We start from the raw sequence: 57671 nt of genomic DNA on the forward strand, positions 1-57671 counted from the left end.
CTGGTGAGTAGGTTAGAAAGTATCTATGCCGAAGCAACCCCGAATTATCGGACTCGACAACTTTGGACTGACACCGAGGTCACTCTCGGCGCTCGGATCGCGTTCTGTCCGTTTGTCGATTCAGCTTGTGGGTCAGACAGCCTTGAGGCTTAGGCTTCTGCGCACGAAGCAGCGCGACGCCACTTTGCGAAAGACGCTCGCGAAGCAGCGGGATCATCTGAGACGCGCCTTTCGGGGTATCGAATTCGTCTTGCGCGGAAAGAAACCGGGCGGCTGGACACTTGACGCGATCGTCCCCGCCAATCGCGTCGGCGCCCTGGCGCGCAGCCGGCATGTCAAGTTTGTGATGGTCGAGACGATCCAGGGACGGCGACAGAAGTTCCGCCCGTCAGGTTTTGCCTGGTATTGCGTCTGGGGCGTCGTCGCCATTCAGATTGAAGGCAAGGTCAAGGGCCTCCTGAGCCTCGAGGATCGGCTCGTCCTGTTGAAGGCGAATGATCCCGACGACGCGCGGCGCCGGCTGGCGCTCGAGTGGACCAGATATGCCGAGCCGCACATGAATCCCGACGGATACCTCGTGCGCTGGCAGTTGGTGTCGATCCAAGACGTCTACGCGCTATTCGACGACACGATCGATCCACGCGGAACGGAGGTCTACTCCAGGTTGAGGAGCGTTCGTATGCGACCCGAATACCGCTGGCGGCCGGCGGCAGAGACGCGGAGTCGCCGCGCATCCAGGTGACGTCGAGAATCGCCGGCGATCGATTCGCGGTCGTTAATATGCCTTGACACGCATATAAGCCGTGGGGCATATTACGAGGGTGGAAACCGTCTTCGACATCATCGCGGAGCCCAACCGCCGCGCGATCCTGGGCCTCCTGGTCTCGTCACACCAGTCGGTCGGTGAAATCGAGCGTCACCTGCGGATGTCGCAGCCGACCGTGTCCAAGCACCTGCGCGTGCTGCGCGAGGCCGGGTTCGTGGAGTCCACGGTCGACGCCCAGCGCCGTCTCTACCGGCTGAGACCGGAACCTTTCCACGAGCTCGAGGCCTGGCTGGCGCCGTTCCGGCGCTTCTGGGCGGCTCACGTCGATGCGCTCGAGCGCCACCTCGACCGCATGGATCGATCGACGCCAACGAAAAAGAAGACAAGGAGAAAACGATGACCGTTCGCGAGAAGTACACACCAGGTCCGGCCGGTGGAGCGCGCATACAAAAGAACGGAGATCAGTGGACGCTCATTTTCGTCAGGGAGCTGCGCCACCCGCCGGAGAAAGTTTGGAAGGCGCTCACCGATCCATCACAACTGCGCGAGTGGGCGCCCTTCGAGGTCGATCGGAGTCTGGCGGCGGAGGGAAGCACGGTGAAGTTCACCACAGTCGGAGCGCCGGCGCCGCACGTCACCGAATCGAAAGTGCGGCGTGCCGATGCTCCCAGGATCCTCGAGTTCAACTGGGGCGGCGGTGAGATCCGGTGGGAGCTCGAAGCCCACGATGGCGGCACGCGCCTGACGCTGTGGGCCAACATCGATCGCCGCTACATCTCGATGGGTGCCGCCGGCTGGCACATCTGTCTCGATGTACTCGATGGGCTTCTCAGCGGAGCCCCCATCGGCCGCATCGCTGGCGTGGACGCGACGAAGTTCGGCGGCTGGCAGCGACTGCACAGCGAGTACGCAAAGCAGTTCAGCGCGGAGAGCGGCGCTTAGCCGACCAACGGTCCCGAGGGTCGAATCAAAGGAGGGAAGTCATGGAAATCACTCTGCAGCAGCCCAGAGAGTTGAGCATACCGCGCTCCAAGAGAATGGTTCTCGGCTTCTGGATCGCCACTGCGCTTTTCTGTCTCCAGATAGGCTTCACTGCTTACGCGCAACTCCGCCTGCCGCAAGTTTCGGAGATGTTCACTCATCTCGGGTTCCCCGGCTACTTTCGCGTGGAGCTCTCGTGGGCGAAGGTCCTCGGTGTGGTAGTGCTGCTGGCGCCGGTCTCGGCGCGGGTCAAGGAATGGGCCTACGCGGGCTTCGCCATCACCCTTGGCTCTGCGCTCATCGCCCACTTCTCGATGGGCGATGGCCCGGAGGTGTGGGGTTGGGCGGCCGGCACCGGCGTGCTCTGGGCGCTCTCTTATTTCTTCTGGCGCCGCATCGAGGCGGCGCCGGCGCGTGCCTAACCGTGAGAGGATGAGAACATGAAAAAGTCGGGCGCGAGCACGGGTCAGTCGGCATCGGAGCTCATCTCGAATCGAATCGCCGAGCTCGGGGACTGGCGCGGGGAAACCCTCGGCAGAATACGCAAGGTCATCGAGGACGCAGACCCGGACGTCGTCGAGGAGTGGAAGTGGCGGGGCGTTCCGGTTTGGTCGCACGACGGCATCATCTGTACTGGCGAATCCTACAAGAATGTCGTGAAGCTCACCTTCGCGAAGGGCGCGTCGCTGAAGGATCCGGCCCGTCTCTTCAACACGGGTCTCGACGGCAACGTGCGCCGCGCGATCGACATCCACGAAGGAGAAGCGATCGACGCGTCCGCTTTCAAGGCGCTCGTCAGTCAAGCGGTCGCGCTCAACAGTTCCAGGAAGTCGAAAGCGGCGAAGAAAGCGATGTCGTAGCGGATGACCGAGGGTACGCCGCCGCACCGCAGACGCCGCGCGGTTTACACGCGCAACGCGCGTGCGGGATCGAGCCGGGAAGCGCGCCAGGCCGGAATAAGACACGCGCAGCCGGCCGCAACCGCCATGACGACCGAGACGCCGACCAAAATGGTCGGGTCTCTGGGGCTGACCTCGAAAAGGAGATCGCCGAGGAGCCGCGTCGTCCCGAGCGCGACGGCTACACCGACGAGGACGCCGACCAGTGTCATCCGCATACCCGACGACATAACGAGCGCCAGGAGCTGCGCTGGTTTCGCGCCGAGTGCCATGCGAAGGCCGAGCTCTCGGGTGTTCTGCGAGACCATATACGCAATGGTCCCATACAGGCCGATCACGGCAAGGAACAACGCAACGGTACTGAAGATTCCGAGCAGCGTCACCAGGATGCGCTGGGCGGACGTCCAGCGGTTCACCTGCTCGCGGAGTGTGAGGATCTCGTACGGCGAGACGTTCGGATCGATCGCATGCATCGCGCTCACGACGGCCGGCGCAAGCCCGAAGGCAACTGCGTTCGACGACGTACGCAGAAATATGTTCACGGCCGGCGAGCGACGCTGTGTGAGCGGCACATAGAACAGCATGCCGGGCGACTCCGTCAGCGAACGATACTTCATGTCGGCGACGACGCCGACGATGCGCATCCATGAGCCGCGCGACCGCAAGCGCCGGCCGATTGGCGAATCGTTAGGCCAATAGCGTTGCGCAAGTGCAAGGCTCACGATTGCCACCGGTGCCGACGTCTCGGCGTCGGCCGTGGTGAAATCGCGACCGGACAGCAAGGCGATGCCGAGCGTGTGGAAGTAATCCGGTGAAATGGCGTTGTTGTCGGCCGTTGGCTGCTCGTCCTTCGACGGTTGATAGCCGTCGATCATGATCTGCCCATTGTCGTAGGGGCGCGTGGAAAATGGAAGACTGCGCGCGAGTGCGACGGAGGAGACACCGCCAATCGCGCGGGTCCGTTGGAGTAGCTCGTCCTGGAAGCGGTGTACGCGCGCCGTGTCGTACCCAGCTGCGAAGAGATTGACGCCGGTCGTGACGACGTTCGTCGTCGCGAAACCGGGATCAGCGGCGAGCAACCGTTCAAGACTCGTCACCACGAGACCCGTGCTCGTGAGCAGGAGAACGCTGAGACAGACCTGCACAACGACCAGGGCAGCGCGGAGGTGGCCGGGGCTGCCCGACACAGCGCTTGTCGCAGCGGCGCGGATTGCGGACGCCAGATCGAGACGCGTCATGTGGATCGCCGGCGCGAGCGCGAAGATCAGTGTGGATCCCAAGCCGATCGCTATCGTCGTCGTGAGGACGCGTGCGTTGAAGTCGGCGGCGAACACGAGTGAGGCACCGCCGCGCGGCGCAAAGAACAGCCCGAGCACGTTACGAGACAGGTAGGCGAGAAAGAGCCCCGCGGCGGTGCCGACGATGGCGAGGATAAGGCCCTCTGTCACCAACTGCCGCGTCAATCGCGCGCGGCTCGCGCCGAGCGCACGTCGCACGGACAGTTCCGATCGTCGAGCAAGCGCGCGCACGAGCAACAGGTTGGCGATGTTCGCGCAGACGATGGCAAGAACGAGAATCGCGACGAGCGAGCCAACGCGCAGCATCGGCTTGAGCGTTTTTGCGTTGTCAAATGGATTCTCTTGCAACGACAGAACGCGCACGCCACGACCGCGGTCCGCGTCAGGGAACTCCGCGGCGAGCCGCCGCGCCGCGGCATCGATCTGCGCCTGACCGGTGGCGATGCCGACGCCGGACTTGAGCCGCGCAAATCCCTCGATCCAGCGCGCGGTGCGATCTTCGAGCTTATATCCGGACGGATCGAATACCGCTTGCTGCGACGCCGGCGTCCAGAACTGCATCGCATACCCGACGAACGTCCCGAGAAATCCTTCCGGTGTGACGCCGATGATCGTGTGCGGTACTCCATTGTACCGAATCGTCGAGCCGACGACGCGCGGATTGCCCGCGAATCGATCCTGCCACAAGCGGTAGCTGATGACCGTGACCGGATGCGCGCCCTGGCCAACGTCCTCGTTAGGTAGGAAGCCGCGACCGAGGATTGGGCGCACACCGAGGGCCTCGAAGTAATTCGCGGTGACGAGCTGCCCAACGAGCGATTCCGCGCGATCGCCTCCGGTGAGCGTGGCCCCGGTGATCTTGCTGACGAAGAACGAACTGAACGCCGATGTGCCGCGCGCGAGGTCCATGAAGTCCGGCCACGACATCTCATCATAACCGGAGGCGCCTTTCGCCGTCCCCACCACCGCGACCAATTCGTCCTGGTCGCGCACGAGAGGGAAGGGATGGCGCACGATGCCCTCGGTCCAGCTCAGGACCGCCGCGTGCGCGCCGATGCCGAGCGCGAGGCAAACGACAGCGACGATCGAGAACACCGGCGAGCGACAGAGCACCCGGAAGCCAAAGCGCACATCGTGCTCGAAGCGCTCGAGCCACAGGCTGCCCCACGCCTCACGAGTCTCTTCGTGGATGACTCCGACGTTCCCGAATCGCTGTCGCGCGTGCAGGTCGGCAGCTCGCCGAGGCTCGCCGGCCGCCACCATTTCTTCCGCGTCGAGCTCGAGATGATCCTTCAACTCGCGTGCGATCTCCGCGTCGGATGGTCGAGGGCGATTGTGGAATGGGCGGGGGAATCGGATGCGCTACGCCTCCGTTGGACGCATCACGCGCGTGATCGCCGTAACGAGCTGGTTCCATTTCGAGCTTTCGGCGCGGAGCTGCGTGCGACCAGCAGGAGTGAGCCGGTAGTACTTGAGCTCACGTGACAACTCAGCGCGCGTCTCCCATTTGCCGCTGATCAGTCCACTGCGCTCGAGCCGATGAAGCGCGGGATAGAGCGAGCCGTGTTCGACCGAGAGGACGTTGTCGGTGGTTTGTCGGATGTAATTCGCGATCCCGCGACCATGCGTCGGTCCGAAGAGCAGTGTCTTGAGGATCAGCATGTCGAGCGTACCGCGTAGCAGCTCGAGTCTGTCTTCCTTGATGTCGCGGCGGACCATGGAACGGGCCCCGATAGTCGAATGTCTACTATCAGCATGCCGCCGCGTCGACGATCCGTCAAGGAGTTCCGTTAGTCGGCAGCGACAATGACCTCGACCGGCAGCAGGTGATTGATCACGTAGCTGCCATAGCTCGGATCACGTGTGTCCGGCTGGAGGCTCCCATCGGCCGCTACGGCCCGCGATAACAGCGAGTAATGGCCGGGCGTCCGCGGCGTCATCCACTCGAACGTCCAGCGGCGCCAGGCGTATCGTCGAGCGGGATCGAGAAACATCGCTCCGGACCAGCTTTGCCCACCATCCGTACTCACGCAAATCTCGGTCACCTCGGTTTCGCCAGCCCAGGCCATGCCGACGATCGTGCAGCGCGCGTTAGGCTCGATCGTTTCCATGGCCCGTGGTCGAATGATCTGCGACTTGAGCTCCATCTCGCCAAGCGCCCGTCGTACGGAATTGCCATCGACGCGAGCCCAGTAGGCGTAGTCCGTTGTCTGCCAGTAGCCGCGAAATGGTGTGCGCACGGCCTCGATGTGCGTGAGCCATTTGACGGAGGCCATGCCGTAGTGACCCGGAACAACGGCGCGCACCGGAAAGCCGTGATGCAGCGGAAGTTCCTTTCCATTCATCGCGTACGCGATGAGCACGTCTCCATGCAGTGCTTTGGCTCTCGAAATGCTCCGAGCGAATGCAATCGGTTCGGGCGGAACTGGTGGCTCGTTAGGCCTCCCGCGGTCAGCACCCTCGAGGACGACCTCGCACGCGTCGTCCTTCAATCCGATGCGATCGAGTAGAATGGTCAGAGGCACGCCAGTCCACTCGGCATTGCCAACGGCGCCGAGCTCCCATTGAACGCCACGCACGCGCGGGACGAGCAGCGCACGTCCATTGCCCGCGCATTCCATCGTTGCAACGTGCGTTTCGGCCGGCATCGCTTTCAGCTCCTGATACGTGAGCGACAGCGGATTGGCGACCGCGCCGTCGATGTGCAGCCGGTACGCCGAACGGTCGATTCTCGGAGCGTCGAAGTGACTACGGATGTAGAAGTGATCTGACGGCGTGAGGTACGAGTCGACTTCGTTGAGGGGAGTTTCCTCATTCACCGGATTCGTCTGCCGAACGATCATCTCGACTGATGCGGGGTGCTGCGCTTCCGACATGAACGCCACTCCTTGAGGAACCCTGCGGGATACGCGAGGGCTGGAAGAAAAGTTGAACGCCAGTGTTCCCGCTAGTCCGCGATCACTCGCCGCTCGCCAAGGTCATCAATGTTCCCGTCATCGTCGCGACGAGCTTCTCATCCGTCCCGGTGATGGCAGCGACATCCGCGTGGCAGACGGTGATCGTGCGGCCGGCGCGGATCACTCGGCCGCGCGCCTCGAGGCGCTCGCCGACGGCGGGGGCGAGCAGGTTGAGCTTGAACTCGATGCTGAGGACACGCGCGCCGGGCGGCATGAGGGTGTGTGCGGCGTAGCCACAGGCACTGTCGGCGACGGCGGCGACGATCCCGGCGTGGACAAAACCGTCTTGCTGCGTGAGGTCGTCGCGGAACGGGACAACGATGTCAACGGCTCCCGGCGCGACGGTGCCTAACGTCGCACCAATCGTCGCCATCACACGTTGCGCGCCGAAGCTCAGGCGGACTTTGGTTTCGTACTCGGCGTCGGCCGGTGAAAGCTGGGGCATCGAGTGGCACGTGTCGGACGGTGAACGGTGACGGCGTTCATCAGAACGTAACACAGCCAACCGATGGGTCACCAAGCTCGCCGACGGTTCGTTCCGGTTGCGTCCGGCTTCCGTGCGAGCTTCACTCGCTCCGCAACGCCGTACTCGGATCTGCCCGTGATGCCCGAAGCGCCGGAGCCGCACTGGCGACGAATGCCACCAGACCCAGTGTCAGCGCGACGACACCGAAAACCGCGGGATCGCGCGACGATTCCTGGAACAACAGCGGCTGCAACCAACGAGACAGGAGGAGCGCCGTGACCAGACCGAGGGTCACCCCAGCCGCCGCGAAGGTCATTGCTTGCGCAACGATCAGCCTAACGATGTTCCACACCTGCGCGCCGAGCGCGACGCGTACGCCCATTTCGTGCGTCCGTTGCTCGACGTCATGGGCGATGACGGCGTAGAGACCCACGGCGGCGACGAGGAGTGCCAGCACGCCGAAGGCGCTGAAGGCCTCGGCGCCGAGACGCCATGACCGCCGCTGGCGATCGACGAGGTCCTCGAGCGTCGAGACGGTAACGTAGGCGGGCGCCGGCATCACCGCCTGTAAGGCGCGACGAACTTGCTCCATCTGGGCCGGCGCGTCGCCGGTCATGCGAAGCAGGAGTCGATTGCCGGGCCGCATAGACGGCGGTGCCTCGTCAGGCATGTAATAGACGAGTCGCTCATTGTCACTGATGCTGTATTGCACGGCGTCCTCGGCGATCCCGATCACCGTGGTGCACGGCATCGTGTCTGCCTCGAGGCGAAAACACTGACCGAGGGCATCCTTGCCCGGCCACAACCGCCGCCCCATGGACTCGCTGACCACCGCGACACGGCCTAACGAGCCACGTTCGCTCGGCGTGAACCCGCGACCACGAAGGATGTGCGTCTGGACGACACTGAAGTAGTCCGGCGTTGTCGCCTGGTAATTGAAACGACCCAGCCGCTGGACGGAGTCGATGCCGCGGACGAAGAGCGAAAACGTGCTCGTGCCGAATGGCAGACCGTTCACGCGCGCCGCGAACGCCACGCCGGGAAGCGACTGCGCCGCCCCGAGGAGTCGGGCACGAAATGCCGTCACCGTGGCGCTGTCCATGACGAGGCCGCGATAGTTCGGCGTGACGATCAGGACTGGATCAGGCTCCCAACCGAGACGCTGTGAGCGAACGTTGTCGAGACTTCGCACGAACAGCCCGGCGCCGACGAGCAGAATAACCGAGAGTGCGCCCTGCGCGACCAGCAGCGTCGAGCGGGTTCGCGAGCGTTGATAGTGGGCCTCGCGCATGCCCGCCCGGAGCACGCTCGAGAGATCGCCGCGGACGGCAAGTAGCGCTGGCCCGATCGACGTGAGGATGCCCGCAGCGCCGGCGAATGCGACGGCGATGAGCAACGTCTCCCAGTCGAGCAGCGCCCCTTCGTGGACGACGAGTCGCTGAAGTGCGGCGGCAACCCACAGGGCAACGACGATACCCGTTAGGCAGCCGAGTGTCGAGAGGAGGGTGCTCTCGACGAGAAATTGCGTCGCGAGCCGGCGATGGCTGATACCTAGCGCGAGCCGCACGGCGATCTCGCGGCGGCGGCGGAGCACGCGCGCCACCATGAGATTGGCGACGTTGGCGCACGCGATGAGCAGAACGATCACGGCGACGCCGCCGACCCAGAGCAGTGTGCGAGACTCGAGTCCCGCGTCCGGCCCGCCCGCGCGTCGCACTGCACCGGCGACAGCACGAGGTTTCCTGCTGGCCGACGGCGGGAGCCACGAGTCGAGCAGTCGCTGCGCGTCCCAGCTCCGGACATACGCCTTCGTCAAGTCGGCGGACGCCGCAGCGACGGTGACACCGGGCTTCCGCCGTACGAGCATGCTCATCCAGTCCCAGTGGTAGCTTCGGGCGAAGCTCTGCGCATTGCCCTGGTTGAGCATGTAGGCAAACGTGGTGACAGGAACGAACACGACCGGCGGTTCACCCTCTGTGACTCCGACGAACCCCTTCGGTGCGACGCCGATGATCGTGAGGAGACGTGGCCCGACTTGAAGTTTCTCGCCCAAGACGTTCCGACCCGCCATCGACGACTGCCAATAGTCGTAACTGATGACGACGACGTCGGCGCCCATCGGCACCGAATCTTCCGAGGCGTCGAAGAATCTGCCTAACGCCGGGCGCGCGGTAAAAAAGCCGAAAAAGGACGCACTCACGCCCGCAGTCTGTCGTTCTCGTCCGACGTCGCTCGGTCCGACCGCGAGTTGCCACGCCGACACCGCGGCATATTGCGAGAAGGAGCTCGTCCAGCGCTCGAGGTCGAGATAGCGCGCGTACTGGTAAAGGGACGACGTGAAGCGCTGGTCGCGACCGAATTGGAGATAGACGCGATGCACGGCTCCGGGATCGCGTAGCATGGCGAAGGGGCGGAACATGAGCCGATCGACGGCGCCGAACATCGCGGCGTTGACGCCGATGCCGAGGCCAAGCGTGATCATCACGGTGGCCGTGAAGACGCGTGATCGGCGGAGCCCGCGCACTGCATAGCGGAAATCTTGTGGAATGTGCATGCGACTTGGACAGCAGGCGGGAGGAAAGGGTTAGAGCGGCACGACATTTCCACCGCTCCTTGCCATTACCTGGAGGAACCATGGCTGAGAAGCAATCGGTGCTCGTGGACATCATTGATGGCGCCATCGCCGGGGCGGTGGCGACGTGGATCATGGGCAAGGTGACGACACTGCTCTATGAGCGAGAGGGCACCATTGCGCGATCGCGAGAGGATAGTGCACGGCATGGGCAGACCGCGTACGGCGTCGCCGCCGACAAAGTGGCCAAATTCCTCGGACACTCACTCTCGGACGACGAGCGACAGCGCCAGGGGGAGGCCATCCATTGGGCGTTGGGTATTGGCGCGGGCGCACTGTACGGCGTGCTTCGGCCGCGTGTCGCCGCATCGTCCGCGGCGGCGGGCCTCGCCTTCGGAGGCGTTTTCTGGCTCGTGATGGATGAAACGGCGACGCCGTTGCTCGGACTCACCCCGGGGCCGAAGGCCTTCCCGTGGCAGACGCACGCCCGCGGACTCGCCGGTCATCTCGTTTATGGCACGGTCGCAAACGCCGCGTTAGCGAGGCTCGAGCACGGTGCCTAACGACGAAACGAAACAGAACGAGCGAATAGCACAGGACGAGTGATACCTAACGAGAACCGGCGCACCATGCGGCGCGCCGGTCGCGTACAGGCGAGGACAAGCGCTCGATCAGGTCGTGCGCGGGCCGAATCGGTTCTGCCCCTTGGTCCCTTCCTGACAGAGCCAGACGAGCAGAACGAACGCGCCGATGATGGTGAGCGGAAGAAGGAACCACCAGCCGGAGCGATCGGTGTCGTGGAGCCGCCGAATGAGCACGCCGAGATTCGGCAGGAACAGCGCAATCGAGGCCAGGGCGTAGAGATTGCTCGCCCAGTTCACGCCCAACGTTAGAGGAACGACGAGGAGGATGGCGCAGTTCAGCAGCGTTATGAAAAGCACCCAGTACCAGTACTCGGCGCGTCGCGAACGGCCGCTGAACTGTATGTACTTGCTGAACCCTGCCGAAACGGCCTCGCCGAAGCCCATCGGCGGGATGGTGGCCGACGTGCCCATGTTGCTGGCGGCCATCGGCCGATTGACTGGTACGCTCGGTGTCTGCATTGGCGACCTGAGTCGTGGTGGAGGAGAGGAAGGGAGGTGGCGAACCCCAACATGCGTAGGGACGCGGCTTGATAAGTGACTAAAGTGTTAGTCTTCAGGTAACGCGAGGTGCCGTCCCGGGCGTTAGGCCCGGTACGGCCAGTCGTGCCGAGCAGTTTTGTTTGTGATACGGCCTTGTTCAGACGAACACATCGGCTGGATTTAGCGACGGGCCACGCGAGCCTCGGACGACGTGCCCCGATCACTGGCGTTCATGAGGCCCGCCATTCATACTACCTGACCTCACGGGCTACGCCGCTCGCGAGTCCCCACACTTTACATGCTCAATTCGATGCTCGGTCGCACCGCATTCCTGCTTTTCGCTTCCGCTGCCGCGCTGACGGCGCAGGCCCCGACGATCACGCAGCAAGGTGATCCCAGCGTCAAGTCGGATACGATTTACAAGCTTGCCGTGAAGGCTGCGGACCATCCCGAGGAGGAGGCCGTTTTCCTGCTCGACGATGGCGTCGTGCGCCTCGAGGCCGATGGTCGAGGGAAGGAGACGTTCCGGCAAGTTGTGCAGATACTCAAGCCTGGCGCCGTCGAACGGTACAACGAGTTTCGATGGAGCTACGCACCCGGGCACGAGAAGTTCACGCTGAACTGGATTCGCGTCATCGGCGCGGATGGCAAGGTGATCAGCGAAGGCCCGTCGCACGAGCAGGACTCGGATGTGCCGGCCCAGATGGGCGACCCGGTGTATTCCGACCGCAAGGTGAAGAGGGTTTCGCTATCCGGCGTCGCCGTGGGCACGCTCGTCGACTACAGTTATTCGCGCGAGGAGCTCAAGCCCTACCTGCCTGGCGATTTTTTTCAGAGCTGGAGCGTCTCGACGGGACTCACCGTCAAGCGGTCGCGCCTCATCGTCGACGTGCCAGCGTCGCTCGCCGTCCCGCTCCATGAGCGAAATCTAAACTTCCCGAGAAAGACACAGGACGTCAATGGACGCCGAGTGTATACCTGGATCGCGGCGGACGTCCCGCGGCTCAAGGGTGAGCTCTACGCGGCCGACTCGAACAACGTACAGATGCAGGTGGCGCTCTCGTCGCCGCTCACGTGGCAGGACGTCGGCAGCTGGTACGCGAAGATTTCGCACGACCGGTACGCGTTAGGCAAGGCGTCGGAGACCAAGCTGCACGAAGTGCTCGCGTCGGCGGCGCCAAAGACGCGAGGCGACACCATCCGCGCCGTGCATCGCTGGGTCGCGCAGGACATTCGCTACGTGTCGATCGCCCTCGGACTCGGCGGCTACCAGCCGCGGTCGCCCGACACCGTCGTGGTGAGCGGCTTCGGTGACTGCAAGGACAAAGCGACGCTCTTCGTTGCGGCGATGAACTCGCTGGGGATCACGACGTTCCCGGTGCTGCTCAACTCCACGGGCGTGTCCTACAGAGAGCTCGCGACGCTCGACCAACTCGACCACGCCATCGCGGCAGTACAAACGCCCACTGGATATCAGTTTACTGATCTCACCTCGGAGTTCACGCCCTACGGCGAGCTGCCGTACGGCGAGCAGGGCGAGCTTGCGCTTGTCGTCCACCCCGACGGCACGACGGAGCAGAAGGAGCTTCCGCTCTCGCATCCGTCGGATAACGTGACGACGATTCGCGTCTCCGGCATTCTCTCGAGCGACGGCATGTTCAACGGCCGGTACGACGAGGAGGGAACGGGGGCCCTGCAGTACAGCCTACGTTCGGCGTTCGAGAATCCGCTCGATTCGACCGAGAAGGCGAATGCGGCGAACGCGATTGCGTCGAAATTCTTCGATGGCGCCGAGGGCGATAGCCTAACGGGTTTCGAGGGGAAGGATCTGCACGCGACACCTCACATGAGCATCGAGATCAAGCACGGGAAAGCGGCATCGCCGGCCGGCGCCTCGGAGATCTTCACGATCCCGTTCGGCAGCACGGCAGGGCTCAACTCGGTTGCGAAGGAGTTGGAGACGGCGAAGGAGCGACGCTTCCCCGTGGATGCGGTGCGCATTTTCGGCAATCGATCGACACTGGTTGAGCTCACAGTCAAGTTGCCTGCGGGTTGGAAAGCGCAGCTACCGCCTGGCGTGAAGGCAGTGAGTCCCTTCGGGAGCTACGAATCGACGTACACGCAAGTGGGCGACGAGCTCGTTCTCACGCGGCGAACGGCGGGCGCGACGGGCGTGTATGCGCCCGATCGGATCAAGGATGTGGCGGTGTGGTTCCGCGACGTCGCGAAGGATGACGCGAAGATGATCGTGATTGCGACAAAATAGGCGTTCGGGATCTCAGACCATTCGTCATCGAGTCGCACTTCCCGAAAGCGAGAAATCGGCGGAGCCTACCTTCATGACGGTGCGCGTTCGGGCGAGAGGCGACCCGGCCGCCACCGTCGAGTCGGTCAGGGGAGCTGTCTCGGCCCAAGCGCCGTAGACTCGTCCGCCGTATGCGGTGAGCCAGGTATAGTCGCCAAGGAAGGCTCCGTGTCCCTCGAATGGCGCATCCGACCAACGGTAACTCGTGAAGCGGCGCCCTCCGTCGGTCGAACGGGCAAGCGTCATGCTCGTTAGGCGATTCTCGGGATCCGCGCCACGGTCGTAGAACTGGACGTACACGTCACCGCTCATGGGATCCACGGCCATCCATTGGAGGAACTGGTCCCGTCCATTGTGGAGCGAATCCGAATTAACCCGTGCGGCCGTCGACCACGAGCGGCCCTCATCGTCGGACGTCGCGAGGAAGACGTCGATGTCGCCGTTGCGGAAGTCCGTCCAACACGCATAGAGCCTCGCGTCGACGCCGCCACGAGCGTTGGCAGACGGGCGCCGCCCGATGCCAACTTGAGGAAAGCCGAAGACGCGGCCAATGCCCGGCACGGCTCCGGTGCCGCCGAAGTACGGCGGGCCGACCTCGAGCACCGGCCGTGATGGAGTGAAGCTGCGGCCACCGTCGCGCGAGATCGCGAGTGCGATCGTTGAGCGCCAGTTCCAAACTGCGTAAATGGTTCCGTCGGGCCCGACCGTACCGATAAAGCCGACGACGTCGCCGTTGTCATCGCGCGGAAATCCCGCCTGCGTACTGATACGAATCGGCGTCGACCAATTCTGCCCCTGATCGGTCGACTGCGAGAAGAGAATGATGGATTTGTCGAGCTGCCACTCGATCCAGCCGACGTAAAGCGATCCGTGGTGTGGACTGTTCGGTGAGTTATCGGCAAAGATGCGAGGCATGTCCTCGTACTGCATATCCGGTTCGTTGCCGGTGTACCAGGCGCGAACCGGAACCGGGGCGTCCCAACTTCTTCCGCCATCCCCCGACCGGCGGACATAGATGCCGTTGCGACCAGCACCGTGTCGCCAGTACGAGGGAGTTCCAAGTTTGTCAAACGTCAGGTAAGAGACGTACGCATTCCCCTTGTCGTCGAACGTGGTGGACACGTCGCCCGCCCTGCGCCAGTCAGAGGGAGCGATCACACCTGCCGGACTGAACGTGCGGCCCGCGTCGAGCGAGTAGGCGCCCGCCGCCGCCCCTTGGTAGACGGCGAGTATCCGCGAAGGGTCTCGGGGATCGAGCGCGATTCCAGGCTCGCTCCAGGGACCAGGAGCGGTGACCGCTACTACGCGAGCCCCTGGGGCGCGAGGAAGGACTGACTGCGCACGCAGTACACCAGAGGCGCAAAGAGGAATGAGAGCGACGAGGGTTCTGATCGGCATTGCCTAACGGCGTTCTGAAGGGAGTGATCAGGCTGGATCGAGAGATCTCGATCTCCTCAAAGCTGAGTCATCCCATCGGTCAGCGCCAGCACGAACCCGCAGATGGTTCGGGCGCGAGAGATGCTCACAAATCGACTCGTACTCCTGCGATATTCCGCTCGTGGATCTGAAATCAGGCTATCCCCTGTGGCCCGTCAACGACGGGCTGATTCATACCTATCCCCGACTCGACGGCGACGCGCGATGCGACGTCGCGATCGTCGGTGGTGGCATCACCGGCGCTCTCGTTGCGCACCATCTCATCGAGGCGGGCTTCGATGCCCTGGTGGTCGATCGGCGGGATGTCGGATGGGGGAGTACCGCCGCCTCGACCGCCCTGCTGCAGTACGAGATCGACGTCCCACTCGTCGAGCTGATCGAGATGCGCGGTCGCGATCACGCGAACCGCGCGTATCTCGCCTGTCGCGATGCCATCGGAAAGCTCGAGCGCGTCGCGAAGGCTTCGAGCGGCTCGTTCGGCTTCGAGCGAAAGAAGAGCCTCTACCTCGCGACGGGAAAGCGCGATCGCAGGCTGCTGCGTGCGGAGCTCGAGGCCCGGCACGCCATCGGCATTCGCGTCGACTGGCTGGACGAAGAAGACATCACCGCGCGATTCCCGTTTCGGCGACCGGCGGCGTTGCTGTCGCATGACGCCGCGCAGGTCGACGCGTACGGCTTCGCTCACGCGCTCTTCGGAGATGCAGCGCGACGCGGCCTTCGGGTGTTCGATCGAACCACCGTGATGGACATTGACGCGACGGCTCGCGGCGTCACGCTCGTCACCGCTGACAAGTGCCTCGTGCGCGCTCGATACCTCGTGTTCGCGACCGGCTACGAGACGCGTGACTTCCTCGACGACAGAGTCGCGCACCTGGCGAGCACGTACGCGTTCGCGAGCGAGCCACTGGCACCGATCGCCGGCTGGGGGGAAGACCACTGCATGATCTGGGAACACGCGCACCCATATCTGTATCTTCGCACGACGGCGGACGGGCGCGTCATCGTGGGCGGCGAGGATGAGGATTTTAGTAATCCCGCGCGGCGCGACCGGTTACTCGCCGCGAAAACCGCGAAGCTCGCCGCCCGTTTCCGCGCGTTGTTCCCGGATGTCGAACTGGAGGTCGGTTTCTCGTGGGCCGGCACCTTTGGTGAGACCAGGGACGGTCTCGCCTACATCGGCACTCATCCCGACTGGCCGAGCTCCTACTTTGCGCTCGGCTACGGCGGCAACGGCATCACGTACGGCATCATCGCCGCCGAGATCATCCGTGACGCACTGACGGGCCAGGCGAACGATCAGGCGGAGCTGTTTTGCTTCGGACGATGATCTAGAGAAGTTACTCAACTTTCTCGAGCGGGGCTTCCGCCGGTCCGCCGATCACCTGACCTTCGGGCGTGAACCGCGACCCGTGGCACGGACAATCCCAGCTGCGCTCGGCGTCGTTCCAGCGGACCAGGCACCCCATGTGCGTGCAGACGGCGCTCACTTTCACGATGTCGCCGTCGTCCTTTCGGTGCACGGCGACGCGCTGACCGCCGAGGGAGATGACCTTGCCGCGACCGCGAGGGATGTTCTCGACGCCTGACGCGTCGTGCGGGCGCAGCCGATCGGCGATGTAATAGCGTGGGTAATCGATGTTTTCGCGGACGAGGCGCTCGAGTGCGCCTAACGAATGCGGCTTTCGATCGGGATCGAGGAGCTCCTGCCAGGGAGTGGGCCGGCCGAGAATCGCGCCCTGGATCATCAATCCGGCGAGAGTGCCGAAGGTGAGGCCATTCCCCGCGAATCCTGTCGCGATGTACTGGTGCGGCGAGACCTCACCGATGTACGGAAGGCCGTCGCTCGTCTCGATGACCTGACCCAGCCAGCGGCGCTCGATCTGCACCGATGGCACGACGCGCAGCAACGTTTCCGCCAACCGCTCGAAGCATTCCTCGGTCTCGGTGACCTGGCCCGTTTTGTTGTCCTGGCCACCGAAAATCGCGTATCGTGCCGAGCCGCGATCGTGGACGCGGAGATAGTTGTACGGATTCGCCGTGTCGCAATACAGACCCGGCATCAGCGAACGATCGGCGATCGGACCGCCGAGCACATAACTCGAGTAGAGGTGGAGCTTCGATTGAAAGACCGTTGCGCCAAGTAGGTTTCGAATGCCGACGAGCGGTGTGTGCGTCGCGATCACGAGATCGGAGCAGACCACGTTCTCGCCATTGACGATCACCGCGAACGGGTCCTCGATCATGGCGCCGACGTCACATCCTTCGCGCACGATGGAGCCGTCGCCCTCGATTGCCGATGCAAGGCCGAACAAGTAGTCCAACGGATGAAAGACTGCCTGATCGGCGAAGGCGATCGCTGCCTTGCTCGTCGGCGGCGCAAATTCGACGAAGCGTGCGGCGAAGCCGAGCGTGCGCGCGAGCTCCGCGTCGGCCCGCAGCGCCTCACGAGAAGCCACGGCATCAGGGTCGTCGACGAACGGAGCGCACAGGTATCCGGGGACGCGCTGGAAGCCGCACGCGATACCTGCAGCGCGGCTGAGCGATTCAATCAGGTCGATCGCGACGGCGCCGCCGCGCCACACGAGTTGTGCGGCGTCATTGCCGAATTGCTTCGCGAGCCGCGTGATGCGCTCATCGGTGACGTATGTCAGGTGCGCCGATGTGTTGCCGGAATCACCCGCGCCGAGTCGCGCCCGCTCGAAAACAGCAACGCGCTTGCCGGCCTGCTTGAGCAGGTACGCCGCCGTGAGGCCACAAATGCCGCCGCCGACAACGGCGACGTCGACCTCCGTCGGAAGCGCGCCGGTGAAGTGCGGTGGGGTCGAGGCGCGCCAGAGCGACTCGTCGATCGCTCTGGCGAGGCTCGTCGTCGTCATCGCATGTCCGGTCGATTGCGCTCGACCTCACCAAAACGCTGCGACGTCACGTCGCGATCGAAGCGCGTCGTGCGCTGGGCGTCAGGGTTCACGATCGACTCCGCAATCTGCGTCAACTTCTTGTCCGTCTCGGCTTCTTCGTCGAGCGTCCTCTGCAGATCCGAGGCGTCTTCCGTGAGGCCAAGCGCATCGGCGTACGTGCGAGCACAGCCGTAGCCGGCGATCTCGTAATGCTCCACACGCTGCGCCGCCGCGATGAGTGCCGCATCGACGACGCTCTGATTGCCGCCTTTCTTAATCGCTTCACTGCCTTCCTTCAACAGCCCTTCCATTCCCTTGCACTTCTTGTCGTCGATCCTTTCTCCGAGGCGTTTGCCGATGGCCTCCAGGCGACGCGCGTGCTCCCGCGTCTGCGTCAGATGCTTGGAGAATCCGTCGCGAAGCTGCGCGTGCGACGTCGTCTCGATCATTTTCGGCAGCGCCTCGATAATCTGCGTCTCCGCGCTGTACAGATCGCCGATCTGATCGAGATAGAGATCCTTCATGTTGTCGAGACCCATGATGCCTTTCCTCCGCAAAAATCAGGGATCGGCATAGTTTGCAGGAAGCACGCCTTTGTCGCAGAATCATGACCCATGGTCTGGGAAGAACGCTGGCACCCGCTACGCCGGGAGTGGGTCATCATCTCGTCGCATCGTGACGAACGTCCGTGGCACGGCGAACGCGTGTCCAATGACAGGCGTGCGGTGCCTCCATACGCACCGGACTGCTATCTGTGTCCCGGCAACGGGCGCAGCTCTGGTCAACGAAACGAGCAATACAGCGGCGTTTTCGTTTTCGACAACGACCATCCGTGCGTCGGGCCTTCCGCGCCAAACGAGCTTTCGTCGCCATCAGGGATTTACCAGAACCGACCGGCGCGCGGCGTGGCGCGCGTCGTCTGCTTCGACTGTCGCCACAACGTCACGCTCGCTCAGTTGAGCGAAGTAGAAATCCTCTCTTTGCTGACGACGTTGCAGGCGCAGTACGTGGAGCTCGGTGCGCGCGATGAGGTGAAGTGCGTTCACATCTTCGAGAACAAGGGCGAAGTCGTGGGCGTGAGCAATCCGCACCCACACTGCCAGATCTACGCAACGGATTTCGTGTTCAAAACGGTCGAGATCGAGGCCGAGGCGCAGGCGGATCATCTCGAGAAGTACGGCCAGCCGCTCTTTCAAGACATGATCGCGGCCGAGGAATCGGACGGCCGGCGACTCCTTGTGCGACGCGATCGCGCACTCTCGTTCGTTCCCTACTTCGCGCGCTATCCATACGAGACCTACGTTGCGCCTCGCGAGACGCGACCGAGTCTGGCAGCGCTCACACACGACGAGCTCGTGGACTTGAGCGCCGTCCTGCGCGAAACGTTGATCCGACTCGACAATCTGTGGCGCATGTCTTTTCCCTACGTGATGGTGCTCCATCAGGCGCCGACGGATGGAGGCGCTCATCCGGGATTTCACTGCCACATTCAGATCCATCCGCCGCTGCGCAAGCCGGGTCTCCTCAAGTATCTCGCCGGCCCGGAAATCGGCGGGGGAAACTTTCTCAACGACACCGCGCCCGAGGAGAAAGCTACCGAGCTGCGCGCCGTCTCGAGCGTACACTACACACAGGCCGAGTGAGGTGACGGCCGTGGAAAGTCTGCTCGAACCGATCCGGGCGATTCACGAGCGGATTCGTGATGCCGTCGTCGAAGCGTGCGAGCGACAATCATCGGAGCAGCTCGCGACCGTCGCGACGGACGACGCAGCCGAAAGCGACACCATTTACGCGATCGACCGAATTGGAGAGCAGCTTTTCGTCGACGGCCTGAGCGAACTGGCGCGGCGCGAGCCGATCTGTCTCGTCGGCGAAGGACTCGCCGACGGCCTGGTGCTGCCTAAAGGCACGAGCGGCGACGACTGCCGCTGGCGCGTGTTGATCGATCCGATCGACGGCACACGTGGACTGATGTATCAGAAGCGGAGCGCCTGGATCCTCACCGGCGTCGCGCCGAACCGTGGTCCGGCGACTCGGCTGCGTGACATCGCCCTCGCGGTGCAGACCGAGATCCCGCTCGTGAAACAGCATCTGTGCGATCAGCTCTGGGCGATGCGCGGACGCGGTGTCGAGGCGCGGCGACTCAATCGTCTCTCGGGTGGCTGCGAGCGCCTAACGCTGCGACCATCGCGAGCGGCGGGGATCGAACACGGCTTTGCCACGGTTGTGCGATTCTTCCCAGGCGCGCGCGATGTTCTCGCGGCAATCGACGACGACATCGCCCGCGCGCTGGTGCCTCCGAAGCCGGGACGAGCCGCGTGCTTCGAGGATCAGTACACGTCGACGGGGGGCGAGCTGTATGAATTGATGGCCGGTCATGATCGCTTCGTTGCGGACTTGCGGCCACTGATGCAATCGGTGCGCGCCTCACGAGGCCTTCCGTCAGGGCTGTGTTGTCATCCTTATGATCTCTGCACCGCGCTCGTCGCCCAGGAGTCGGGCGTGATCGTCACCGATCACGCGGGCGCGGCGATCGATACGCCCTTCGACACCCTGGCCGACGTGAGCTGGGTCGGCTACGCGAACGAACGTGTGCGCGCCGCAGTCGAACCCGTGCTGCAAGCGTCGCTCCGGCAGCGAGGGCTTCTATGAGCGAACGTCTGGCCGAGCGTTCGGGCGTCGAGGTGCGACGTCTGGCAGCGCTGCGCGACGCCGGCGAGGCGCATTGGTTCCAGAGCGCGATAGACCGTCTGCGCGGTCTGCCGCACGAAGCCGATGAGCGTGTGCGCAACTTCTTCGCGAGGGATGCGCCGATCTACATCGGCCGGGCACCCGGCCGCCTCGACGTCATGGGTGGCATCGCCGACTACAGCGGATCCGTCGTGCTGGAATTGCCGCTTGACTGTGCAACGGTGGCGATGGTTCAGCCGCGCACGACACGGTTCTGCGAAATGGCGACCCGCCGCGGTGAACGATGGCACCTGTTTCGTATGGAGTCATCGCGGTTGGCCTCAGGCCGTCCGCTCGGAACGCAGGCGGCGCTCAGGGCGTGGTTCCATGGCCGTGGCAGCGAGCGATGGGCGAGCTACTGCGCTGGCGTCATTCAGTGTTTCCTGCAGCGCGCCGCGCGCGAGGGAGGCCGGGTGCCGGTCGGACTGCGAGTCGTCATCGATTCGACGGTGCCGGCGGGGCGAGGCGTCGCGTCGTCGGCGGCGATCGAGGTCGCGGTCGGGATGGCGGTGGCCGCGGCGTGTTGCAGCACGGTGTCGGCGACGGAGCTTGCCACGCTCTGTCAGTCGGTAGAGAACAACGTCGTTGGCGCGCCGTGCGGCATCATGGATCAGATGACGAGCGCCTGCGGCCGTCGCGGCAGTCTTTTGCGCCTGCTCTGTCAGCCAGGGTCGATCGAGGGTCACGTCGAGATTCCGGCCGGCTATCGTTTCTATGGCATCGACTCCGGTATCTCGCACGTAGTGTCGGGCGCGGACTATGGCACCGTCCGGACCGCGGCGTTCATGGGCTATCGAATGATCGCCGCGCGTGCGGGTCTCCGCGTCGAGCGCGAAGGCAATCGTGTCCGAATCGACGACCCGCACTGGCGCGGGTATCTGGCGAATCTTTCCGATTCCGAGTTCACTCATCTTGCCGAAAGCCTGCCCGCGGCGATCGGCGGTGCCGAGTTCCTCGAGCGTTATGACGGCATCACTGACTCGGTGACGGCGGTCCGCGCGGATCGGCGCTATCCTGTACTTGCCGCAACTGGTCATCCCGTGCGCGAGCACGCTCGCGTTAGGCGATTCGCGGAGCTGTTGACCTCCCTCGCCGCTCGGCCCGCCGCGGCAGTCGAGATGGGACGGCTCATGGTCGACTCGCACCGAAGCTATGGAGCGTGCGGCCTCGGCAGCACCGGGACGGACCGACTCGTCGAGCTCGTGGCCGCCGTCGGGGCCGACCGCGGCGTCCACGGCGCAAAGATCACCGGCGGCGGCAGTGGCGGCACGGTCGCCGTATTCGCAACGGTCGAAGCAGAACCACTGGTGCGGGACGTGGCCGCTCGTTATGCAGCCGAGTCGGGTCGTCGCGCCAGTGTGTTCACGGAGTCAGGGCCCGGCGCGGCGGAGATCGGTGTCCTGATGCTCGAGCCGTCGGACAGCCAACACCAAGCCTAACGACGAGCAATCAGTGGCGCCCCGAGCAGCTCTGGTGTCGCCAGCTGTGTCTGCACAAACGTCCAGCGCTGGGTCAGGATCGACGAGGGTGCCTGCGCGATCGTGAACGTCGCCCGTGGATCGAGCGCCGCCTGTGCTGAGCGCTCCACGCCCGCGAGGACGGCTAAACGGACGAAGCCAGACGTCTCCGAAAGCGCGGCGCCGGGGATCCGAAGCGTCGTAAGCGCGCCAGGCGCAACGCGGCCGAGCCACCATTCGCGTTTTTCGCCGACGAAATAGACGTCGACGTGAGTCTGCCCCTGGTTGTCGAAGCGAATGGCGACCGGGTGTGCCGGTGTGGCCACCGCACCGTCCCAGGTGACCGGCGTCGCTGCTGGGGCACAAGCGCCGAGCACGAGCGTCGCCGGCAGAGCGACCGCGAGTGAAACCGCTGAAACAGCAGTACGGATAAGCGTCGTAGTCATCCTGTCCTCCATCGAAGGAATCAGGCGCGTTCAGCGCCTCATTCCATAGCGCGTCAAATGAGACCAAACCCACTCACCGTCCCGAGTGTCCATCAAGCAGACGGGCTTCTTCCACTCCAGCTTCCCCGGGTCGCCGCGAAACCATGCACATTCCCACGCCGCCAGATGGCGCGCACGAGGTTACCGAACTCCTGCGCGCATGGGGCGCAGGTGACGAACAGGCCTCCGACGAGCTCGCGCGGCTCGTCTACGAGGAGTTGCGGCGCCAGGCGCGACACGCCCTGATCAAGGAAGGCGATGGGCACACACTGCAGCCGACCGCACTCGTACATGAGGCGTGGATGCGCCTCGACGAACAGCACGGCGCGAGCTGGGAGAGCCGGACTCAGTTTTTCGCCGTTGCCGCACAGATGATGCGACGCGTGCTCGTCGATCATGCGCGCTCGCGTCGCACACTGAAGCGGGGAGGCGCCGCAGCGCAGGTGACACTCGGCGGCGTGGAGGGCGAGCTGGCTGTCGACGGGACGCCGCTCGACGCCGTGGATCTGCTCGCCCTGGACGATGCGCTCGCTCGCCTCGCGGCGCTCGATCCGTCGAAGGCGCGTCTCGTCGAGCTGCGCTATTTCGCCGGGTTCAGCATACCGGAGGCCGCCGCGGCGCTCGGCGTGTCCGAGGCGACGATTGGTCGCGAGTGGGTCGTCGCGCGCGCGTGGTTGCGACGCGAGCTGGAGGCCTAACGATGACGATGCCCGAGCCCTCCGGCATACCTCCAATGTCACCGGAGCGGTGGCGCCTGATCGAGGTAGTCTTCCAGGGCGCGCTGGCGTGCACGGCGGATCAGCGTGAGAGTTTCCTCAAGGACGCGTGCGGCGACGACGACGCGATGCGGCGGGAAGCCCTGTCACTGCTCGCCGCGCACGAGAGTATGACGGAGAGCTTTCTCGAGCGTCCGGCCGGCTCAGCGCTGCCGCCTAACGAACGCACCGCCGCAGCGTTGGCGAACGCGCTGGACGGGCGCTACGCGATCGAGCGCGAGATCGCGCACGGCGGGATGGCGACGGTCTATCTTGCGCGCGATCTGCGCCACGACCGCAGCGTCGCGATCAAGGTGATGCGGGACGAGATTGCAGCAGCCGTTGGGGCACAGCGATTCCTGGAGGAGATTCGCGTCACCGCGTCGCTCCAGCATCCGCACGTTCTCCCGTTGTACGACTCGGGAAGCGCCGGCGGCCTCCTCTGGTACGTCATGCCATTCGCCGACGGAGAAACACTGCGTTCTCGCCTCGAGCGCGAGCGGCGGCTTCCCATCGAGGACGCGTTGCAAATCGCGCGCGAGATCGCGGAGGCGCTCGAGCACGCGCACGCGCGTGGCGTCGTCCACCGCGACATCAAACCGGAGAACGTGTTGCTCCAGGGCGGACATTCCCTCGTCGCTGACTTTGGGATCGCGCTTGCCCTCGAGCGCGCCGGCGGCGAGCGCCTAACGCGCACCGGCCTCACGCTCGGGACGCCGCAGTACATGTCGCCCGAGCAGGCACGAGGGGAGCGCGCTCTCGATGCCCGCGTCGACGTCTACGCGCTTGGCGCCGTGCTGCACGAGATGCTCGTGGGGGAGGCGCCATTTGCCGCGGAGTCGCGTCAGGTCATGCTTCAGCGGATTCTCAAGGAGCCCGCGAAGTCGCTCGCGACGCGTCGTCCCGAAGTTGCGCCGTGGCTCGACGCGGCCGTACAACGATCGTTGGCGAAGCGCGCCGAAGATCGGTTTCCGAGTGCAACCGCGTTCGCAACCGCGCTGGTCGCGCCAGCAGCAGGAGCGGAAGCGCCTTCGGAGTCACAGTTCGATGTGCCGCACCGGCAGCCTAACGATGTGAAGTCGAGGGGCCTGGTGCCGACTCGAGTCGCGGTCTTCGCGGGCGTCGCGGGCATTGCGCTGGGGCTCGTCGTCGGTTGGATGCTTGCGCACGCGACACCGGTTCCACGGTGGGCGACTAACCGCCAGGGACTCGTACAACCAGAGAAGGCGGCCACAGCGGCGATTGCGAGCGCCGATATGGCTGCGAACACCGTTGGGTCTACTGACGGACTGTCGCTCGTCGTCGTCGATCGGGCGGGACGTTCGCTGCGCACAATTCCAGCAAATCGCCCGTGGACCCCGCGTTTCTCGCCGGACGGGCGTCGCGTCGCATACGGCGCATTCGGCTCGGGACGCGGTACGAGCGACCTGTGGATCACGGATCTCGACGCCGGCAGCACGCAGCGGCTCACCGACGACGACGGCGATAGCAATGATCCGCAGTGGAGTCCGGACGGCAACGTCATCGCCTATTCGGTGAGCGCTCCAGGTGGAAAGGACGTGGCCGTGCGACGCCTCGACGGCAGCGCGGCGCGAGTCGTCGCGTCGCGCGACGGCACGCAGTTCCCGAGCGATTGGCTGCGCGACGGGAATGCGCTTCTCGTCACCGACGATCAAGGTGCGGGCGGGCATGACGTCATCGTGCAGCCGGCCGATGGATCGGCGGCACGGCCGTATGCGGCGACATCCGCGGATGAGACGGCGGCGCGGATCTCCCCCGATGGGCACTGGATCGCGTACACGTCGGACCAGTCGGGAGCCCCAGAGGTCTATATGGATTCGTATCCGCGTGCCGGCCGACGCGTGGCGATCTCGAGGAACGGCGGAGTACACCCGGTCTGGCGCGCTGATGGGCGCGAGCTGTACTACTGGCGCAGCGATCGTCTCGTCGCGGTCCAACTGGGCATCGCAACGTCAGGTGCGCTGCCGGCTGTCGTGTCGGAGTCGGTGTTGTTCAGGGCACCGTATGTCGTTGGACTGAACACGATGTATGATGCCTCCCCGGACGGCAGTCGATTCGTCGTTGTGCAACACCAATAGGACGAAACGCTGGCCGAGCGTCGCGACCTGCCGCGACGAAGGCAGAGATCAGGTGCGCGGTGGGGGCACGAAGCGATGAGAGTGCTGCTCGTACGCGTGGGCATATGCGAGCACGCGCGCGTCGGTACCCGGCAAGCCGACGACCGAGAGATTGAGCGCCGGCATGTTGTCCGTCCCCATTCCAGCGGGGACGGACACCTCCGGCAAGCCGAGCCAGTTGCCGTAGCCAAGCGTCGTCCGGATGTTCGGCCAGGGATCGACGGCACGCGGAGCGTTGAATGGCATCGTCGGATAGACCATCGCCGACACGCCGGCGGCACGCATGGCGTCGGCAAGCTGCCTGACGATTTCCGCGCGCGAGCGCGCGAAGGAACGACCCGCCGGATCGTCCGTCATCGGATGGTCGAGGAGGGGCTCGCATTCCTCGAATGTCGCGGGGAGCACGTCATAGAAAGAGCGATAGGCGCCGTAGCCGCTGCGCACCGCCGCGCGCGCGTCGCTGGTGCGGCCCTCGAAGTAGCGGAGCAGCGCATTCGCGGTCGGCGCAGGCGATTTGGGATCGACGGCGACGTCGCCGCGCTCGCGCGCTGCGTTTGTGAAGGCGGCCCGATAGTTCGCCAAAGTAATCGGCGACGCGAATGACTCGGCACTAGCGCCAGCGGCGCGGAGATCGCCTAACGCGCGATCCCAGGCGGCGACGGCCTCAGCGCTCATCTGCGCGCGTGGGACGTGCGCGTCGACGACGCCGAGCCGCACGCCCGACAGCGCATCCGCGCGCAGTGCCGACAACGGTGCAGCGTCCCACGCACTCGTGAGTGCGAGCGGGTCCGACGCATCGGGGCCCGCGATCGCCGCGAGCAGCAGCGCCGCGTCGGCGACGAAGCGCGCGAGTGGACCGTGTGTGTCGAGATAGGGCCAGGTCGGTATCACACCGGTGCGTGGCACGAGACCGAAGGTCGGCTTCATCCCGACGACGCCGGTGAACTGGGCGGGAATACGATTCGAGCCGCCGTCGTCCGTGCCTAACGCGGCGAAGGCCATCCCGTCCGCGACGGCGACGGCAGAGCCAGCGCTCGATCCGCCCGGTGTGCGGGTGCCCGTCGGGTCGTGCGGGTTGAGCACCTGTCCCGTGTGACTGCTCGTCCCGTTGCCACGATAAGCGAAATCGTCGGCGGCTGTTTTGCCGAGGACGACGGCGCCGGCGGCGCGCATGCGCGTGACTTCGATCGCGTCGCGCCTAACGGAATCGGGGAAGAGGCGTGCCCAGTCGGCGTTCGAGCCCGTCGTCGGCAAACCGTTCATGTCGTAGATCGCCTTGGCAAACACCGGAACTCCGTCGAGCGGTCCGCGTAGCTGGCCCGCGCGCAGCCGCGCATCCGACGCGCGAGCATCGGCAAGTGCCGCCACGGACAGCACGTCGATCGCACGCCACTTCGATCCGTCGGCCCGGCAGCGCTCGAGGGCCCGGGTTGTCACCTCGGTCGCGCTCCACTCGCCACGCCGGCGGCCGGTTTGATAGTCCGCGATCGTACCGTCGAGCGGATCGGTCGCGGTGAAGCGTAGCCGCGGTAGCGGCAGCGCGGCGAAGGCGGCGAGCTGAATGAGCACTTCGCGGCGACTAGGTGACATCAGGGAGCTGGAATGTGAAGGCGGAGGAACCGCGGGTGGCGGAATTTGACGCTTTTGATCCCTCTTCGCATCTGACTTGCAAAGCGAATATGGCTGCGTACCCCTTCGGAGCCATCCCTGCTCGCGCATCGCGCCGACGAGGTTTTCCTCGAGGCAGTCGCGGAACGAATTCAAGCAGTCATCTGTCGTGATCCTCGTCACAACCTGGATGCCGAGGCAGAGAAACTCTGCGTCCGCGCCGAGGATCTGGGACGACTCATCGAAGGCGGCGATCGACCACTCGAGCCGGCGCTGGTGCTCGACGTGGTCGCAGCGGTCGTCCAGGAGTATGCCGTCGATCCAATGTGGCTGCTCACCGGCCAGTATGATGGGGCTGCACACCGGAATGCGTTGTTACTCGGCGAAGACAGGGGCAAACCAGGCCGGCAGATCCTTCGCGACATGGTTCAGGCGCAGTTCGATCAGCTGCGCGAGAAGCGATTCTATCTGACGCTGCCGCCGGCACTCGCGATCTTGCGCCAGAAGATGGTTTCGCTTCTGCGCTCGCGTTAGGCAGCATCCACCGCTAGACGCGCGAGATCGGCGCTCGCCAATTGCGGGGCGCTGCTGCATGTTTCCGTGCCCTCGCCCATGGATCCGTCGATGCCTTCACGTCGTGACTTTCTTCGCTATCTCGGTGTCGGTGCGGCCGGCGCCGTGTTGCCTTTTCGCGTGATGCGCTCGAGCACTGCAATGAGAGCGCCGGGCGATATGCAATTCGGGTATGCCGCCATTACGTGGGGCGGCAACGACGAGCAGGCGATCGATGACATCGCCGACCTCGGATTTCCAGGCATCCAACTCCGCGCGAGCGTCCTCGCCAAGTTCGCGGATCAGCCGTTCGCGCTACGGGATCTGTTGGCGCAGCACCATCTGGCGTTCGTCGCTCTATCGAGCGGCAACGTGTCGATCGATCCCGCGGTGGAGGCACGCACGATCGACGAGCACGTCGCGCACGCGAAGTTCCTGCGCGATGCGGGAGGATTGTATCTCCAGCTCATCGATGAGCGGCCGCAAGGATGGCCGGTCGACGCAACGAACATCGGGCGGCTCGGCCGCCTGTTGACCGAGATCGGAAAGCGGACGGCCGACGTCGGCATCCCGGTCGCCTACCATCCACATATGGGGAGTATCGGGGAGAAGCCTAACGATGCGGACCGCGTGCTCGATGCGAGCGACCCGAAGTACGTTCGGCTGTTGCTGGACGTCGCGCACTATCAGGTGGGCGGAGGAGATCCAGCCGCCGCGATCCGGAAGTACAGGGATCGGCTGCTGCTCCTTCACATCAAGGATGTGCGCCGGCCGATTCGCGAGAGCGGTCCGTCGTACGAGTTCGTCGAGCTCGGACGAGGCTCGGTCGATTTGCCCGCCGTGTTCGCGGCGCTTCGCGACGTCAAGTTTCGCGGCTGGGCAATCGTGGAGCTGGACGCCGTGCCCGATCACGCGCACACGCCGAAGGAATCGGCGGAGATCAGCAAACGCTACCTGCAGGACGTGATCGGCATGCGTGTTCTATCATCCTGAGGAGCGCGGACGGGAGAATTCATCGAATCTTCATCCATTGCTCAGCGCCAATTCATCGGCCGCCTAGCGATTCGTCATGCAGCACTCGCCGATTGTGGTCATGTTGTGGCCAACGACCATGCGGAGGATGCGATGCTGCGCACGCTGTTGGAGTCAAAGGCACTACCGACTCGCCGCGCCGGCGGGACGCTCATCAGCGTCGGCGTGCACACGGCAGCAATCGCACTGGCGATCGCCACGACAGCTCGAGCGACAGCCGCGCCGCGAACGTACGTAATCCGAAGCACGCCCGTAACGTACGTCGCCCCGCTGCGGCCACGTGAGTCGCTTCGCTCGCGGAGCAATGGCTCGTCGGTGAGCGGCATGGTCGTTCCGACCATCGAGTACGTGGATGTTCCACCGATCTTCGCGCCGACCTACGTGAACACGAAGCCGTGCTGTCCGTATCCAAGTGAATCCTGGGGTAACCCGACGATAGTTCCTTCCGGACTCGTCGCGCGTCCCGGAGGTCTCGGCAGCGGTACGCCCGACATCTACACGACAGCTCAGGTCGAGAAGGCGGCAACGCCTGTAGCGAGCAACCCGCGTCCCGTGTATCCAGCAGGCCTGCGCGCCGCGCAGGTCGAGGGCTCGGTGACCGCGCGCTTTGTCGTCGACACCACCGGGCTCGCCGAACCGGGATCGATCGCATTCCCGGAGGCATCCCAAGCGCAATTCGCCGACGCCGTGCGCGAAGCGCTCCTGCGCTCGCGCTATCTGCCGGCGATGATAGGCGATCGTCGAGTACGGCAGCTCGTCGAGCAGCGCTTCGCGTTCACGTTGACGCGATAAGTCACCCGGCCTGCAGCGCCGTGCGTGGATCGACGCGTACGGCGCGCACGGCGGGAATCGCGCTCGCGGCAATGGCGGTCACGATCAACGTCAGCGCGACGAGCATGAAGACGAGCGGATCGCGGGGCGACTCCTTGAAGAGCAGGGGAGCGACCCAGCTGCCGAAGACGACACTGATGCCACACCCGATGAGCATGCCTAACGTGACGAAACGAAGGCCGTCGTTGACGACGAGCTTCACGACATCGAACGCGTGTGCGCCAAGTGCCATGCGGATGCCCAGCTCGTGCGTCCGTTGCGTGACGCCGTACGCGATCACGCCATACAGACCGAGCGCGGCGAGCAGCATCGCGAGCGCTCCGAAAACCGTGAACGCCGTCGCGCCAACGCGCCACGCCTGCGTCTCCGACCGGATCACATCGCGGAATGGCCGGACAACGACATAACTCGCGCCGGGCATCTCCTGCTGCAACCGGCGTCGCAACGGTTCAAGCACCGCGACGCCTGTTCGGGCGCGCACGAAGAGTCCCACGTCATCGGGTGTCATCTGCGCGACGGGCAGATAATACATGAAGACGCCGCGCTCGTCGCCGAGCGAACGCGTATGCACGTCCTCGGCGATTCCGACGACGGATGTGCACGGTGCGGTGTCCGCGCCGATTCTCACGCAACGGCCGATTGGATCCTGCGCCGGCCAGAGCGTCGCCGCCATCGATTGGCCGATGACCATCACGCGGCGCGTGCGCGCGACATCCGCTGCCTCGATGCCACGCCCGCGCACCATGCGTGTGCCTAACGTGGCGAAATACTCGGGTGAGACACCGTTCAGGTCGAACTCGCCGAATGTGTCGACGGAATCGATTCCCGCGACGAACAGCGGCCAGGACGAGATGCCCTCGAATGGAACGGTTTTCATGAGGCTCGCGCGCTCGACGCCTGGGATGGTTTGTGTCGCAGCGAGCAAACGCTGATCCAGTGCTACCCGCTGTGCGCTGTCCAGACTAACGCCACGCATATTCACGTCGACGACGAGCACAGGATCGACATCGTAGCCGAGCCGCACGTCGCGCACGTTGCGAAGGCTGCGTACGAACAACCCCGCTCCGACGAGCAACGTGACGCAGAGTGCGCTCTGACCAACGAGCAGAGCGCTGCGCAGACGCGAGCGGGGATACGTTCCCTCCCGCGCGCCCGATTTGAGATCGTCGGTGAGATCGACGCGGCCAACCTGCAGTCCGGGGATCAGGCCAGCGAGCATGCCAACGGTCAACGTGATGGCCGACGCGAATGCAGCCGTGCGAAAATCGGTGATCACCGGCGTCTCGTCGACTCCTGGAAGAAAGACGGCGTGTAGTGCGTCGCTCGCCCAGTGAGCGATGATGATACCGACCGCGCCTCCCGCCAGCGCGAGGAGCACACTCTCCGTGAGCAGCTGCGTGGCGAGCCGCGCTCGGCCAACGCCCAACGCAACGCGCACGGCCAACTCTCGTCGTCGACGCATCGCGCGGGCAAGGAGGAGATTGGCAACATTGGCACACGCGATGAGGAGCACGATCAGCGCCACGGCCGACAGCCACGCCGCGACGCGTGTGACACTCGAAGCCTCCGGGCCGCGTTCACTGAGAATGGAGGACGCCACCGCGCGAGGACGCAATGTCACCAGCGTCCTCGAGCCGTCGCTCGGTTCGGCGTCGAGCTGTGCCTGATAACTGCGCCGGAGCGCGGCGGTCAGATCCGCGTTGGCCGCGGCGATGGTCACCTCAGGCTTGCGCCGCGCGATCATCGTTATGCCAATTGCATGGTCGTAGGACGACCACCACCCGTGCGATCCATGCATGCCGCCATAGGCCGTCACCGGAATGAATGCGACGGGCGGGCGCTCAGGCCAGAGACCAACGAATCCGTCCGGCGCGACGCCGATGATCGTGTATGTGGCCGCTCCGATTTGTAGCTTCGCGCCGAGCACGTCGTCACGTGCGCCATACCGTGCTCTCCACGTCGCATTGCTGAGGACTGCGACGGTTGCACCGGTCGGCGGCACGTCCTCGGCCGCCGTGAAGTACCGGCCCAGCGCCGGCGGCGCGTCGAAGAAGCCGAAGAAGCCGGCGGTCACTACCGCAACGGGGAGCTCGCGCACCGCATCGCCGCGACCGACGGCAAGCAGTGGCTCCGCGACCGCCGCCGTACGAGAGAACGACGTCGTCCACCTAACGAGATCGGTGTATCGGAGGTACTGGCCGCTGCGCTCGGCTTCCACGCCGCGGTAGGTGCGGTACAGGTAGACGCGGTGCGTCAGCGCTGGCTGGTCGAGCAACGGCGGGGAGCGAAAGAAGAGCCGATCGATGACGGAGAACATCGCGGCGTTGGCGCCGAGCCCGAGAGCGAGGGTGAGGACGACGGCGACACTGAAGCCAGGGCTGTTGCGAAGGCTGCGGATCGTGAACCGGGCATCCTGCGCGAGCGCCTCGAGCCAGGGCCACACCCACACGCCGCGCGATTCCTCACGCATGAACGTTTCATTCCCCATGGCGCGGTGCGCCGCATCGCGTGCGTCGTGAGGTGAGAGGCCGCGCGCAATGTACTCCCGCTCGATCAGCTCGCGATGATACGTGAGCTCGTCGCGGAGCTCCGCGGTGTGGGTGCGGAGCTGGATCCAGCGGCTGACACGGCGGAGGAAGCGCATCGGGCCTCCCATCGGTAGACGATGGGAAGATTCCGGGTTATTATCGGCTTGTCAAGACCCATCGATAGTCGAGGGGGAGCTGTCATTCCTCATCGCCGCGCTTCGGGATGACATAGCGCACTCCGCGCCCGCCACCTAGGTTATCGCGACTCGCGATCCGGGGTTACATGCGCCAATTCGTATCCGCCCTCCTTCTCGGAGCGGGCTTTGCCTCCACGAGCGCCGCACAACGTGCTGACAGTCTCACGCGCGCCGTGGACAAAGTCTTCGAGAGCTTCAACGGGACCAACGGTCCCGGTTGTGCCGTCGGCGTGAGCCGCGACGGCGTCGTCGTCTTCGAGCGTGGCTACGGTATGGCCAACCTCGAGACCGACACACCGATTCGGCCGACCTCGATCTTCCACGTTGCCTCGGTCTCGAAGCAGTTCACGGCCGCGGCGATCATGCTCCTCGAGCGCGAAGGGAAGCTGTCGGTCGATGACAACATTCGAAAGTATCTCCCGGAGATTCCGGACTACAGCACGCCGATAACGATTCGCCACCTGCTCACACACACGAGCGGACTGCGCGATCAGTGGGAGTTGATTGGCTTCGCGCGGGGTCGTTTCGAGGAGGATCGAATCACCGAGGCGGACGTCCTCGATATCGTGCCGCGGCAGACGGCGCTCAACTTTAAACCTGGCGCCGAGTACGTCTACAGCAACACGGGCTTCACGCTGCTCGGCGTCATTGTCAAGCGCATCACCGGCCAATCGCTCCGTGATTTCGCCGATGCGAGAATCTTCAAACCGCTTGGCATGACGCACACGCATTTCCACGACGATTACACGATGCTCGTCCCTGGACGAACGTCGGCGTACGAGCCGGTGAGCGGCAATGGTGCCCAGTGGCGCGTCGGCATTCCGAACTTCGACACCTATGGCGCGACGAGCCTGTACACGACCGTGGGCGATCTCCTGAAATGGGAAGCCAACCTCGATCATCCGACGGTCGGCGACGCGACCATGATCGCGCGCATGGAGACGCCCACGCTGCTCACGACAGGTGACACGTCGTACTACGGGTTTGGTCTCGCGATCGGCAATTACCGGGGCGCGCGCGTGATCGAGCATGGCGGCGCGGATGCCGGCTATCGCTCCTACGTCGGTCGATTCCCGGATAAGAAGCTCGGGATCGCGATCACGTGCAATGCCGCAACCGCGAACACGACCGCGCTCGCGCATGGCGTTGCCGATGCCTTTCTGGGCGGCAGCCTTACGCCGGTGGAAGTCGCCGCCACACCGCAGGGTGTCGCGCTCGCGGCGGATCGACTGCAACGATACGTCGGCGTGTACGTGCAGCCCACTACGCTGCAAGTCATCCGGCTCGTCACGCGCGACGGCCGGCTGTCGATCGACGCGCCGAATGCGCCAGCGCTCGTGCCGCTCGCCGACAACCGATTTGCAGTGACCGGTCAGCCCGGTGAGGTCACGTTCTCAGCGACGGAGCGCGGCGGCTTCGATCGCCGATTCGGGACGCAAAGGCCCACGCACTTCGAGTGGCGGCAAGCGGTCACGCCCAGCGCCTCCGTGCTCGCACCGTACGCTGGCGACTACGTGAGCGCCGAGCTTGGCGGCGCGACGTATCGCGTCGCCTCGAGCGACTCGGCGATCACGCTGCGCACCGGTACGGAGGAGCCGTTTACGGCGCGGCTCATGTATGCCGATACCTTCGTCGGCGACGGGTACACGATCCAGTTCACGCGTGCCGGTGGACGCGTCAACGGATTCGAGGTGACGAACCCCCGAATGCGGGGCGTGAAGTTCGCGCGTCGTTAGGCGCGCTGAGTTCGCGCGCCTGGAGCCACCACATGTACGGAAAGCGTCCGGGTGTCATCAACGCGCAACGCAGCATTATGGCTTCATCGCACGCCTGAGCGTGGACACCGTCTCAGTCGAAAGCGTCGCGCGAAATGGCAACACGTTGGTAAGCGACGAGGTCGACCGATTTCCACGGGTTCGTCGGCGGCATACCGAGATCGAGCTTGGTGCCGATGGCGGCATTCTACATCTCGCCATGGACATCACGACGCCGAGTGAACCGTCGAGCCAGCGAGAGCGGCATGTTGTTGCCGACGTGTATGGAGACTCGGTCCACATTTCGAAGCGGGATAGCACCGGGACGAAGTGCATGGCGTTTCGGACGGGCGGCACGCTCACCGTGGCGCACGTCCCGCAGATGTACAGTCTCATCGAGCTCTACTTCGCCGCTGCGCTCAAGCGTGCGGATTCGACGAAGCTCGTGCCTGGAGATAGCGTGCGACTGCGTCAATTCTACATCGATCGCGAGTTCGATGGTTGCTGCGTCGTTAGGGCATTGCCTTCGAGTGTTGAAGAAAATCCACCGCGAGCTCCGAGAGTAGCCGCACGCCGATGGGGAGGGCGCGCTCGTCGGCGTAGAATTTGGGCGAATGGTTAGGCGCGGCGACACTTGGATCGGTGCCCTCTGGCGTGACGCCGAGAAACATGAAGATGCCCGGAACGCGCTTCTGGTAGAGCGAGAAATCCTCGGACGTCGTCGTCTGTGGGCCGGGGAGCACCCTGGCGCCGGGAATACCCGAAGCGACGATGCGCTCGACCGTTGGACGCATGCGCTCGACGAGCGCGGGATCGTTGTACGTGATCGTGCCCGCGATCGACGCTTCGACGTCGGCCGTAGCCCCCGATGCCGCGGCGATCGACTGTGCCGTACGTTTCACGAGCTCCGGCATCTGCTGTTGCTGTTTCTCGTCGAACGTGCGGAGCGTGCCGGTCATGACGACGCTGTCGGGGATGATGTTGTTGCGCACGCCGCCATTGATCGTTGCCACCGTCACGATCGCCGGGCTTGCGGTGAGATCGGTCTGTCGGCTGACGACGGTCTGCAGTCCGAGCACGATCTGCGACGCGACGACGATCGGATCGACGCCATTCCACGGTATCGCGCCATGTGTCTGCCGTCCGTGGACGACGATCCTGAGCGTACCACCGGCTGCCATTAACGACCCTGATCGATAGACGACACTGCCGACGGTGTAGGGAAAGACGTGCAGTCCGAAGACGGCCGCTGGTTTAGGATTATCTAACGCGCCGTCTTTGATCATGCCTGCTGCGCCGCCGAGCGATTCTTCCGCGGGCTGAAAGAGGAAGACCACGGTGCCAGGAAGTTTGTCGCGCATGCCGGCGAGGACTTCCGCCGCACCCATGAGCATCGCGACGTGGGTATCGTGTCCACAGGCGTGCATGACGCCGACTTCCTGTCCGTTGTATTGCGCGCGCACCGTCGAACGGAAGGGAAGGTCGACCTCTTCGGTGACGGGAAGCGCGTCCATGTCGGCGCGCAGCGCGACGACCGATCCCGGTTTTCCGCCTTTGAGGACGCCGACAACGCCCGTACCGCCGACGCCGGTGCGTACGTCGATGCCCAGCTTGCGCAGATGATCGGCGACGAGCGCCGCCGTGCGCGTCTCCTGGCCGGAGAGCTCGGGGTGCTGATGGATGTCACGCCGCCACGCAACGACGCGATCATTGACCGCGAGCGCGCGTCGATCGAGGTCGGCGTCGAGGGAGGCCGGGGCTTGGGCGGTGAGGGGGAGGGAGGTGAGGAGAGTGAGCGCGGCGAGGGCGAGGGAAGCCTGGGTGCGCATCCGATGAGGGGTTAGTCGTTAGGCGAGTTGTTGCCTCTCGTCCGCCAGATGGTATCGAAATTCAAGGCCGACGGCAATCCGCGCGCCAATCTTGGCCGCCGGACAAAGCGTGTTTTGTCTGCGTGCACGCTGCTGGTCTAGCGGGCCAGAAGGTCAGCGCATATTGCCCCATGTCGGGGCTCCCGCCGCCCGGAACTGGCCAGTTCGCTATAACGCGCCGAGTTGAAAAGTCGATAACACTCACCGAACCCGGACCGCGGCGCCCGGCCTTGAGCGTGTTCCATCCTCGATTCGTGACGTAAAGCAATCGGCCTGCACGCCGCCGCGCTTCATGTCGGCGACATAGAACACGCCCCAGACTGCTGTTACCGAGGGCGCCGCTGCCGGCCTCACGCTCGACGCACGAGTGCCGCGCCGAAAGGACGATGATCGGCATGCGGCTCCACGTCGTCGATGACGAGAATCAGACCGGCGCGTTGTTCCGAAGGACTGGCGATGACGCGACGACCGGGGATGATGATTTGGCCCGGGCGGGCGCCAAGAATCTCCTCGCTGCCGCGTGGCGGACCCGTCGCGTGTTTAGGAAATACTCAAGGCGCCCTAGCGACTGGACCACGAATACGCAAGTACTGGGACGAACGGTTGGTCCCACACGGGAAATAACTTTGTGGCTTCTTAGTGGCCGTGGTCCGTGGCGCTGCATTTCTTCACCCGGCAGCCTTCGGGCGTTCGCAGTCGCTCACGTCCCGTTCATTCGGCGATGTGACCGCTCTATCAACAAGCGCAGTTTAGTACGCGCTCCTGGTAATGCCGTGTCGTCCCCGACGCGAACATGTTGTGTTGTCTCGAGCAATTGTCGTCACTCGCCCACACCCCTAACTGAGGTAGCCACCGGCATGCTATCCACCCTTCACTTGCCGAGAGCATCGTGGCACATCCGACACCTCGGATTGTGCCTCGTCGTTGTGCTGCTCACCGCATTCGTCAGCTCTCCGTCGTCCGCACAGCGACGCATCACCGGCCGTGTCACCGAGACGAGCGGTCAGCCGGTGGCGAACGCCGCCGTCTCCGTCCAGAACACAACGCTCGGCGCAATCACGGCCGAGGACGGGCGCTTCACGATCACCAACGTGCCGAACGGACCACAAGTCTTCATCGCGCGACGCATCGGCTATCACCGCGCTACGCAACTGCTCCCCACCGGCGCGGACGCAATCGAGATCCATCTCGATCCTGACCTCCTCCAGCTGGAGACCGTCGTTGTCACCGGCCAGGCGACCACCGTGTCCAGTCAGAACGCGGCGAACGCGGTCACGGTGGTTGCGACCGGCGAGGTGAACCGCGTGCCGCAGCCTAACATCGAGAACGCGTTGCAAGGGAAGGTGCCGGGCGCGGTGATCACGCAAAACGGCGGTGCGCCGGGCGGCGGCGTACAACTCCAGATCCGCGGCAGCAACACGGTGAACGGCGCGTTCCAGCCGCTCTACGTCATTGATGGCGTCATCGTCAACAACGATGCCTTCTCGAACGGCTTGAACTCCATCACTTCGGCCGGCGGCGGCATCACTTCGAGTCAGGATCAGCAAGTCAACCGCATTGCCGATATCAACCCCGAAGACATCGAGAACATCGAAATCCTCAAGGGTCCCTCGGCCGGCGCGATTTACGGATCCCGCGGTGCCAATGGCGTCGTCGTTATCACAACGAAGCGCGGGCAGGCGGGCCGGCCAACGTTGAACTTCGTTCAGCGCGTCGGCACGCAACAGCTTGCGAACAGCTACAACATGCGCTGCTTCTCGTTCGCCGACGCACAGACGATCGCGCAACAAGTCTACAAAATCACGCTCACGCCGGCCGATTATGGTGGCTGCGTCGATGAGCAGAAGCTCCTCTACGACCACCACCAGCTGTCGTACGAGGACGGGCTATCGCTCCGTGGCGGCGGAGACAACACGACGTACTTCGCCTCCGCATTGGTTAAGCATGACGGAGGTCTCGCCGTCAACTCGGGCTATTCCAAGCAGTCGCTGCGGCTGAATGTCAATCAGTTGCTTGGTCCGGTGAACCTGAGCGCCAGCAGCGAGCTTCTGCATACGCTCACCGAGCGCGGCGTCTCGGGTAATGACAACGCCAACCTGGCGCCATATACGATCATGGGCGCGACCCCAACGTGGTTCGACCCGCGCCGGCGCGATCCAATAACGGGGCAGTATGTCGCGGATCCGTACATCGGCGGCAACGCCAACGTTCTCCAGGATGAGGAAGCGATCCGCACGCCGGAGGATGTTTACCGCCTCATCGGCAACGTCCAGGGCAACTGGAGCGTGTTCGCGTCTCCCAGTCAGTCACTCAACCTGAACGCGCTCGCCGGTGTCGACGGCTTCAACGATCACGCCCGTGTCTATTCTCCACCCTTCACCTACGCCGAGCAGAGCGGCAACATCAGTCCGTACCCGGGCACGATCGTCGACGGCAACTCCGATGTCGTGAACGCGAACTTGAATGCCACGCTCATTCACAAGTTCATCGCGCGTCTCGCGACACTGCAGACGTCCGCCGGCCTTCGGCAGGAGCGGTCGCAATTCGAGCAAGCCGTCGACCGTGGCCAGGGACTGCTCATCGGCATAACGAACTTTGCGACGGCTATACAGACCGGTGTGCAGGACGCCCAAAGCCTAACGAAAACATTCTCATATTTCGCGCAGGAGGAAGTGTCGACGCTAAGTGACCGACTGTTCCTTACCGCGGCAGTGAACGCCGAACGCTCGAGCACGAACGGAGACACCGCGAAGTTTTACGCCTTCCCGAAGTTCTCTGCCTCGTACAACGTGCCCTTCGCACCGACTGGCATCGACAACATCAAGTTGCGCCTCGCGAATGGCAAAGCAGGCAATCGAGTGCCTGTGAACTTCAAGTACACCTTCCTGACGCAGTTGCTCGAGAATGGCGTCGTCGGCATCCGCCCATCGACCACGCTCGGCTTGTCCTCGGTACAGCCGGAGGTCACGAACGAGACGGAAGGGGGCTTCGATATCCAATTCCTGCACGGCCGCGGGCAGGCTGAGTTCACGCTTTACGACAAGAAGACCTCGGGGCTCGTGCTCACGGCCGCGCCTGCGCCGTCGACCGGCTTCTCGACCCAGATCGTGAATGGCGGCTCACTCTCCAACAAAGGCGCCGAAGTCGGCCTGAGCCTCATTCCAGTGCAAGCGCGCCGATTCACGTGGGAGTCGCACACGACATACGCGCGGAACCGCGGCTTGGTCACCTCGCTGCCGGTGCCGGCGTTCTACACGGGTAGCGGCTTCGGTGAGCGCACCGCGCGCACAAAGGTCCAAGTTGGTTACGCGCCGGACGAAGTCGTTGCATTCAACGGCTTCAATGCAGATGGCACTCGCTTCGAGCAGTTCTACGGCTCGGAGAGCCCCGATTATACGATGGGCTTCGGCAACGATTTCAGCGCCGGACCATTTCGTTTGTCGACGCTCATCGATTGGCGGAAGGGCGGTTGGCTCGCCGATCTGAGCCAGACCTATCTCGAGCAGGGCGCCAACGGTCAGAGCGGCATTCCTGGCGGCAACCTCGCCGACACCGTGACGAACAGGATCGACCAGAGCGGTTATGCGGCGGGTCACCCGTCGTTCCTCGAGCACGGCAGCTTCGCGAAGCTGCGTGAGGTCACGTTGAGCTATTCGTTAAGCCCGCGCCTAGCGAATACGTTGTTCCGTGGCACCGCCAAGGATGTGCGGTTCGAGCTGAGCGGACGCAACCTCAAGACGTGGACGCGCTACCGCGGTCTCGATCCCGAGGTTTCGAACTTTGGTAACGCTGCACTCAGCCGGTTGTGGGATCTCGCTCCGTATCCGCCGAGTCGCCAGTTCTTCTTCTCTGCCGACGTCAACTTCTAATCGCGATGATCTCACATATGAAAAAGACAATTTCCGCGATCGCCGCCGTCCTGGCGCTCTGTGCGGGCTGCAAGGACTCGCTGAGCGCGCCGAGCCAGGATAACGTCGTGGCTGGGACGGCGCAGCCGATTCAGAATCTCGTCACTGGCATCATCGCGCAGGATCGCTCCTCGGCGATGGCATTCAGCTACCTCCTCTATCCGGAGGGCGAGGCGCGGAACTCCCTGCGCGTCGATTCGAACGAGCCGCGTTTCATCAACGAGCTTATCGCCGTGCCGATCGATCCAAGCGATTTCATCGGCGGGTCGGCGTGGGGTGGATACTACACCGAGATCCGCGCCGCGAATCAGCTAATCGTCAGTCCGTCGCTCAATACCGTATCAGCGGCTGACAAAGCGGGAACCATTGGATTCGCGCAAACGATGAAGGCGCTCGATTACATCCGTCTGATCGAGTTGCGAGACTCGCTAGGCATCCCGGTTCAGGTCTCTCCGGGAGCAACCTCCGATCCGATCAAAACGAAGGCCTCGGCGCTCGCGTACATCTCGGCGTTGCTCGATTCCGCGAACACGAGCTTCGCCAGTGCTGGCGCGACGATGCCGTTCCAGATGCCCGATGGCTTCTCGACGAACGGTGATTACACGCAGACGGCGAATCTGATCGCCTTGAATCGCGGTCTGAAGGGAATGGTCGAGGTGTATCGTGGCTTTGATCATCAGACGCCATGCTCGACCTGCTTCACGACCGCCATCGCCGCGCTCAATGCCGCGCTCGCCGGCGTACCGGCGACGGCAAGTGGTTTGGCGGGAGGGCCGTATTATCAGTTCAATCCGAACGCGCCGGAGTCGTTTGCCAATCCGATGGTGGATAACCACATCTACCTCACCGACAACTTCGTACAATCGATTCAAGCTGGCGATTTGCGGTCGTCGAAGATCGTCAAGTCGGTCAACTCGAAGGGACAGCTCACGCCGTCTTCGACGGTGAACGGACTGACCCTTACGTATCGCGATCCGATCACCGATACGAACATTTTAAGCAACTTGACTCGACTCATTCCGATCGTCCGCAATGGCGTGTTCTACCTGCTACGGGCGCAGGCCAAGGCGGAGACGGGCGACCTGGTCGGCGCAGCGGCGGATGCGAGCGTCGTCCGGACGGTCGAAGGCGGATTAGCGCCGTACGGTACCTTTGCCAGTGTGACCGCGGCGCATCAGGCGATCGAGTACGAGTACCGATACTCCTTCATTTACGAGGGACCTTATCACCTCATGGCCTTGCGCGAGTATGGCGATCTCACGAGACCATATGTGAAACAGGCGGGCATGCCGACCGTCTCGTCGGATTCGCTGCACACGTCGGATCCGCTGCAGAGCGCGCTGCCGATCCCGTCAGTCGAAGCCGCTGCGCGCGGCGGCAATGTGACGCCGGTTCCGTAGGCGACAGCTCAGTATTAGGAAGGACAAACAGCGCGGCGGCCCATCGACCGGGTCGTCGCGCTGTTCGTACGTAAGAGCACTCGAGCGACCATTTTGAGCGTCGAGCGACTTTCTCCAGCATGGTACACGTGCCGCGAGGCCGGGTCCGCGAGAGGTCCAGTTGAGTCATCCGTTCGGGCAACGCGCACGTCGGTGCCGTTACTGTCTGCTGATTATCGGCATCACGTTAGGCGCCGGTGGCTGTGCCTTCCACCGCGGCGGCACATCCATCGACAAGTCGTGGATCAGCGAGGCCGAGATTGATTCGGTCCATGCCACGTCCGCGTACGATGCCATACGGAAACTGCGGCCGCAGTTTCTCGAACCGCGGGGGCGCATGAGTGTCGACCCACACGAGCCGCCGGCGCTACCGAATGTCTACGTCGACAACCAGTACTACGGCGACATCACCGAGCTGCGCAACATCTCGGCGGCAACGATCGAAGTGATCAAGTTCTATAGCGCGTCCGAGGCCCAGTACGCCTTCGGCCGCGGCAACATGGCGGGCGCCATCAATATTCTGACGAAACACTAACGGCTTTGCCGCGCTCCGCATCCCCGCAGATCTATCGGCTATCCGTCCTCGCCGCGCTCATCGTGACCCCGCTTTGCAGCAACGTGAACTTGCTTGCGTGATCGCCGACGAGCGTGAATGTCATCCGAACCGAGGAGTCGAAGTCCGCGCCAAAGACATCGTGCCCATACGGAATGAGCGCGATCGGCGCCTGGCCCGTGGCCTGCGACATCAAGCGGTTGCCGTCGACCCAGACACGCATCGGGAGCGTTGCGCCGTTAGGCAACTGGAGCGAGTACTGTCCGGCGTAGCGGGCAAGCTCCGTGGCGCTGAGCGTGACGGGCTGGGGAGGCTGCTCGAGTGGAACTCCGAGCGCAACGCGCGCGACGGCGTTCAACAGCCGGTCCGGACGCGCTCCCTCGGCGTTAGGCAGGATCGTGATCGACAGCGAATCGTCCGGGAACCAGGCGTTGACCGTCGAGAACCCGGGAATCCCGCCGCCATGCGTGACGACGTGATGGCCGGCAAGCGTGTCCGACATGAGACCGAAACCATAATGCCGCGGGGCGGCGGCGCCGGTCGGCGACGTCATCTCGCGATATGATGCCGCACTCACGACCTTACCTGAACCAAGCGCTTGATTCCAGCGCGCGAGGTCCAGCGCCGACGAGCAGAGCGCGCCCGCGGCGAAAGGCTGGCTCATATCGATGAACGACGCATTGTGCCAGCCAGACGAGTCGCGGCCGTAGCCCTGTGCGCGATGCGGAATGATCGGCGCATTGTGGCAGTACATCGTCTCGGAGAGTCCGAGTGGCGCGAAAAGCTTCTCCTTCAGGTACTGATCGTATGGCTTGCCGGTCACCTTCTCGAGCAACATGCCGAGGACGACATAGCCGGTGTTGTCATATCGCCAACTCTTGCCCGGAGCAAACCAGAGCGAGTCGTTCGCGGTGAGCGCGACGAGCGTGTCCGGCGTCATCGGCTCGCCGATGCGCTTGAGCCAGCGCGGTCCGATGTCGGTATAGCTCGGAACGCCCGAGGTGTGATTGAGCAGCTGCCTAACGGTAACGGCCCGCCAGCGTGCGGGTAGCGCCGGCAGGTAGACGCCGATGGAATCGTCCACCTTCACCCGGCCCGCCTCGACGAGTTGCATCACCGCCGCCGACGTGAACTGCTTCGTGATCGAGCCGATGCGATAGACGGTGTGCGGCGTCGCCGGAACGCCGTTCTCGAGGTCGGCAAGACCGTACCCCTGGCTCACGAGCGTATCGCGTCCTCGAATCACGACGATCGACACGCCCGGCGCCTCGTGCCGCGCGATGAACGCGCTCGCGAGCGAGTCGACGGTGCGACGGACGGACGTTGGATCGGCGCGATGCGAGCCTTGGGGCGTCGCCTGCTGGGCACTCAGTGCTATCGGCGTGAGGCAGGCACCGAGCACTACACGGAGCTTCGGCATGTTTCGGCTGGGAGGAATGGATGTCCGCTTGCCAGGAGATCGCGGTGGGGCTTGCATCAACCGCTGAAGAACACAAACAATGCGGGGCACCGCGGAACAAAGCAATAAGGACGAATCGTCGATGGCAGCCAAAGAAGCAGTCGAAGTCCTCGAGGTCGACGGCCGCGAAGTCCGCGTGACGCACCCGGACAAGCTCTACTTCTCGCGCGCCGTTAGGCTGACGAAGCTCGAGCTCGTGCAATACTACCTTTCCGTCGCCGAGGGCGCGCTCAACGGCATACGCGACCGGCCGATCGTACTGAAGCGCTTCGTCCACGGCGCCGAGGGTGAGCCATTCTATCAGAAGCGCGCGCCGGAGAACCATCCCAATTGGCTCCGCACAGTTACGCTGTCGTTTCCCTCGGGGCGCACGGCCGAAGAAATCGTCGTCGACGACGCCGCGGGGCTCGCGTGGGTCGTCAACCTTGGTTGCATCGAGTTGCACCCGCACCCGGTGCGAACGGAGGATCTCGATAACCCCGACGAGTTGCGCATCGACCTCGATCCTGGTCCGGGGGTGGAGTGGGCGGACGTGCGGCGCGTGGCGATGGAGGCGAAAGCGCTCCTCGAGGAGCTGGGCCTTCGCGGTTGGCCGAAGACGAGCGGATCGCGTGGCATGCACGTCAACGTGCGCATCCATCCGCGCTGGAGCTTCAGCGAGGTGAGGCGCGCCGCGCTTGCTTTCTCGCGTGAGATCGAGCGACGCGCGCCGACGCTCGCGACCTCGAAATGGTGGAAGGAAGAGCGCCGCGGCGTCTTTCTCGACTACAATCAGAACGCGAAGGATCGGACGACGTGCTCGGCGTACTCCGTGCGGCCGCTGCCGGACGCGCGCGTCTCCACGCCTTTGTGCTGGGAGGAGATCCCTGATTGTGACCCCGCCGACTTCACGGTCGCGACCGTTCCGGCACGGGTTGCCTCGTTAGGCGATCCGAACGCGACGATGGACCGGGCCGCCGGTTCGCTCGAGGCGCTCCTCGAGCTCGCGGCGCGGGACGAGGCCGCGGGACTCGGCGACGCGCCATGGCCGCCGCACTTTCGCAAGACGGAGGGTGAAGCGCCGCGGGTAGCGCCCTCGCGTGCCAAAGGCGCACCGAGGAAGCCGCGCACAAAGATGCCGCTCATCACGGTCGCCAACTCGCCTAACAAGGATGCGGCGCTCGCGGGACTCGCGCGCTGGAAGGCGCGCCATCCGACGGCGGCGGCACTCCTTGCCGTCGACGACGTGCTCGTCGACTCGATGCGCGGCCGCTCGTCGACCTGGACGCGTATTCGCGTCAATCTGCGGCACGTCCCCGAAGAGATCAGGCCACCGCAAGAGACGCCCGATCCCGATGACGATCCCACTCGCGCGTGGCGCGAGCAGTGGAAACGAGGCCGGATGTAAAGAGTGCGTGTAAAAAGCTCTTATTGGAGCTACATTAGCCGCCCCCCGTTGACGCGACCCACTGCGTGCCCATTCACCGGAGACGAGTCATGCGTCCGATTCGCGCCGTCGCGCTGGCCATCCTTGCCGCGACATTGCCAGGCCTTACGACGGCATCGGCACAACAACTGGCCGGGAAATCCGATACGACGAAAAAGACAGCGCCCAACAGCGAGCTTCCCATCCTTCCGGCGCGTCAGGCGTCGTTCGCGACCGACGAGGGCACCTGGATGTCCCTCGATGTGTCGCCGGATGGCAGGAACGTCGTGTTCGATCTCGTCGGCGATCTGTACAGCGTGCCCATCGCCGGCGGCAAGGCGACGCGCCTAACGAGCGGAATGGGCTTCGATGGCCAGCCTCGCTATTCGCCCGACGGCAAGTCGATCGTCTTCGTCTCCGATCGCAGCGGGTACGAGAATCTCTGGCTCGTCGATGCCGACGGACGCAATCCTCGCGCGATCACGAAGGACAAAGATGCGCAGTACATCTCGCCGGCATGGACACCGGATGGCCAATACCTCGTGGTGTCGCGGACGAAAGCCGGCATCCTCGGCAGCCGGTACGATCTCGTTCTGATGAACAAGGATGGTGGCACCGGTGTGCAGCTCACGGGGCCGGGCAGCGGTGCCGCGCCGAGTGGGCCGCCGGATCCACTCCTGCCGCCGCCGTACAACAACTACCTCGGCGCCGTCGTCTCGCCTGACAACCGCTACATCTATTCGGCGATCAAACGCGGCGGCTTCAAATACGATCAGATGCTCGAGGACCGCTGGCAGATCGGCGTCTACGATCGGACCACGGGAAAGACATATCTGCGCACGACGAGCCTCGGTGGGGGCATGCGGCCATCGGTGAGCCCAGATGGTAAATGGCTTGCGTTCGGCTCGCGAGTCGATCACCAGACCGCACTCCGGTTGCGCAGTCTCTCATCCGGCGACGAGCTCTGGCTCGCGCGTGACATCCAGCGCGACGACTCGGAGTCGCGTTACACACGCGATCTGCTCCCGGGTTACGCCTGGACGCCGGATTCGAGGAGCGTCGTCATCACGTACGGGGGCAAGCTGTGGCGCGTCAGCGTGGCGGACGGCAAGGCGAGCCCAATTCCGTTCAGCGCCGACGTCCAGATCGACATGGGACCGCTCGTCAAATCACAGTACGCCGTCGACGATTCCGTGCTCACCATCAAGCAGATTCGCAACGCGCGGCCGTCGCCGGATGGTCGGCGTCTCGTCTTCACGGCACTCGACAAGCTCTGGATGATGGACCTGCCTAACGGCAGGCCGCGCCGCATGACCACGTCGACGGCGGGCGAGCACTCGCCGGCCTGGTCGCCCGACGGCCGCTGGGTCGCGTACGTCACCTGGACGGAACAGGGTGGCGACGTCTGGCGCCTCTCGCCGGCCACGCCGAACGCGCGCCCCGAGCGTCTGTCGCGTCAGACGGCATTTTACGAGAATCTCAACTACGATCCAACCGGCCGTCGAATCGTCGTCGTCCGCGGACCGCGCGAGGAGCGCATCGCGAAGACGGACGAGTTCACCGGACCGGGACCACAGGTGAAGGAGCTCGTCTGGCTGCCGGCGGCGGGCGGTGAAATCACGCAAATCGCGCCGCTGAACTATTTCTACGGTCGGCCACATTTCACGCGCGATACGACGCGCGTGTTCATCTACGATCCCACCGAAGGCGTCGTCTCGATGCGCTGGGACGGCACGGATCGCAAAGCGCACGTCAAGATCACGGGCTATACGGATCCGCTCGGCGGTCCGGAGGCGCGGCCCGGACCGGCGAACGAGGTCGTGCTCAGCCCTGATGGCGAGCAGGCGTTCGCGGACATCGACAATAAGCTGTATCTGGTCGCCGTTCCGGTCACCGGCGGTGCAACGCCGACGATCAGCATCTCGAATCCTTCGGCGGCGAGCGTCCCCGTGCGGCGGTTGTCGCGCGTCGGCGGCGATTTCCTCGGCTGGACGCAGGACGGCAGGTCGCTCTACTGGTCGTTAGGCCATTCCTATTTTGCGTACGACGTCGCGACGGCATCGCGAGCGATCCTGGACTCGACGCGGCGCGCCGATAGCCTGGAGCGCGCCGGCGCGAAACCGGACACGTCGGCGGCAACGAAGAAACCGGCATACTCGCCCTCTCGTCTCGACGTGACGATCACGACGACGAAGGACCGGCCGACCGGCTCGATCGTGCTACGCAATGCGCGCATCGTGACGATGAAGGGCAACGAGGTCATCGAGCACGGCGACATCGTCGTGACCAACAATCGCATCAGCGCGGTCGGGCCGGCAGGAAGCCTAACGATACCAGCGGGTGCTCGCGCGATCGATGTCACCGGAACGACCATCATTCCGGGTTGGGTCGATATACACGCTCATATGTGGCCAACGTGGGGAATCCATAAGACGCAAGTGTATGAATATCTCGTCAACCTCGCGTACGGCGTGACGACGACGCGCGATCCGCAGACGTCGACGACGGACGTGCTCTCGTACGGCGATCTCGTCGAGACGGGAGACATGGTCGGTCCGCGCATCTTCACCACAGGACCGGGCGTCTTCTGGTCGGACGAGATCGCGAGCGCCGACGACGCGCGCGAAGTACTCACGCGCTACTCGGATTTCTATCAGACGCATACGCTCAAGCAATACATGTCCGGCCAGCGCATGATCCGTCAGTGGATCCTCATCGCCGCAAAGGAGCAGCACATCACGCCGACGCTCGAGGGGGGGCTCGACTTCAAGAAGAACCTCACCGAGGCAATCGACGGCTACGCGGGAAGCGAGCACGCCTATCCGATCACGCCGCTCTTCAAGGATATCGTCAACGTCGTTGCGCAGAGTGGCATCACGTACACGCCGACGCTGATCGTTCAATATGGTGGGCCATTCGCCGAGGACTACTGGTTCGAGCATTACGACATTCATTCCGACGCGAAGCTACAGCGCTTCACGCCCCACGCGGAGCTCGACCGCCGCGGTTTACGACGTCCCGCCTGGTTCGCCGACAGCGAGTACAGCTTCAATCAGATTGCGGCGCAGGCGGCGAAGATCGTCGCGGCCGGCGGCCGCGTCGGGCTCGGTGGTCACGGCGAGATGCAGGGTCTCGGCGTGCACTGGGAACTGTGGAGCATCGCCAGCGGTGGGATGCCGAACCACGACGTCCTTCGCGTCGGCACGATCTTCGGCGCCGAGGCAATCGGCGTCGGCAAGGATCTGGGATCGATCGAGGCCGGGAAGCTCGCAGACTTACAGGTGCTCGATAAGAATCCGCTCGACAACATCCGGAATACGACATCGATCCGGTACGTGATGAAGAACGGGCGATTGTACGACGGGAACACCCTCGCCGAAGTCGCGCCGCGCACGAAGAATCTCGATCGGATGTGGTGGGTGATTACGCACGAATAGTCGGCAGAGGGTTTTGGGAGAGGGTTTTGGGCAGAGGGTTGAGGGCAGAAAGCAGAAGGTTTTTGCACTCTACCCTCTACCCTCCGCGAATATCGCCTTCAATTCCTGGGGCGGCACGACTTCCAGCTGGGCGTATGTGCACGCGCGCGGCGGCTTGTCGGGCCGCCATCGCCGAAACTGCGCCGTGTGCCGGAAGCGGCTGCCTTGCATATGGTCATAGGCCACTTCCGCGACGAGCTCGGGGCGGAGCGGCTCCCACGAGAGATCCTTCCCCTGACTCCACCGGCTCTGGGCGCCAGGACGCCGATGTGATCCCTCGTTAGGCTCGGCCTCGGCCCAGGCCCGCCACGGATGCTCCTCGAGCGCGTTCTTTCGATATGCCGCAAGGAACTCCACGAGCTCGTGCCGCTTCTTGTCCGTGAAGCTCGCGCAGACACCGACGTGCTCGAGATTGCCCTCCTCGTCGTACAGGCCGAGAAGCAGCGAGCCAACTGCTGTGTTCCTGGCGTTCTTGTGCCAGCGAAAACCGGCAACGACACAATCGCAGTCGCGTTCATGTTTCACCTTGAGCATCACGCGCTTGTTCGGCTCGTAGATGCCCTCTTCGGGTTTTGCGACGACCCCGTCGAGCCCCGCACCCTCGAAGCGACGGAACCAATCCGCGGCCGTGGCACGGTCCCGCGTCGCTGGCGTGATGTGGATCGGCGCCTCGGTGTCCGCGAGGACTTTCTCGAGCCGCCTGCGTCGCTTGGCGAATGGAGACGTGCGCAGATCCTCATCGCCGACGCAGAGGAGATCGAAGAAGACGACCGAGGCCGGCATCTCCCCGGCGAGCTTCGTCACCCGCGAGGCGGCCGGATGAAGCCGGAGCTGCAACGCCTCGAAATCGAGGGCATTGCCTAACGCGATGACGAGCTCACCGTCCAGCACACAGCGCTTCGGCAACTGCCTCTTGAGCGGTTCGATGAGCTCGGGAAAATAGCGATCGAGCGGCTTCTCGTCGCGGCTCTGGATGAACAGCTCGTCGCCATCGCGAAAGATGAGCGCTCGGAAGCCATCCCATTTTGGCTCGAAGATCCAACCCTCGCCGGGTGGTAATTCGGCGACGCGGTTGGCGAGCATCGGCAGAATTGGCGGATTGCAGAGGAGGTCCATGCCCAATGGTAAGAAGCCGACTCGCGCGGAGCCAGCACCGACTTGGGAAGCGGACATCCGCGCCGACCAGTGCTCACGACGCGACTGGCAGCGTGAATTCGAATGTCGAACCGTGTTCCGCGTTAGGCGTTGCCCAGAGGCGCCCACCGTGTCCCTCGATGATCGATCGACTGATCGAGAGGCCGATGCCCATGCCTCCGGATTTCGTCGTGTAGAATGCGCTGAACAGCCGGTCCATCTGCCGGGGGGCGATGCCAACGCCGTCGTCCTGCACCGCGACGACGATTCGGTCCTCACAGACCTCCGACTGGATCCGGAGCTCTCGACGACGGTCGTCGACGGGATCCATCGCCTCGACGGCGTTCATTACGAGGTTGATGATCACCTGCTGCAGCTGGACGCGATCGGCGAACACCGATGGGAGCGGCGAGGCCAACGACATGCATAACGACACGCGGTGCTTCTGTATCTCACTCCGAACGAGCGTCGTCACGTCGCGTACGACGTCGTTGATATTGAGGTACGTCTTCTTCGGGTCGCTCTTGGTGGCGAGTTGCCGGACCCGCTGGATCACGTCAGCCGCTCGGTGTCCGTCCTTGACAATATCGGCGAGTGCCTCGCGCGCCCGCTCGAGCTTCGCGTCCGGCCTGCTCAGCCAGTTGAGCGACGCCGTGGCGTTGGCCACGATCGCCGTCAGCGGCTGATTGATCTCGTGCGCGATCGACGCCGCCATCTCGCCGAGCATCGTGAGGCGCGTGACATGCGCGAGCTCCAACTCCGCCTTGCGCAACGCCTCCTCCGCGCGCTTTCGATCGCTGATGTCCAGGATGTTGGCGACAACGCCCGCCGATCGTCCCTCATCATCGACGAGCGGCGCGCACGCGAGTGTCGCGTCGAATTCCGATCCATCCTTCCGCGTCATCCGGATCTCGATCCCGGAAAACGCGTGACCGTCGCCAAGCGGCGCCCACCGCTCCTCGATGGTCTCCGTCAACGGAATGCGCTGGCCGACGACTTCATTGGCGCCCAAGCCGACGAGTCGCTCGAACGCGGAATTGCAACGCTGCACCGTCCGGTCTCGCCGGACGAGGACCATGGCAACCGGTGAGGCATCGAGAATCGTCTGCAGCTCGGCGCCGGCGCGGCGCAGCTCACCCGTCCGTTCCGCCACCTTGGTCTCGAGCTCGTCGCGAGCCTGTCGTAGCCGATCCTCCGTGGTGCGCAGGTCGTGCACGAGCTGCGCGCTCTGAAACGCCAACGCGGCGTGATTCGTCGCAACGGAGAGCAGCAACTGATCGGTCTCGGTGGGGAAGTCATTGCGATCGGAGGCGACGGCGGCGACGCCACCGAGCCCGTCGAAGCCAATTGGAGCGATGAGGCCACGACGCGGCTTCGCGCCGCCACCGATATCCGGAATGACCTGCTTGAACAGCTTTCGCCGGTCGCTGGCGAGTCGACTCTCGAGCCAACTCGGAAATGTCTTCCATGCGTCACCGCGCGACGCGTCGACTGGAGCGTGGCCCCCGTGATCGTTCAGGCGAACGAAAACAAAGTCGAGCTGTAGCGCACCGATCAGGACGTCAGCAAGTCCGGTCGCGATCGTCTGCGGTTCTCTGCCTGCCCACGCGGCTGGGAGTGTCGAGAGCGCAACGAGATCCCGTAGCGCGACTCGCAGGCGCCGTACCTCAGGGAGCATCGTACTAACTCGTTGTCGACGCGTTCGCCCGCCCGCACGATCGATCTCTGATCTCGACGAGGAACTGCTCGGGCGAGACGAAGAAGGGATTCTCCTGCAAGACGCCACCGATGATCACCATCGGATGCGTGCGCAGGACGTCCATGACGACGCTCGCGCTGAACTTCGAGAGATCGTACGCGCAGATGACCGGTGTGTGATGTTGGGACAGCAGTCGGTTGGCGCGCGCCTCGTACTCGACCAGATCCTCGACACCTGGCTTGTCGAGCAAGGCCCACTCCATGTGCGCAACGACGCGCGTGCGTCCCGAATCCGACGCCTCGTTCGCGCGCAGCATCGCTTCGACATAGGCCAACATGGAGTCCTGGTCGAAGCGTTCGTCGCGCAGGTAGGCATCGGCCCAAGGGTGCACTGCCAATTGCCCCGTGGCCATCGCCTGCTCGACGTCGACCCCCTCCTCGCGGAGCCACCGCAGGTGATCGTCGCGCCTGTCCGGATCGACAATGTGAACGCTCTTTTCGCCCGCATCGAGTCCGTCCTTCACGAACGAGCGTAGCACGCGATGTTCCTCGTCGGCTCCGTTGAAAAACGCGCAGATGTGACAGTGATTTTCGAGGATGTGCCCAGCGAACTGGATTGAGCCGTTGCTCGTTAGGTTCTCATTCTCGTTTTGCGACGTGCTCGAACGATTCGCTGGAGCATCGGTCGCCGCGCGTGCCCTTACTGGCAGCGTTGACGCGGCGCGCGCTACGGCGTGGAGCAGTGCGTCGCTCTGGAATGGCTTCTCGAGGAACGCGATCGCTCCAGCGCGAAGACAACGTCGTCGCGTTTCATCGTCACCGTGTCCGGTGAGCACGATGGCTGGGTGCGGTGCACCAATGGACGTGAGCTGACCCAGTAGCTCCATGCCACCCATGCCGGGCATTCGGAGGTCCAGGACGAGACAGCAGGGGATTGCCAGGTATTCGCTCGCGAGAAAGGCCTCGGCTGAACCGAACGTCTCGACCTGGACTCCGACCGACGTCAAGAGATTTCTGAGCGACCGGCGAAGAGATTCATCGTCGTCGACTATGCAAACGACATCGTTGTCGTGCGTAGCCATCCCGGTCCTGAGCAGGCGTCCGCGGCCAACTAACGGCCGAGCTCCTTGGCTCGCTGCTGCGACAGCTCCAAGCGAGGCTCGACGAACTGTGCACCCAATGCGGTTGGGAAGGTCCGCACTCCTCCAACCGCCAGGCATTGGACCTTCGTCTCATTGCGCCACCTGAGGCATCGCCGCTTGTCCTCTCGTCGCCGGACATGGGCTGGAAGTGTCGTGCGGCTATTCACACAAAGCTACCTCCGGCAGAATGCGTGCGTTCCACCGGAGGCACTCGCTTCGCGGTCAGCTTCCACACACCGTGACCACGAAGCCCGTCGTTCCATTCGCGCTTGGCGTCAGTACGACCGTCCCGACGCGATTCGATGGCAACTGGGTAATCGTGAAATCCGCGCGCGGATTGACTTGCGATCCGACGTCGAAAACTCGAACGCGTGTCGAATCAGCCGAGTGATTCACGAACGTACCGCCGGTGTTGTTCGCATCGGCGCCCGACACCTGGTTATTGCCGAGGTTCGAAATCGTAGGCGAACCCAAGACGAGGTCGTTCGGCCCCGTGAGATAGATGTCGCCGGCCGATCCCGTTGCATTGATAAAGCGCAGCGCGTTCAGCCCACTTCCGGGCGCCGTGAACTGATCCGGGTAGACCGCGATCGTGTTCGGTGCGTAGAACACGACGCTGTAGTTGTGCTGCGCGATGATTTGCGATTTGATGCTGCCCAAGCCAGTGTTGCCGGTGCCGAGTGTGAAGTCGATCTGCTCGTCACTTCCTTCCTCCACCGTCGAGCAACCCGCCGGAGCATTCGTATTCTGAAAATTGAGCCCGTTGGCCACGTTGCGGCCCTCGTTCGTCGCGCTAATCGACGCCGTGCTAGCCGACGCGTTCACGAAGCGGGTGTTCGCGGTCTCGTTCGGGTTCGTTGCGTCGCTGCTGCAGGCCGCAAGAAATCCCACGGATACGAGCGCGGCAGCGCCCAGGGCGAGGGTGAATCGGTCCTTCATGTCCTACCTCCTTCAGCGGTGGAACAAGGCGGACGCGTCACGTGAGCAACCATGACGCGTCGGTATTGCCCCGATCACCGCCGTAACGCACGCCGCCGATCGGAGCTCTTGGCACCCCGAATGAAGCGCGCATGTCGCCGCCAACGAAATGCCCCGTTAGCCCAATGCGGAGTTCACAACGCGTCGGCATACGATTCGCCATGTGTGCATCAGTCAGTTCAGCTGCCGTACTGGAGCGCACACATGACGATTCCTGCACCCAATCCATCGATTCCCGATCCGCGGCCATTACCGCCCGATGTCACGCCGAAGCTGCCTCTACCGCCTGACATCAACCCCGGGTTTCCGCAAGCGCCGATGAACGATCCGCTGCCGCCGCTCGCACCACCATCCATCATCGCCGGCAATTGAGCGAACGCTAAATTGGCCGCAGACGCCGGCGCCGCGAGAGAACGAGCGCGTAGGCGCCGGCATTGATGGCGATCACGAAGACGCCGAGCACCCACTGCACTCGTCTCGTCAAGCCGTCCGGGTAGAGTGTGTGCAGCACGTAGTGCTCGATGAATCCGCCGCTGTAGCCGGACTCACCCGCGCGAGCGCGCAACGCGTTCTCGAGCGGCGTCAGCGGACAGATCCATCCCGAGAATTCGATCAGTGCGCCCCACGCGGCAGCCGGAAGGTGTAGCCACGCCATCCAGGGCCAGCGGAGGACGACGAGTCCGCCAATAACGACGAACGCGACGAAGGCGGCGTGAAAGACGATCACGGCGTCGGCAAGCAGTCGATAGGCCATCTCGTAGCTTGCCAGCGCGAGCGAGACTGTGTCAATTCACGGCGCGTGGCTTTCCCTCTGATTTGTCGTCGGACAGCGCTGTTCGGAGCTGCCCTGCTTGTGGCTGCCTGCTCGGATAAGAGCACAGCGCCCAACGTGCGCACCTCGCCGCGCACGTTTCGGATGGGATTCTCCGCAACCCCGCCGGACACGACCCAGAGCGCCACGCGCGTCGCTCGAGGCGTGGACGCGGCGCGCAGATGCCGCGATCATGCACGTCAGCGCGCCATACAAGGCTCTGCTCACCGGTATGAGCGCGACGACGTACGTCAACACGGTCGACCTGCCGCTTGCGAACTACTATCGCGGCAAGAACCTAACGATCGTCATCACCGTCGACGTCACCAATGGCCTCGATCGGAGCGCCGAGGATCCCGATCTCGTCGCAATGCATCGAAGCATCACGGAGCCGGCCGTACAGCAGGTCTATCGCGACTACGTGAAGGCGCTCGTTACGGCAATTCATCCGGAGTACCTCGGCCTTGCCGCCGAGACGAATCTCATTCGCGTCGCGGCGCCGGCAACCGTTTACGGCGCCGTGGTGCAGATGACGAATGCCGCGGCGACGGATGTGGCCTCAATGACCGGAACTCATCCACAACTATATGTAAGTGTGCAGGCGGACGAAGGGTGGGGAAGACTCGCCCATAACAATGTTTATCAGGGAGTGGAGCAGGACTTCACGGATTTTCCGTTCATGCAAGCGCTCGCGCTCTCATCGTACCCGTACTTTGTATACACTGACCCTGACGACATTCCGCTCGACTACTACACGCGTCTGGCGAATGGTCGATCGTTGCCCATCATGGTTGTCGAGGGAGGATGGACGTCCGGATCTGTGGGCTCCGTGCAGTCGTCGCCCGCAATGCAGGTTCGCTATCTCCGTCGCCAGGAGCAGGTGCTCGACGAAGCGAAGGCGATCGCGGTCTTTCAGCTGACATTTACGGATCTTAATCTCGCAGCGTATCCCCCTCAGCCACCCGGGTCGATTCTTCCCCTCTTTGCCCAACTAGGCGTGGTGGATACGCAGCTTCGAGCTAAACCGGCGTTAGCGACTTATGACAGTGTCTTTGCCCGGCCGCTCGCGAGGTGACTCGGCTGCGCGAAGCCGGGTTCTGTAAGGCAACGTTGGGCGTGCAATTCCGCCAATCGAGCCTTCTTGACAACCTCAAACCCCGGCCGTAATAGAGGTTGTCATTCCAAGCCCCATTTCCGATCGCTGATGGTCGGAGCTCCGCAAGGCAGTTGAGGTAAGCAAGCCACCATCCTCGTTAGGGGACCCCACGCGCCTGCTTCGTATCCTCGCTTTGCTCCTTGTCAGTTCGGCGTCAACCCTCTCGGCGACCGCTCGCGGTCAGACCGATGTCGCGAAGCGTGCGCCAGCGACGGATCCGATCTATCTCGTGATCCGGAGCGACGACGCGGGCATGAGCCACAGCGTCAACATGGCGCTCGAGCGGCTCATCGAGACGGGCATGCCCGTCTCGACCTCCGTGATGTTCGCCTGCCCCTGGTATCAGGAGACGGTCGAGATGCTCAAGCGGCATCCCAGCGTCTCGGTCGGAGTTCACCTAACGCTCAACTCCGAGTGGAAGAACTACCGCTGGGGACCGGTGTCGGGTCGGGGCACGGTGCCGACGCTCGTCGACGACGAAGGGTATTTCTTCGCGACCTCGGAAGCACTCTATCAGCATCATCCGGATTTGAAGGAAGTCGAACGGGAGCTGCGTGCGCAGATCGATCGCGCACTCCGGTCGGGGCTCAAGATCGATTACGTCGATTATCACATGGGTACGGCAACGCGGTATCCCGAGTTTCGCGATCTCACCGAGCGACTCGCCCACGAGTACGGGCTGGGCATGTCGCAGTACTTCGGGGAAGCGCGAGCGGACCCTCAATATGAAGCGGCGCCGGCGGCGAAGACCGACAGCTTGCTCGCGCTCGTGCATCGCCTTCAGCCGGGCGTCAACCTCGTCGTCACCCATCTCGGGATCGACAACGAGGAGCTCGGCGCACTGCTCGACATGAACACCGATGGCGGGCTACCCGAGATGAGCAAGAATCGTCAGGGCGAGCTTACTGCGGTGACTTCACGTCGTTTCAGCGAGGCACTCAAGGCTCGCGACGTTAGGCTGATCACGTACCGTCAGTTGATCGACATGCAGGGCCTGAAGTCCATGCGACGACCAGGAGGATCATAACGCATGAGCACCATTCGGAGGATCGCCATGGAGAAGATGAAGTTCGTTAGGCATTCGTTCCGGAGGGCCCGACCGCATCGGCTTGTCGCCGTCGCGCTGGGCTTCTTGTTCGCGCTGATGCTGGGGCGACCAGCGTTCGGCCAACAGGTATCGGTCTCCGGTAAGGTCACCAACACGTCCGGGCTGCCACTGCGCGGTGTCGCCGTGCAGGTGCAGGGCACGACCACGCGCGCGACCACCGACGCGAACGGGCGATACACCGTTGCGGCTGCGTCGAACGGCATTCTCGATTTCACCCTCCTCGGTCAACGGAGCGTCCAGGTTCCCGTCAGCGGGCGGGCGACGGTCGACGTCGAGATGACCCCGATTGCCTTCCTGCAGGAGATGGTCGTCACTGCGTACGCCGAACAGCGGCGCGCTGACATTACCGGCGCCGTATCCAGCGCAAAGGTCGAAACGGTCGAAGAGCAGACCGGCGCCAGCGTGCTGCAGCGTCTCGACGTGGCCGTCCCTGGTGTGACGGTCGACGCGAGCGGATCGCCAGGCTCGCGCAGCACGGTGCGCATCCGCGGCATCAGCTCGTTCCAGAACAACGACCCGCTCTACATCGTCGACGGCATCCCGGTTCAGGACTCGTATGTGAACTGGCTGAACCCCGAGGACATCACCTCGATTCAGGTGTTGAAGGATGCTTCCGCCGCGTCGATTTACGGTTCACGCGCGAGCAACGGCGTCATCGTGATCGAGACGACCAAGCATGGCAACATTGGGCCACCGCGTACGACGTTGAGCTTGCGCACGGGCGTCGCGACGCCCACGAATGGCTACGACAGCTTCCTGCTCACGAACGCGATCGACTACTACAAAGTGGTCGTCGCGAGCTACCAGAACGCGGGCCTCACGCCGCCGTTGAATATCTTCGGCAGCGCGACCAGCCCGACGGTTCCGAAGTACATCTGGCCGAATAACTGCGGACCGGCCGGCGTCGCCGGTCCATGCAACACTGTCGATCCCAGCACGTACTCGTATCCGACCAGCCTGATCATGCCGGGAAGCCAGGGCACGGACTGGTGGAAGGCGGTGTTCGGCTCGGCTCCCGTAAGAGATCTGAACGCCAACGTCTCGGGCGGCAGCACGGAGAACGCGTACTCGGTCTCCGGCAATTACTTCGATCAAAATGGTACGGCGAAGTACAACGACTATCGCCGGGGGACGGTCCGGGCCAACACCGACTTCCACCGCGGCAAGTGGAACTTCGGCGAGAACCTCGGCGTCGGCATGGATCGGTCGTTCGGCGGTATCGCGGACGATGCCTTCGGCGAAGGCAACATCCTTGGTAAGAACATTCTCATGCAGCCGGTCGTGCCGGTTTACGACATCGCCGGCAACTTCGCCTCGGGAAAAGCGACGAGCCTGGGCAACAATACGAATCCCCTCAAGATTGCTTACGAGGCACGGAACGATCGAGCCGAGAACGACCGGGTCTTTGGCAACGTGTTCGCCGGCTACAACCTCTTCGAGCCGCTCACGGTGCGAACTCGGTTCGGTTTCAACCTCGGGCAGAGCACGTTCAACGGCTACAGTCCGATCACGCCGGAGAACTCCGAGCCGACGTCGAACAACTCGATCAACCAGAACCAGAACCAGTTCGTCGACTGGACGCTGAGCAATACCGCGCAGTTCGTGAAGGGCTACGGCCGGAGCAACTTCGACGTCCTGGCCGGCCAGGAGAGCAACGCGGGCTTCAACAAGTACCTGCAGTGCAATATCGCCAACCTGCTCAACACGGTCCCGGATTCGCGTTACTGCCAGGACGCGCTCGGCGACGCGACCACCAACAAGGCGTTC

Annotated in this window: 45 protein-coding genes (1 of these 45 running past the window's edge); 26 read left to right on the top strand and 19 right to left on the bottom strand. The window is 63.9% G+C overall.

Translation table 11 applies throughout. The features are described 5' to 3' along the window. The first annotated feature begins 142 nt into the window (after positions 1-142). The 5 genes from VGH98_24645 to VGH98_24665 all read left to right on the top strand — a co-directional run bounded on the left by VGH98_24645 (position 143) and on the right by VGH98_24665 (position 2607). Complete coding sequence (locus VGH98_24645) at positions 143-742, top strand: DUF4288 domain-containing protein (GenBank protein HEY2379193.1); 600 nt, start codon at positions 143-145, stop codon at positions 740-742. Between the two features lie 79 nt (positions 743-821). Then, positions 822-1166 carry a metalloregulator ArsR/SmtB family transcription factor gene (locus tag VGH98_24650; protein HEY2379194.1) on the top strand — a complete coding sequence of 115 codons (345 nt, stop codon included), beginning with the start codon at positions 822-824 and terminating at the stop codon, positions 1164-1166. Next, on the top strand, positions 1163-1708 hold the full coding sequence (locus VGH98_24655) for an SRPBCC family protein (protein ID HEY2379195.1): 546 nt from the start codon (positions 1163-1165) through the stop codon (positions 1706-1708). The genes VGH98_24650 and VGH98_24655 overlap by 4 nt, the downstream gene beginning before the upstream one ends. 41 nt (positions 1709-1749) lie before the next feature. Continuing rightward, complete coding sequence (locus tag VGH98_24660) at positions 1750-2169, top strand: DoxX family protein (GenBank protein HEY2379196.1); 420 nt, start codon at positions 1750-1752, stop codon at positions 2167-2169. 18 nt (positions 2170-2187) lie between these two features. Then, entirely contained in the window at positions 2188-2607 is a 420-nt protein-coding gene (locus VGH98_24665; GenBank protein ID HEY2379197.1) for a DUF1801 domain-containing protein, read from the top strand. A gap of 44 nt (positions 2608-2651) precedes the next feature. Here VGH98_24665 and VGH98_24670 read toward each other — a convergent pair whose 3' ends face one another. From VGH98_24670 to VGH98_24690, 5 genes are all read right to left on the bottom strand, one after another. Beyond that, positions 2652-5240, bottom strand: coding sequence for an ABC transporter permease (locus VGH98_24670; protein ID HEY2379198.1), 2589 nt, complete (start codon positions 5238-5240; stop codon positions 2652-2654). A 66-nt stretch (positions 5241-5306) separates the two neighbouring features. Beyond that, positions 5307-5663, bottom strand: coding sequence for a PadR family transcriptional regulator (locus VGH98_24675; GenBank protein HEY2379199.1), 357 nt, complete (start codon positions 5661-5663; stop codon positions 5307-5309). 71 nt (positions 5664-5734) lie between these two features. Beyond that, entirely contained in the window at positions 5735-6820 is a 1086-nt protein-coding gene (locus VGH98_24680; GenBank protein HEY2379200.1) for a sulfite oxidase, read from the bottom strand. A gap of 82 nt (positions 6821-6902) precedes the next feature. Beyond that, positions 6903-7346, bottom strand: coding sequence for a PaaI family thioesterase (locus tag VGH98_24685; GenBank protein ID HEY2379201.1), 444 nt, complete (start codon positions 7344-7346; stop codon positions 6903-6905). A gap of 121 nt (positions 7347-7467) precedes the next feature. After that, positions 7468-9921, bottom strand: coding sequence for an ADOP family duplicated permease (locus tag VGH98_24690; GenBank protein HEY2379202.1), 2454 nt, complete (start codon positions 9919-9921; stop codon positions 7468-7470). An 80-nt stretch (positions 9922-10001) separates the two neighbouring features. Between VGH98_24690 and VGH98_24695 the strand changes: the two genes are divergently transcribed. Then, on the top strand, positions 10002-10502 hold the full coding sequence (locus VGH98_24695; GenBank protein HEY2379203.1) for a DUF1440 domain-containing protein: 501 nt from the start codon (positions 10002-10004) through the stop codon (positions 10500-10502). Between the two features lie 108 nt (positions 10503-10610). Here the strand turns inward: VGH98_24695 and VGH98_24700 are convergent, their stop codons facing one another. Continuing rightward, positions 10611-11042 (bottom strand): DUF805 domain-containing protein, encoded by a 432-nt coding sequence (locus VGH98_24700; GenBank protein HEY2379204.1) that lies wholly within the window; start codon positions 11040-11042, stop codon positions 10611-10613. 319 nt (positions 11043-11361) lie between these two features. Between VGH98_24700 and VGH98_24705 the strand changes: the two genes are divergently transcribed. After that, positions 11362-13329, top strand: a complete 1968-nt coding sequence (locus VGH98_24705; protein ID HEY2379205.1) for a DUF3857 domain-containing protein — start codon at positions 11362-11364, stop codon at positions 13327-13329. A gap of 24 nt (positions 13330-13353) precedes the next feature. On the opposite strand, the gene VGH98_24710 is transcribed toward VGH98_24705, so the two are convergent. Then, positions 13354-14490: a sialidase family protein gene (locus VGH98_24710; protein ID HEY2379206.1), complete on the bottom strand. Its 1137-nt coding sequence runs from the start codon at positions 14488-14490 to the stop codon at positions 13354-13356. Between the two features lie 436 nt (positions 14491-14926). Here VGH98_24710 and VGH98_24715 point away from each other — a divergent pair, with 436 nt between their 5' ends. Further along, positions 14927-16132, top strand: a complete 1206-nt coding sequence (locus VGH98_24715) for an FAD-dependent oxidoreductase (protein ID HEY2379207.1) — start codon at positions 14927-14929, stop codon at positions 16130-16132. Between the two features lie 10 nt (positions 16133-16142). Here the strand turns inward: VGH98_24715 and VGH98_24720 are convergent, their stop codons facing one another. Further along, positions 16143-17681: an FAD-dependent oxidoreductase gene (locus VGH98_24720; GenBank protein ID HEY2379208.1), complete on the bottom strand. Its 1539-nt coding sequence runs from the start codon at positions 17679-17681 to the stop codon at positions 16143-16145. Further along, positions 17678-18241 carry a ferritin-like domain-containing protein gene (locus VGH98_24725; protein HEY2379209.1) on the bottom strand — a complete coding sequence of 188 codons (564 nt, stop codon included), beginning with the start codon at positions 18239-18241 and terminating at the stop codon, positions 17678-17680. The genes VGH98_24720 and VGH98_24725 overlap by 4 nt, the downstream gene beginning before the upstream one ends. 75 nt (positions 18242-18316) lie before the next feature. Here VGH98_24725 and galT point away from each other — a divergent pair, with 75 nt between their 5' ends. From galT to VGH98_24740, 3 genes are read left to right on the top strand one after another with little or no spacing between them, the layout of a single operon-like run. Beyond that, positions 18317-19345, top strand: a complete 1029-nt coding sequence (gene galT, locus VGH98_24730) for a galactose-1-phosphate uridylyltransferase (protein HEY2379210.1) — start codon at positions 18317-18319, stop codon at positions 19343-19345. Position 19346: 1 nt separating this feature from the next. Further along, the gene (locus VGH98_24735; protein ID HEY2379211.1) at positions 19347-20354 is read left to right on the top strand and encodes a hypothetical protein; all 1008 of its coding nucleotides are present in this window, start codon (positions 19347-19349) and stop codon (positions 20352-20354) included. After that, the gene (locus VGH98_24740) at positions 20351-21871 is read left to right on the top strand and encodes a hypothetical protein (protein ID HEY2379212.1); all 1521 of its coding nucleotides are present in this window, start codon (positions 20351-20353) and stop codon (positions 21869-21871) included. Before VGH98_24735 ends, VGH98_24740 begins: the two co-directional genes overlap by 4 nt. Here the strand turns inward: VGH98_24740 and VGH98_24745 are convergent. Continuing rightward, entirely contained in the window at positions 21868-22335 is a 468-nt protein-coding gene (locus VGH98_24745; protein HEY2379213.1) for a hypothetical protein, read from the bottom strand. The two genes, VGH98_24740 and VGH98_24745, sit on opposite strands and share 4 nt — an antisense overlap. 143 nt (positions 22336-22478) lie before the next feature. Between VGH98_24745 and VGH98_24750 the strand changes: the two genes are divergently transcribed. Beyond that, entirely contained in the window at positions 22479-23072 is a 594-nt protein-coding gene (locus VGH98_24750) for an ECF-type sigma factor (GenBank protein HEY2379214.1), read from the top strand. 2 nt (positions 23073-23074) lie between these two features. Further along, positions 23075-25228 (top strand): protein kinase, encoded by a 2154-nt coding sequence (locus VGH98_24755; protein ID HEY2379215.1) that lies wholly within the window; start codon positions 23075-23077, stop codon positions 25226-25228. A 48-nt stretch (positions 25229-25276) separates the two neighbouring features. Here the strand turns inward: VGH98_24755 and VGH98_24760 are convergent, their stop codons facing one another. Continuing rightward, complete coding sequence (locus VGH98_24760) at positions 25277-26857, bottom strand: amidase (protein ID HEY2379216.1); 1581 nt, start codon at positions 26855-26857, stop codon at positions 25277-25279. Between the two features lie 294 nt (positions 26858-27151). Between VGH98_24760 and VGH98_24765 the strand changes: the two genes are divergently transcribed. The 3 genes from VGH98_24765 (at position 27152) to VGH98_24775 (ending at position 29251) form a co-directional block, all read left to right on the top strand. Next, entirely contained in the window at positions 27152-27409 is a 258-nt protein-coding gene (locus VGH98_24765) for a hypothetical protein (GenBank protein ID HEY2379217.1), read from the top strand. A 90-nt stretch (positions 27410-27499) separates the two neighbouring features. Next, positions 27500-28420 (top strand): TIM barrel protein, encoded by a 921-nt coding sequence (locus VGH98_24770; GenBank protein ID HEY2379218.1) that lies wholly within the window; start codon positions 27500-27502, stop codon positions 28418-28420. A gap of 105 nt (positions 28421-28525) precedes the next feature. Then, entirely contained in the window at positions 28526-29251 is a 726-nt protein-coding gene (locus tag VGH98_24775) for an energy transducer TonB (protein ID HEY2379219.1), read from the top strand. Position 29252: 1 nt separating this feature from the next. Here VGH98_24775 and VGH98_24780 read toward each other — a convergent pair whose 3' ends face one another. Beyond that, entirely contained in the window at positions 29253-31934 is a 2682-nt protein-coding gene (locus VGH98_24780; GenBank protein ID HEY2379220.1) for an ADOP family duplicated permease, read from the bottom strand. A gap of 167 nt (positions 31935-32101) precedes the next feature. Between VGH98_24780 and VGH98_24785 the strand changes: the two genes are divergently transcribed. Continuing rightward, positions 32102-33751: a serine hydrolase domain-containing protein gene (locus VGH98_24785; GenBank protein HEY2379221.1), complete on the top strand. Its 1650-nt coding sequence runs from the start codon at positions 32102-32104 to the stop codon at positions 33749-33751. Between the two features lie 530 nt (positions 33752-34281). Here the strand turns inward: VGH98_24785 and VGH98_24790 are convergent. Then, positions 34282-35598: an amidohydrolase gene (locus tag VGH98_24790; GenBank protein ID HEY2379222.1), complete on the bottom strand. Its 1317-nt coding sequence runs from the start codon at positions 35596-35598 to the stop codon at positions 34282-34284. An 896-nt stretch (positions 35599-36494) separates the two neighbouring features. Here VGH98_24790 and VGH98_24795 point away from each other — a divergent pair. The 3 genes from VGH98_24795 (at position 36495) to VGH98_24805 (ending at position 41519) form a co-directional block, all read left to right on the top strand. Then, positions 36495-39506: a SusC/RagA family TonB-linked outer membrane protein gene (locus tag VGH98_24795; GenBank protein ID HEY2379223.1), complete on the top strand. Its 3012-nt coding sequence runs from the start codon at positions 36495-36497 to the stop codon at positions 39504-39506. Between the two features lie 17 nt (positions 39507-39523). After that, a complete protein-coding gene (locus VGH98_24800) occupies positions 39524-40945 on the top strand; it encodes a hypothetical protein (protein ID HEY2379224.1) in 1422 nt (473 codons plus the stop codon). Between the two features lie 160 nt (positions 40946-41105). Next, positions 41106-41519, top strand: coding sequence for a hypothetical protein (locus VGH98_24805; protein ID HEY2379225.1), 414 nt, complete (start codon positions 41106-41108; stop codon positions 41517-41519). A gap of 31 nt (positions 41520-41550) precedes the next feature. Here the strand turns inward: VGH98_24805 and VGH98_24810 are convergent, their stop codons facing one another. Beyond that, positions 41551-42957: a serine hydrolase domain-containing protein gene (locus tag VGH98_24810; protein ID HEY2379226.1), complete on the bottom strand. Its 1407-nt coding sequence runs from the start codon at positions 42955-42957 to the stop codon at positions 41551-41553. 121 nt (positions 42958-43078) lie between these two features. Here VGH98_24810 and ligD point away from each other — a divergent pair, with 121 nt between their 5' ends. Then, positions 43079-44383, top strand: coding sequence for a non-homologous end-joining DNA ligase (ligD, locus tag VGH98_24815; protein ID HEY2379227.1), 1305 nt, complete (start codon positions 43079-43081; stop codon positions 44381-44383). Positions 44384-44472: 89 nt separating this feature from the next. Beyond that, positions 44473-47838: an amidohydrolase family protein gene (locus VGH98_24820; protein HEY2379228.1), complete on the top strand. Its 3366-nt coding sequence runs from the start codon at positions 44473-44475 to the stop codon at positions 47836-47838. A 69-nt stretch (positions 47839-47907) separates the two neighbouring features. Here VGH98_24820 and VGH98_24825 read toward each other — a convergent pair whose 3' ends face one another. The 4 genes from VGH98_24825 to VGH98_24840 form a co-directional block, all read right to left on the bottom strand. Next, positions 47908-48993 (bottom strand): ATP-dependent DNA ligase, encoded by a 1086-nt coding sequence (locus tag VGH98_24825; protein ID HEY2379229.1) that lies wholly within the window; start codon positions 48991-48993, stop codon positions 47908-47910. 73 nt (positions 48994-49066) lie between these two features. Continuing rightward, complete coding sequence (locus VGH98_24830) at positions 49067-50689, bottom strand: ATP-binding protein (GenBank protein ID HEY2379230.1); 1623 nt, start codon at positions 50687-50689, stop codon at positions 49067-49069. 4 nt (positions 50690-50693) lie between these two features. Next, a complete protein-coding gene (locus VGH98_24835; GenBank protein ID HEY2379231.1) occupies positions 50694-51791 on the bottom strand; it encodes an MEDS domain-containing protein in 1098 nt (365 codons plus the stop codon). 282 nt (positions 51792-52073) lie between these two features. Beyond that, positions 52074-52790, bottom strand: a complete 717-nt coding sequence (locus VGH98_24840) for a hypothetical protein (GenBank protein ID HEY2379232.1) — start codon at positions 52788-52790, stop codon at positions 52074-52076. Between the two features lie 243 nt (positions 52791-53033). On the opposite strand from VGH98_24840, the gene VGH98_24845 reads away from it, so the two are divergent. Continuing rightward, complete coding sequence (locus VGH98_24845) at positions 53034-53201, top strand: hypothetical protein (GenBank protein ID HEY2379233.1); 168 nt, start codon at positions 53034-53036, stop codon at positions 53199-53201. A 7-nt stretch (positions 53202-53208) separates the two neighbouring features. On the opposite strand, the gene VGH98_24850 is transcribed toward VGH98_24845, so the two are convergent. Further along, positions 53209-53583 carry a DUF2784 domain-containing protein gene (locus VGH98_24850; GenBank protein HEY2379234.1) on the bottom strand — a complete coding sequence of 125 codons (375 nt, stop codon included), beginning with the start codon at positions 53581-53583 and terminating at the stop codon, positions 53209-53211. A 250-nt stretch (positions 53584-53833) separates the two neighbouring features. On the opposite strand from VGH98_24850, the gene VGH98_24855 reads away from it, so the two are divergent. From VGH98_24855 to VGH98_24865, 3 genes are all read left to right on the top strand, one after another. After that, positions 53834-54715 carry a hypothetical protein gene (locus VGH98_24855; protein HEY2379235.1) on the top strand — a complete coding sequence of 294 codons (882 nt, stop codon included), beginning with the start codon at positions 53834-53836 and terminating at the stop codon, positions 54713-54715. A gap of 214 nt (positions 54716-54929) precedes the next feature. After that, a complete protein-coding gene (locus VGH98_24860) occupies positions 54930-55823 on the top strand; it encodes a ChbG/HpnK family deacetylase (protein ID HEY2379236.1) in 894 nt (297 codons plus the stop codon). Between the two features lie 27 nt (positions 55824-55850). Next, positions 55851-57671, top strand: partial view of a SusC/RagA family TonB-linked outer membrane protein gene (locus VGH98_24865; protein HEY2379237.1) — the 5' portion only. Its footprint extends 1443 nt past the window's final position; 1821 of the gene's 3264 nt are visible here — the first part of the coding sequence; its start codon is at positions 55851-55853; its stop codon lies beyond the right edge, outside the window.

It is taken from the genome of Gemmatimonadaceae bacterium (assembly GCA_036496605.1).
Classification (GTDB): Bacteria; Gemmatimonadota; Gemmatimonadetes; order Gemmatimonadales; family Gemmatimonadaceae; genus AG2.

Bases quoted from the DNA above. Each gene is read 5' to 3' on its own strand.
- VGH98_24825 (HEY2379229.1), bottom strand. From the start codon at position 48,993: ATGGACCTCCTCTGCAATCCGCCAATTCTGCCGATGCTCGCCAACCGC.
- ligD (HEY2379227.1), top strand. From the start codon at position 43,079: ATGGCAGCCAAAGAAGCAGTCGAAGTCCTCGAGGTCGACGGCCGCGAA.
- VGH98_24770 (HEY2379218.1), top strand. From the start codon at position 27,500: ATGCCTTCACGTCGTGACTTTCTTCGCTATCTCGGTGTCGGTGCGGCC.
- VGH98_24790 (HEY2379222.1), bottom strand. From the start codon at position 35,598: ATGCGCACCCAGGCTTCCCTCGCCCTCGCCGCGCTCACTCTCCTCACC.
- VGH98_24755 (HEY2379215.1), top strand. From the start codon at position 23,075: ATGACGATGCCCGAGCCCTCCGGCATACCTCCAATGTCACCGGAGCGG.
- VGH98_24680 (HEY2379200.1), bottom strand. From the start codon at position 6,820: ATGTCGGAAGCGCAGCACCCCGCATCAGTCGAGATGATCGTTCGGCAG.
- VGH98_24835 (HEY2379231.1), bottom strand. From the start codon at position 51,791: ATGGCTACGCACGACAACGATGTCGTTTGCATAGTCGACGACGATGAA.
- VGH98_24800 (HEY2379224.1), top strand. From the start codon at position 39,524: ATGAAAAAGACAATTTCCGCGATCGCCGCCGTCCTGGCGCTCTGTGCG.
- galT (HEY2379210.1), top strand. From the start codon at position 18,317: ATGGTCTGGGAAGAACGCTGGCACCCGCTACGCCGGGAGTGGGTCATC.
- VGH98_24690 (HEY2379202.1), bottom strand. From the start codon at position 9,921: ATGCACATTCCACAAGATTTCCGCTATGCAGTGCGCGGGCTCCGCCGA.
- VGH98_24705 (HEY2379205.1), top strand. From the start codon at position 11,362: ATGCTCAATTCGATGCTCGGTCGCACCGCATTCCTGCTTTTCGCTTCC.
- VGH98_24750 (HEY2379214.1), top strand. From the start codon at position 22,479: ATGCACATTCCCACGCCGCCAGATGGCGCGCACGAGGTTACCGAACTC.
- VGH98_24665 (HEY2379197.1), top strand. From the start codon at position 2,188: ATGAAAAAGTCGGGCGCGAGCACGGGTCAGTCGGCATCGGAGCTCATC.
- VGH98_24685 (HEY2379201.1), bottom strand. From the start codon at position 7,346: ATGCCCCAGCTTTCACCGGCCGACGCCGAGTACGAAACCAAAGTCCGC.
- VGH98_24675 (HEY2379199.1), bottom strand. From the start codon at position 5,663: ATGGTCCGCCGCGACATCAAGGAAGACAGACTCGAGCTGCTACGCGGT.
- VGH98_24695 (HEY2379203.1), top strand. From the start codon at position 10,002: ATGGCTGAGAAGCAATCGGTGCTCGTGGACATCATTGATGGCGCCATC.
- VGH98_24810 (HEY2379226.1), bottom strand. From the start codon at position 42,957: ATGCCGAAGCTCCGTGTAGTGCTCGGTGCCTGCCTCACGCCGATAGCA.
- VGH98_24820 (HEY2379228.1), top strand. From the start codon at position 44,473: ATGCGTCCGATTCGCGCCGTCGCGCTGGCCATCCTTGCCGCGACATTG.
- VGH98_24655 (HEY2379195.1), top strand. From the start codon at position 1,163: ATGACCGTTCGCGAGAAGTACACACCAGGTCCGGCCGGTGGAGCGCGC.
- VGH98_24850 (HEY2379234.1), bottom strand. From the start codon at position 53,583: ATGGCCTATCGACTGCTTGCCGACGCCGTGATCGTCTTTCACGCCGCC.
- VGH98_24785 (HEY2379221.1), top strand. From the start codon at position 32,102: ATGCGCCAATTCGTATCCGCCCTCCTTCTCGGAGCGGGCTTTGCCTCC.
- VGH98_24725 (HEY2379209.1), bottom strand. From the start codon at position 18,241: ATGGGTCTCGACAACATGAAGGATCTCTATCTCGATCAGATCGGCGAT.
- VGH98_24660 (HEY2379196.1), top strand. From the start codon at position 1,750: ATGGAAATCACTCTGCAGCAGCCCAGAGAGTTGAGCATACCGCGCTCC.
- VGH98_24700 (HEY2379204.1), bottom strand. From the start codon at position 11,042: ATGCAGACACCGAGCGTACCAGTCAATCGGCCGATGGCCGCCAGCAAC.
- VGH98_24780 (HEY2379220.1), bottom strand. From the start codon at position 31,934: ATGCGCTTCCTCCGCCGTGTCAGCCGCTGGATCCAGCTCCGCACCCAC.
- VGH98_24795 (HEY2379223.1), top strand. From the start codon at position 36,495: ATGCTATCCACCCTTCACTTGCCGAGAGCATCGTGGCACATCCGACAC.
- VGH98_24745 (HEY2379213.1), bottom strand. From the start codon at position 22,335: ATGACTACGACGCTTATCCGTACTGCTGTTTCAGCGGTTTCACTCGCG.
- VGH98_24760 (HEY2379216.1), bottom strand. From the start codon at position 26,857: ATGTCACCTAGTCGCCGCGAAGTGCTCATTCAGCTCGCCGCCTTCGCC.
- VGH98_24845 (HEY2379233.1), top strand. From the start codon at position 53,034: ATGACGATTCCTGCACCCAATCCATCGATTCCCGATCCGCGGCCATTA.
- VGH98_24740 (HEY2379212.1), top strand. From the start codon at position 20,351: ATGAGCGAACGTCTGGCCGAGCGTTCGGGCGTCGAGGTGCGACGTCTG.
- VGH98_24855 (HEY2379235.1), top strand. From the start codon at position 53,834: ATGCACGTCAGCGCGCCATACAAGGCTCTGCTCACCGGTATGAGCGCG.
- VGH98_24840 (HEY2379232.1), bottom strand. From the start codon at position 52,790: ATGAAGGACCGATTCACCCTCGCCCTGGGCGCTGCCGCGCTCGTATCC.
- VGH98_24720 (HEY2379208.1), bottom strand. From the start codon at position 17,681: ATGACGACGACGAGCCTCGCCAGAGCGATCGACGAGTCGCTCTGGCGC.
- VGH98_24830 (HEY2379230.1), bottom strand. From the start codon at position 50,689: ATGCTCCCTGAGGTACGGCGCCTGCGAGTCGCGCTACGGGATCTCGTT.